We start from the raw sequence: 57671 nt of genomic DNA, 5'->3' as shown, positions 1-57671 counted from the left end.
CCTTGGGCGCGGCGATCGGGCGGCCGCGCCATTCTCCGGCGATGATCCGCATCAGCGCTTGCCCCCGCCCGGACGCCCGCCCTTGGGCTTGCCCTTGGTCGGTCGGGTCGATGGCGTGGCCTTGGCCCAGCCGGTCGGCTTGCGCTTGGGCCGGTCGATGAAGCTGGCCCGATCGGCGTCGGACGCCTCCGCCTGCGTCATGCGTCGGTCAACCGGACCGCGCGGGGGCGCGGGGGCGGGTTCCTCACGGCGTACGATACCGCCGGTCCGGGCGGGACCACGCGCCGGGCGGGGCGCCGACTCCTGCTCGTCGTCGCGGGGTTTGCGTGAAACCCGCGCGACACCGTCATAGCCCGGCCGCTGGACATAGGCTGCTGCCCGCCGGGTGCGGGCGTTGGCGCCATCAGGGGCATGGCCATAGGCCCGGCGATCGCCCAGCCCCGGCTGCTTGCGTTCGGATGGGGTCTGTCCCGCCTGGGTCAGCGGATCGAACCCGTCCTGACGATCGACCGGGCGTTCGGTGGCGTGGGTGCGTGGGCCGGCACGACGCGGATCGGTCGACCGGGGACGATCGCCGAACCCGCCGCGCTCGGTGCTGCCTTGCGGCCGGGCGCCGAAACGGGGGCGTTCACCGTCACCTTGCGGTCGCGCGCCGAAGCGGGGGCGCTCGCCATCGCCCTGTGGTCGGGCACCAAAACTGCGGCGCTCGCCGTCGCCCTGTGGTCGTGCGCCGAAGCGGGGGCGTTCACCGTCACCCTGCGGCCTGGCGCCGAAGCTGCGGCGTTCGCCATCGCCTTGCGGGCGGGGAGCAAGCGTACGACGTTCGCCCTGCCCCGGCGCTCCGGCGGGCCCCTCGCGGTCGGGGCGCCGGCCGCTGAAGCCCGAGCGCTGGCCGTCGCGCTCGATACGCGGGCGGCGTTCGTCGGTGCGCGGCGTCGCCACCGGTTCGGGGCGGGGCAGCGGGCTGGCGCGCTTCCATGCCTTCAGCGCCGCCGGATCGGCCCCCTCGGGCGTCGGCTTGACGGTCGGCTTGTTCACCAGCGTCTTGCGGAAGGCGACCAGTTCGTGCTGGCGGATCTCGTCGACCTCGCCTTCGGGCAGGTCTTCGAGGTAGAATGGGCCGTAGCGGGTGCGGATCAGGCGCGAGACCTTGAGTCCGAGATGTTCGAGGACGCGGCGCACCTCGCGGTTCTTGCCCTCGGTCAGCGTCATCTCGATCCAGGTGTTGGTACCGGTGCGCCGTTCGAGATTGGCGTTGATCGAGCCATAGCGCACCCCCTCGATCTCGATGCCGAGCATCAGGTCCTCGAGCTGCTGCTGGCTGACTTCGCCATAGGCACGCGCGCGATAGGTCCGCTCGACGCCGGTGGCGGGCAGTTCGAGGCGGCGTTTCAGCTCGCCGTCGGTGGTCATCAGCAACAGCCCCTCGGTATTCAGGTCGAGGCGGCCGACGGGGATGAGCCGCGGGAGCCCGGCGGGCAGCCGGTCGTAGATCGTCTGGCGACCGGTATGGTCGCGCTCGGCGGTCAGCGTGCCGGCGGGCTTGTGGAAGCGGAACAGGCGCGTGGGTTCGGGTGCGGCGACGGGCGCGCCGTCGACGGTCACGCCCTTCAAGTTGCGCAGGATCGTCGCCGGCGTCTCGATGGTGACGCCGTCGATCGCGATGCGGCCGGCGGTAATCATCCGTTCGATGTCGCGACGCGACGCGACGCCGGCGCGGGCCAGCAGTTTCGCGATGCGTTGGCCGTCGGCGGGCGTTTCGGCGGGGGATTCAGGAGGCGTGGCGATGACGAAAATATCCAGCTTGCGGCGAGGCGATGAAAGTTTGCGCCAAAGCGGTTCCTTCATCGCGTTCGTGAGTTTGACGCAATCGTATAGGATGGAAGCCATCCGGTGGAAAGCGAGTGGGTCCATGTTGTTCGGTCGAAAGAAACGGCACATCACGCGCATCCTCGTGGTCGAGGACGAACCGCTGGTCGCGTTCGATACCGAATATTTTCTGACCGCCAGCGGATTCGAGATCGCGGCGACCGTCGATTCGGTCGCCGACGCGCTGCGGGTGATCGAAGGCGGGACCGAAGTGGACTTGGTGCTGGCCGACGTCAATCTGGCCGACGGCAGCGGAGTCGACGTGGCGCGCACCGCGCATGGTCGCGGCATACCGGTGCTGCTGGTGACGGGGGCGTGCCCCGAGGGCGCGCGGGTGTTCGCGGCGGGGTGTCTCGCCAAGCCCTATCCGCAAAAGGACCTGCTAGGCGCAATCAATGCGATCGGCGCGGTCATCGGGGGGGAGAAGCTGCCCAACCGCCTGCCGAGCGGGTTCAATCTGTTCGACAGTGCGGCGTAGCCGTTGAGCGCTTCGGCAAAGCCCCTGTTCGTCATTCCCGCGAAGGCGGGAATCCATAAACGCCAGCGTAGCGGTTAGTTCGCTACTGTCAGCGTGTATGGATTCCCGCCTTCGCGGGAATGACGAATAGTCAGCGGACGCTGGCGACCGTTACCGGCCGGGCGAGCTGCGCCACGCGGACCTGGGCGTCGCGCTTCATTTCGGTGCGGCAGCGGCGAATGTCGGCATAGCCGCGCATACCGGTGACGACCGAGGTGCAGGCGCGCCTCGCGGCGGCATCGACCCGCGCGTCGAGCAGGCGGCGGCCTTCGGTAGTGGCGAGGTCGAGGCCGGCATAGGATACGCGGGCGCTCACCGGCTCGCGCAGTTCTGCATGGGCGGCGGACGAGACGCACGTCAGGGCGGTCGCCATCAGGGCGACGGTACGGATGGTCATGGGGAAGGCTCCTGCGAAGATCGCCCGTCGCGCCGATGGTCATCCCGCCAACCGGGTGCCGCCGTCCGCCGGCACGTAGCCCCTAGCCGTGTCGCATTGCAGCATCGTGGCGGGGCCATGTCGATACGATGACGGTTGCGAAACAACTTCCTTGCTTGCCGCTTTACGCTTCGTTCCCTACCTGTTCGGCCATGTCGCCTGTTCCTGCCGCCACCGATGAACCGCCCTACCTGCGCACGCTGAACGCGCCCCAACGCGAGGCAGTGCTGACGACCGACGGGCCGGTGCTGGTGCTGGCAGGGGCAGGCACCGGCAAGACGGCGGCACTGACCGCGCGGCTGGCGCACCTGCTCTACACCCGCAAGGCCTATCCGTCCGAAATCCTGTCGGTGACGTTCACCAACAAGGCGGCGAAGGAAATGCGCGAGCGCGTCGGCCGGCTGGTCGGCGACATGGTGGAGGGGATGCCGTGGCTCGGCACGTTCCACGCGATCGGCGCGAAGATGCTGCGGCGGCATGCCGAGCTGGTCGGGTTGCAGTCGAACTTCTCGATCCTCGACACCGACGACCAGTTGCGGCTGATGAAGCAGTTGATCCTCGCCGCGAACCTCGATGAGAAGCGCTGGCCGGCGCGCAGCCTGGCGGGGTTGATCGACGGGTGGAAGAACAAGGGGCTGACCCCGGCCGACATCGATGCGGGCGAGGCCGAGCGCTTCGCCAACGGGCGCGGCGGCGAACTGTACCAGCAATATCAGGACCGGTTGAAGGCGGTGAACGCCTGCGACTTCGGCGACCTGTTGCTGCATGTGCTGACGATCTTGCGGACCAACCGCGAGGTGCTGGCGCAGTATCAGCAGCGCTTCCGCTACATCATGGTCGACGAATATCAGGACACCAACAGCGTCCAGTATCTTTGGCTGCGGCTGCTGGCGCAGGAGCGGCGCAACCTGTGCTGCGTGGGCGACGACGATCAGTCGATCTATTCATGGCGCGGCGCGCAGGTCGAGAATATCCTGCGGTTCGAGCGTGATTTTCCCGGTGCCAAGATCGTGCGGCTGGAACAGAATTACCGGTCGACCCCGCATATCCTCGGCGCGGCATCGGGGGTGATCGCGCATAACGGCGGGCGGCTGGGCAAGACGTTGTGGACCGAATGCGACGTGGGCGAAAAGGTCCGCGTGATCGGGGTGTGGGATGGCCCCGAGGAAGCACGCCGCGTCACCGACATGATCGAGCGCGAGCGGCGCAACCTCGACGGGTTCGCCATCCTGGTCCGCGCGCAGCACCAGACCCGCGAGTTCGAGGACCGCTTCATCGCAACCGGCATGCCGTATCGCATCGTCGGCGGCTTTCGCTTCTACGAGCGCGCCGAAATCCGCGATGCGCTGTCGTATCTGCGAGTCGTCAACCAGCCGGCCGACGATCTGGCGTTCGAGCGGATCGTCAACGTCCCCAAGCGGGGCCTGGGCGATAAGGCGGTGCAGACGGTCCACCGTTTCGCCCGCGCGACCGGCAGTTCGCTGATGACGGCGGCGGCGCGCATCCTCGACACCGACGAGCTGACCGGCGCGGCGCGCAAGTCGCTCGGGCGGCTGGTCGGCGATTTCGCGCGCTGGCGCGACATGGCACAGAGCCTGCCACATGCCGAACTGGCGCGGCAGTTGCTCGACGAGAGCGGCTATACCGCTATGTATCAGGCGGAAAAGACCGCCGAGGCCGCCGGGCGGCTGGAGAATCTGACCGAGCTGGTCCGGGCGATGGAGGAATACGACTCGCTGGGCGCGTTCCTCGAACACGTCAGCCTGGTAATGGACAATGAGGCGTCGGCCGAGGAGCCGAAGGTCACGATCATGACGATCCACGCCGCCAAAGGGCTGGAGTTCGACACGGTGTTCTGCGTCGGATGGGAGGAAGGGCTGTTCCCGTCGCAGCGATCGATGGATGAGGGCGGCACCGCGTCGCTGGAGGAGGAACGCCGCCTCGCCTATGTCGCGATCACCCGCGCGCGGCGGCTGGCGGTGGTGCTGCACGCCGCCAACCGGCGCATCTATGGCCAGTGGAATTCGTCGCTGCCGTCGCGCTTCGTCGGCGAATTGCCAGCGGAGCATGTCGAGACCGAGACGACGATGGCAGGTGGCGAGAGCCTGTGGCGGGCCAACTGGTCCGAACGCGGCGATCCCTTTGCCGATGTGTCGCGCGGCACCGGGCGTGGGCCGGGCTGGCAGCGCGCGGCGTCGCAGGGGTCGACCTTCACCCCCGCCCCGTCGCGCGTGGTCGAGGCGCGGGCGAGCGCGATCAGCCTGGGCAACAAGGGGCGCGGCGACCTGAAAAAAGGACAGCGCGTGTTCCACCAGAAGTTCGGCCATGGCACGATCGAACTGATCGAGGGCAACAAGCTGGAAGTCGAGTTCGCGACCGCGGGGCGCAAGCGCGTGCTCGATACCTTCGTGACGATCGACTGATCTTTTTTGCCGTATACTGTTCGCCACTGATGCAGATCAGGAACGACGGATGGTTTTTGCCGTACATCCCCTGTTCAGCAACTGATGTTGCGGGAGATGTTCGATGGAACAACGGAACAACGCCGACTATTATCGCCGCCGCATAATCGAGGCGCGGGCGCGTGCCGATGGCGCGTTCCTGCCCGAAGTGCGGGTGGTCCATACCGAGATGGCCGAGCGCTATGCGCAACTGCTGGCCGAGGTCGAACATGGCGACCGGCTGCGGCTGGGCATCGTTTCGCGGTCCTAGGCTGGATCGACATTCAGCTATTCCGGTGCAGTTCGTAGTCGGAAATACCACCCTACTTCGTCACCCCGGACTTGTTCCGGGGTCCACCTGGCCGCGAACGCTGTCGCAAGTGCCTCGAACGGCAGCGATCGCTGCACTGTGGACCCCGGAACAAGTCCGGGGTGACGGAGATGGTCTGTTCAGGCGTCACGGCCGACTGAATGTCGATCGGTCCCAGACCCCGGTCCATCCGAACGAAAGCGTCGCCCCAGCGAAGGCTGGGGCCTCGAGCGGCTTCTGTCGCGCGCCATCACCGGGAGATCCAAGCCTTCGCTGGGATGACGCTTGTTGAAAGGGAGCTGGATCAATCTTCGGGGCACGATTTCGTACCGGCGTCCAAGCAACCGGCGGGAAGGTCGCTCGTTCACCAGCGGTGTTACCCGTTGAGCGAGGATGCAAGTACGATGCCCTATATCAAGACCCGCGATGGAACGAGCCTGTTCGTCAAGGACTGGGGACAGGGGCAGCCGGTCATCCTGATCCATGGCTGGCCGCTGTCGGCCGATAGCTGGGACCCGCAGTCGATGGCGCTGGCCGATGCCGGATACCGGGTAATCGCCTATGACCGGCGCGGGTTCGGCCGATCGGACCAGCCGTGGTCGGGCTATGATTACGACACGCTGGCCGACGATCTGGCCGATGTGATGAAGGAAACCGGCGTCACCGACAATGCGGCGATCATCGGCTTCTCGATGGGCGGCGGCGAAGTGGCACGATACATGTCGCGGCACGGCGGCAAGGGTGTGACGAAGGCCGGGTTCATCGGCTCGGTCGTACCGTACATGCTCAAGACCGACGACAATCCCGATGGCGTGGCGCAGGAGCAGCTCGACGAGATCGCCGACAATATCAAGGCGGACCGGCCGAAATTCTTCCGCACCTTCTTCGACCAGTTCTATGGCGTGGGCTTCATCACCAGCCCGGTGAGCGAGGAAACGCTCGACCTGTCGTGGAACACGGCGATGATGGCGGGGCTGAAGCCGACGCTGGCATGCGCGGAATCGTTCGGGACGACCGATTTTCGGGGTGACATTGCGTCGATCACGGTGCCGACCCTCATCATTCACGGCACCGCCGACCAGACGGTGCCGATCGACGCGACCGGCCGCGCACTGGCCAAGGCGCTGCCGAATGCCAAGCTGATCGAATATGACGGCGCGCCGCACGGGCTGTTCGCGACCGAGAGCGATCGGCTGACACTCGATCTGCTGGCGTTTCTCGGCCAGCGTTGAGCCGGCCACGTCACCCCGGCGGAGGCCGGGGTCCATGGTCGCGGGCCGTTGCGCGTCTTGTCGTACCGTCCCGTTTCCATGGATTCCGGCTTCCGCCGGAATGACGATCGGGATTGGCGGTCGGGCAAGGCATTCCGCAATACCCCCCAAGCCGATCTGCATTGCGCTCCTCCGGAAGCGGACCTAAGCCCCTCTCCCATGTCCGCTTCCCCGCATCCTTTCGCGATCCCTGCGTTTCGGGCCTATTTCCTCGCCCGGCTGTCGAACACGCTGGCGCAGATCGCGATGGTCGTGGTCATCGGCTGGCAGGTGTACGATATTGCTCGGCAGACGATGACGGTGCGCGAGTCCGCGTTTCAACTGGGGTTGATCGGCGTCGCGCAGTTCCTTCCGTTGCTGGTGCTGTCGCTGGTGGCGGGCTGGGTCGCCGACCGGGTCGACCGGCGGTGGATCGCGCGCGGATCGGTGGCGCTGGAGGGAGGCTGCGCGCTGTTGCTGGCGTGGTTGACCTATAGCGGCACGATCAGCCTGCCGTGGCTGTTTTTCGTCGCCGCGCTGCTGGGCGTCGCACGGGCGTTCGCAGGTCCTGCGTTGCAGGCGCTCGCCCCCAATCTCGTGCCCGCCGCCGTGCTGCCGACCGCAATCGCGATGAGTTCGATCGCGTGGCAGGGTGGATCGGTGCTGGGGCCGGCGATGGGCGGCTATCTCTATGCCGCCGGCCATTATCTTCCCTATGCGGTGTCGGCGGCGCTGTTCCTGTTCGGGCTGGTGATGCTGTTCCTGATCCCGCCGATCCCGCGCGCGGTGATCGCGGGGAAGGCCAATCCGTGGCGACAGATGCTCGATGGCCTGTCCTATGTCCGGCGCAACCGGCTGGTGTTCGGCGCGATTTCGCTCGACCTGTTCGCGGTGCTGCTGGGCGGGGCGACGGCGATGCTGCCGATCTATGCGCGCGACATTTTGCAGATCGGCGCGGACGGGCTTGGCCATCTGCGTGCCGCGCCGGCGCTGGGCGCGGTCGTGGTGGCGGGCGTGTTCGCATTCCGGCCGCTGTCGAAGGACGTCGGGGCCAAGATGCTGTTGTCGGTGATGGGCTTTGGGGCGGCGACCGCGCTGTTCGGCCTGTCCGCGCCGCTGCTGATCCCGGTGTTCGGTGCCGCCGCGATCGGCCACGATACCGCGCCGGCGGTGCTGCTGGCGCTGGCCGCGCTGTTCGTGGTGGGTGCGACCGACATGGTGTCGGTCTATGTCCGCCAGTCGCTGATCCAGTTGCACACCCCCGATGCCATGCGCGGGCGCGTCGGCGCGGTATCCACGTTGTTCGTATCGGGATCGAACGAACTGGGCGAGGCTCGGTCGGGCTTTCTTGCGGCACTGGTCGGCCCGGTCGTAGCGGTGGCAGGCGGCGGGGTGCTGGCGATCGGCGTTACGATGCTGTGGTCGCGGCTGTTCCCCGAACTGCGCGCCGCGCGAAGCTTCACGCCCCCCGACAATCTCGAAGTCATCCCCAAGGAGAGCCAGCCATGAAGGCCGATACCATCCTGCAAACGATCGGGAATACGCCGCATATCCGCATCAAGCGGCTGTTCGGCGACGCCGAGGTATGGATCAAGTCCGAACGGTCGAACCCCGGCGGATCGATCAAGGACCGCATCGCGCTGGCGATGATCGAGGCGGCCGAAGCCTCGGGCGAGCTGAAGCCTGGCGGCACGATCATCGAACCGACCAGCGGCAACACCGGCGTCGGCCTCGCGATGGTCGCGGCGGTCAAGGGCTACAAGCTGGTGCTGGTGATGCCCGAAAGCATGAGCCTTGAGCGGCGGCGGCTGATGCTGGCCTATGGTGCAAGCTTCGACCTGACCCCGCGCGAAAAGGGCATGAAGGGCGCGATCGAGCGCGCGCACGAACTGGCGGCGCAGACGCCGGGCGCATGGATTCCGCAGCAGTTCGAGAATCCGGCCAACGTCGACGTCCATGTCCGCACCACCGCGCAGGAAATCCTGCGCGACTTCGCCGATACGCCGATCGACGTCATCATCACCGGGGTCGGCACCGGCGGGCACATCACCGGCGTCGCCGAGGCGCTCAAGCAGGAATGGCCCGAGCTGAAGGTCTATGCGGTCGAGCCTGAACTCTCGCCGGTCATCTCGGGCGGGCAGCCCGGACCGCATCCGATCCAGGGGATCGGCGCGGGCTTCGTGCCGGCCAACCTGCACACCCAGGCGATCGACGGCGTCATCAAGGTCGACGCGGCGGTCGCCAAGGACATGGCGCGGCGCAGCGCGAGCGAGGAGGGCATCCTCGTCGGCATTTCGTCGGGGGCGACGCTGGCGGCGATCCTCCAGAAGCTGCCCGACCTGCCCGATGGCGTGCGCGTGCTCGGCTTCAACTACGACACCGGCGAGCGCTATCTGTCGGTACCCGACTTCCTGCCCGAACAGTGACGAGCCCCGCCCGCCCCGTGCCGGCGTCCCCGGCGGGGGCGGGCGGTGTCCGTACCGGATCGTCCGTCCTCGACGGCGTGCTCGTCGCGCTGTCACTCGGCGCGGTCGTGGTGCCGGCGATCGTCGTCGAGCATGCGCCGGTGGTGAACGCCACCACGATCCGGCAAGCGCGGCAGCCGGTCGCGGTGGTCCCGCCCGATGTGGTGCCGCCGGTCGAGCCGATCGCGTTCCGCGCGCTTCCCCCCGATGAGGCCCGCGCGTTCAATGCGACCGTGCCGTTCGTCGCCGGCCCCAATCCGGCGGCGCAACCGTTCGCCTTTGTTGGCGATCTGGAGAACCGCACCCGCGCCACCGACTGTCTGGCAGCGGCAGTGCTGTACGAGGCGGGCGACGATGCCGTGGGGCAGCGCGCGGTGGCACAGGTGGTGCTCAACCGCGTGCGGCATCCGGCGTTTTCCAAAAGCGTGTGCGGCGTGGTGTTCCAGGGGTCGGAGCGGACGACCGGCTGTCAGTTCACCTTCACCTGCGACGGGGCGCTGGCGCGGGCCTATCCGCTGCCGTTCTGGGACCGGGCGCGCAGCATTGCGGCGGCAGCGCTGGCCGGGGCGGTCTATGCGCCGGTCGGCTATGCCACGCATTACCATACCGACTGGGTCGTGCCCTATTGGCAGTCGAGCCTCGACAAGATCGCGGCGGTCGACACGCATCTGTTCTTCCGCTGGACTGGCTGGTGGGGCACGCCGGGCGCGTTCCGCCGCACGCCCGAGAGCGTCGAGCCGCGTATCCTCCAGCTCACACCGTATAGCGACGCGCACAAGCTACCCGAGGTGCTGGCGGTCGAGCGTGAGGCGGGGTTGCTGACCGGCAGTTTCGCACCGTCCACTTTGCGTCCCAGTGCGGATGATCCCGATACCTTCCTGATCGCGCTCGACCCCGCGTTGCCGCCCGACCAATGGCCGCAACTGGCGCAGGCCGTCTGTGGCGATCGGGCGCGGTGCAAGCTGCTGGGCTGGGGCGAGGCGGCGCAGGTTCCCGCCAGCGCGGTGGCGGCGAGCGATCCGGCGTCGATTGCGACGATGCGGTTCAGCTATCTGCGCGACCGGGGCGTGCCGCTGGAGCGGACGCTGTGGAACTGCCAGCAGGTGCCCCGGTCGCCGGCACAGTGCATGCGCCGCGCGGTGCCCGCCCCTGCCCCGACGCCGGCCGCGGCGGTGCGGCCGGAGCCGGCGGCGGTCGCGACCCCGTTGGCGGGCGTGCGGCGCAAGGGCGAACCTGCGCTCATGCCTCCTCCGTCGAGGGATGGTCCATCGGAATAGCGCGTCACCCCAGCGAAGGCTGGGGTCTCGTGCGACTCGTGTTCCGCCTGATCCGCGAGAGATCCCGGCCTTCCCTGGGATGACGTTCGTTTCCGAATCGCTACGGCCTTCGCAGTAGCGCGCGGGCGAGCGCGTCGGCATCCTCGACCGCGAGGTCGACGACATCGGGCCGCGCCATCCCGCGCGCGCCCGCCGTGCCGATCCGGACCGTTGCGATCCCGAGCAGGCGTTGCAGCGGCCCGCGCGTCACCGACACCGCCTGGATGCGGGCGAGCGGTACGATCCACGCCTGTTTGGCGAGCACGCCGCGCATCACCTGCAGATGGTTGCCGACGATCGCATAACGGTGCCGCCGCCGCGCGATCAGCGCGAGCGCGACCGGGATCGGCACCAGCACCAGCGCGAAGGCGACCAGCGGCAGGAAGACGGTGCCGACCGCGATCGCGACCAGCGGCACGCCGCCGCGCCACACCCCCGCGCGCACGACATGGCCGAACGCGACAGGGCGCAGCGGCAGCGGATCGAAGCGCGGATAGCCGGCCTCCGCCAGCAGCGCCGCGACCTCTTCGTCGCGCGCGAACGGGGCGACGCTCTGCCGCCCGCCGGCATCGTCGCTGCCGCCCAGCGTCTGGAACCGCAGGCTAGACCAGCCGAAGCGGCCGCTGACCATGCTGCGTTCGATCAGCGCAAGCTGCACCCGGCGCAGGCTGACGACCACCTCGGTCCGGGTCAGCAGCCCGCGCACCCGGCGCAACCGGTCGCCCTCGCGCTCCAGCCGGAAGCCATATTCGACCAGCAATGTCCGCACGATGCCGCTGATCGCGCCCAGCAGCAGCGCGACGACGAAGGCGAGCGCGGCGAAGATCGGCGTGACGAGGCCGATCGCCTGTTCGCGCGCGATGCCGGCGATGTCGCGCACCTCGCGCCAGTCGAAATCGATCAGGTCGCCCAACTGGTTGAGCGCGGCGAACAACACGCCGACCCAGACCAGCGAGAAACCGAACGCGCCCATCGCCAGCACCCGGCCGATCGGCATCGCAAACACCGTCACCCGCTTCGGTTCGACCGGGCCGGTGGCGGCGGCGGCAGGGGTCCCGCCCTGTCGCAGCACGGCGCGAAGCCGCGCGGCTTCGGCCAGCGTCACACTGTCGAGCGATGCCTCATCCGCCTCGCCGCCGCCGGTTTCGACCTTGACCCGGGCAAGACCGAACAGGCGCGCGAGCGGCTTCTGTTCGATCGACACGTCCTGGATCCGATCGAACGGGATCGAGCGGCGGCTGCGGTGGAGCAGCCCCTCGGCGATGGTCAGTTCGCCGGCGTCGATGGTGTAGCTGAACTGCCGCCAGCGGGCCCATGCGAACACGCCGAGCAGCACGATGCCGACCCCGAGGATCGCGGCGGCGATCTCGACCCGCCCGCGCGAGAATGCCGCGAACAGCGCGATCAGGCCGGGGATCTGCTTGGGGGCCTGCGCGATGATCGACAGGCCGATGGTGCCGGGGTGCAGGCGGCGCGTGTCGGCCACGCTCACCACGGCGATGCCTCGATCGCGGCGCGGATGCGGTCGCGCACCGCCTCTGCCCGGTCGCGCGCAAGGCCGGGCACGCGGACCTCGGCGTGTTCGGTGCCGGCGGTGTGGAGGACGAGCGTGGCGACGCCGCACATCCGCTCGATCGGCCCCTGCGTCAGATCGATATGCTGGACCCGTCCGACCGGCACGATGGTGTGGATGCGGACCCACCAGCCTTGCGCGACGTGCAGTTCGGTGTCGTCGATCGCGAAGCGCCAGTGGGCGAAGCGACGCGGCGGCGCGACCAGCGCCAGCCATCCCGCCAGCGCCGCCGCGATCGCCAGCACGATGCCGTTCGGCAGATCGGTCTGGTAGAGGATCGCCTCTGCCCCCAGCGCCGCCGCCAGCAGCACGACGGCGACGATCGCGCCGTGCCAGCGCAAAACGCGCAGGAAGCGGGGATCGAGGGGGGCGAGCGCGAGCGGCGTATCCATGGCGGTGTGATAGACGGGTAAGACGCGCGCACTCAAGCGAAACCGGCCCCTTGTGCCCGCGCCCGCGCGGGGCCATAGCGCGCGCATCCTATCCATGACGCAAACCAGGGCGGTCCCATGAAACTTCGCATCGTCGTGACGCTCAAGAACGGCGTGCTCGATCCGCAGGGCAAGGCGATCGAACATGCGCTCGGCTCGCTCGGCTTTTCGGGCGTGGAGGACGTGCGCGTCGGCAAGCTGATCGAGCTCGACGTCGCCGACGATACCGACGACGCGACGATCGACGCGATGTGCCGCAAGCTGCTGGCCAACACCGTCATCGAGAACTACCGGGTGGAGCGCGCATGAAGACCGCCGTCATCGTCTTTCCGGGATCGAACTGCGACCGCGACATCGCGACCGCGCTGCATGCCGTGACCGGCACCGCGCCGACGATGGTGTGGCACCGCGACAGCGATCTGCCCGACGACATCGGCCTGATCGCGGTTCCGGGCGGCTTTTCCTATGGCGATTACCTGCGCTCGGGCGCGATCGCCGCGCGGTCGCCGGTGATGCAGGCCGTCGTCGCGGCGGCGGACAAGGGGCTGCCGGTGCTCGGCATCTGCAACGGCTTCCAGATCCTGACCGAGGCCGGGCTGCTGCCGGGCGCCCTGATGCGCAACCGCGGCCTGGCCTTCGTTTGCCGCGACGTGGCGCTGAAGGTCGGCGACACCACCTCGCCGTTCACCGGCGGTTACCGCGCGGGCGATACGATCCGCGTGCCCGTGGCGCACCACGACGGCAATTATGTCGCCGACGACGCGACGCTCGACCGGATCGAGGGCGAGGGCCAGATCGCGTTCCGCTACGCCGAACCGGTCAACGGATCGGCGCGCGACATCGCGGGCCTGATCAATGCCAAGGGCAATGTGCTCGGCATGATGCCCCACCCCGAACGCCGCATCGAAGCAGCGCACGGTGGCCGGGATGGCCGCGCCCTGTTCGAAGGACTGCTGGCGACGATCGGGGCGTAGGCCGCTACGCCAGCGTCGCGAAGTTCAGCGAATAGGCGTAGGTTCGTAGCTCGACGCCGCCTGCCCGTCGGGCGGCGGCGCGGATGCGATCGGAAAACGAGCCTGCGACCAGCATGGCCCGAACGCCGGTGCCATGCTCCTGCTCAATGTCATAGGCATACGCGAGTAGCTGTTCGAGGGCGCCCGCCGGGCATTTGCCGGGCTTGAGTTCGATCACGACGGTACGCCCCTCGGCATCACGCGCCAATATGTCGATCCGTCCGGTCGCCACGCTGACCTCGATGGCGCCATCGATCGCGACGAGTCCAGGCTCCAACGTTCCCAATTGCAACCGGACCTGCGTCTGCATCTCGCGTTCGCGTAGAAAATTGGCGTCGGCGGTAATCGTATCGGCGAGGTCCACGACAACCTCCTCCGACGATACGTCAGGACTTTCGTCGACCTGACCAGATAACTTCCCGAGCCGATACAGGGAGTACCGTTTGAGAACGGCCCTAGCATTTGACCGATACGTTGCAAACGGCTCAAGGTCCGTTGTCCGTGCCCACTCGGCGAGATGTTCGGCGCCGTCACGATCTAAAGCCTCGTCCAGCCCGCCGACTGCATGATCGATCCGCTTCAGAAACGCGCGATAGTAATCGCAACTATTTTTTGTCGCTCCGACAACATTGGCGAAATAGTCATCGAAGCCGACCTTGTCATACATCGCGTGGCTTCCTTGACGCGAACGGCGAGAAATCGGTGTCGGCGTCGAACACGTCGACGCCTTCGCGTCGCTTGAGCCAGCCGACTACACCATAGGTCAGCGGCGTCAGCACCACTTCCCAGCCGACCTTCAGCGCCCAGTTGGTGGCGAGCACCGTCAGCACCTGCCCGGTCGGCCACACCCCGAGGAACGCGAGCGGGTAGAAGATCGCGCTGTCGACCGCCTGCCCGACCACGGTCGACCCGATCGTGCGGGTCCACAGCGCCCTGCCACCGGTCCACAGCTTCATACGGGCGAGGACATAGGCGTTGACGAACTCGCCGGCCCAGAAGGCGACGATCGAGGCGAAGACGATCCGTGGCACCTGGCCGAACACGCTTTCATAGGCACCCTGCCCGGTCCAGCCGGCCGCTGGCGGCATCGCCACGACGGCGGCGGCCATGAACGCCATGAACAGCAGCGCGGCGAAACCGACCCAGATGGCGCGGCGCGCCTGCGCATAGCCATAGACTTCGGTCAGCACGTCGCCCAACACATAGGAGACGGGAAAGAACAGGATGCCCGCGCCGAACACGAACGGCGTGCCGGCGATGTCGATCGCCGCGACCTTACCCGCGCCGATGACGTTGGAGAGCAGCAGGATCGCGACGAATGCCGCCATCACCATGTCGAAATGGCGGAAACCGCCCCGTCCCGTCCTGCTCGTGTCGATCCGTTCCGTCATGCCGTCCCCCCGTCCCCGCATGCCGGACGTTATGATAGCGGTTCCGCTCCGCCGCAATGCGCGCTAACGGGAGGGCGGGCACCCGTAGCTCAGATGGATAGAGCAAGGAGCTTCTACCTCCTTGGTCGGGGGTTCGAATCCCTCCGGGTGCGCCATTTCGTGCCGTTCAGCGCGCAGCCGCGATCGTCGTTGCTGCCATGCGCCGATCGCCGCGCTGCAATCCTCGGCCCAGCGCGCGGCATCATGCTCGCCGATCGCCTCGACGATCGCCTCGACCAGACGGGCCTCCAGCATGCGCAGGGGGTGGCGATCGGCGAGCAGCGCGGTGCGGTCCAGCGTGCGTCCCGCCACCTGTATGCTGCCGGTCGCGCGAATCACCGAGATCGCGTGGATCGCATCGCTCGCGATCCGGTGGCGGCCGATGGGGAGCGCCAGCATCGACCATCGCATTGCCGGGGTCAGACCCAGCGGGATGGCGACGTCGCGCGGCGCGGTGTCGCGGTGGACCCGGTCGAGGTCGTCGAGCGTCGTGCAGCAGATGGCCCCGGCCGGCGCGGGAAACCGGTCGCCGGCGGCAAGGAACAGGCGGGCGACCGTCATCGGCGCTGGCCGGCCGATGCGACAGGGTCGACCCACGATCGTTGTTGCGTTCCGGTCATCCCGATCATTCTCCGCTACGGTTCCGATCGCCGTATCGCTGCGGTTCTTAATGCCGGGACACCAGGACAATCTACAGTTAAATCAATGCACTAATGGAGTGAAACCAGTATCATACCGGATCTTTCCCGCCCCGAAAAGAACATGCCGCCCCACAGGGGCGGCATGTCGGGTGCAGCAGCGATCGGGTCAGTTGTTGGCGCTGGTACGGATCGTACCATTGACCCCGCTCGGGAAGAAACCGCCGGAGGTTTGCAGCGAGCGGTTGAGGTACACGATGTTCAGCACCTGCGCTGGGGTACGGCTGAACGCGATCCCGCTCGAATCGGTGGGCACGAGGTTGGATACCGCGCTGGTGCCGCTGCCGGTCGGGCGAATGCCCTGGTCGAGATCGCTGCTGCCGTCGAGGCTGTCGCGCGCGTTCGAGATCGCCTCGACCTGATCGATCAGGTTGAGGCTGGGGGTGTTCACCCCCTTGCGGTACAGCACGGTGCGGACGAGGCCGGCATGATAGGCCTCGGCGGCATGGATGCCGGCGGCGGCTTCGAGGAAGGTCTTGTTGTTGATGAAGCTGACCGCCCCCTTGTACGCGGTGACGCCGACATCCTCGAAGATGAACGCGCCGAGCAGGAACGCTTCGTCGCTGCCATAGACGTTGAACGCCTCTCCGGCACCGATCAGCCCGGCGGCGCGCGCCGCGTTGGAGAAGGCGCTGGTCGCGGTCACGCCGATGTCGATCGCCGGCTGGGCCACCGCCGCCGACCCCAGCGCCGCGCGCAGGAAGTTGACATGGGCGACTTCGTCGGCGGCGATCTCACGAGCATAGCGCGCGACGAGTGGGTCGGTGAAGTTGACCCGCGCGCCGCCCGTCACCGCACCCTGCGTGCCGGTGCCGCTCAGGCTGCTGTTGGGCAGCCCCGCACCGGTCGCGGCAAACGAATAGAATTGCGCTTCGAGATATTCGAGGTTCAGCGCGAAGTTCAGCACGTCGGCATCGCTGATCGCGCTGGTAGCGGTGGGCGTCGGCGTGGGTGTCGGCACCGGGGCGACATAGCCGCTGCCCTTGTCGTCGCATGCCGCGAGCAGCGACGCGCCGGCGGTGGCGACCGCTGCGCCACCGGCGTAGCGCATGAACTGGCGCCGGGCGGCGCGACGTTCGTCGCACGCTTCGAGCACTTCGAGAATCGGATCCTGGATGGTCATGGGAATCTCCGTGTCGCTCTACGGCGTTAGTTGGCGGCGCTGGTGCGGATGGTGCCGTTGACACCGTTCGGGAAGAACCCGCCGCCGTTCGTCTGGGCCCGGTTGAGGTAGACGATGTTCAGCACCTGGCCAGCCGAGCGGCTGTAGGCGATGCCGTTGGTGTCGAGCGGCACGATGTTGGTCGCGGTCGCATTGCTCGACAGCGGGCTAAGGCCCTGGTCGAGATCGGTGCTGCCGTCGAGGCTGTCGCGTGCGTCCGAAATCTTGTCGGTCGCCTCGATCAACATCGCCGACGGGGTCGCGATACCCTTGGCGTACAGCGTCGTGCGCACGATCGCGGCATGATATGCCTCGACCGCGAGGATGCCGGCGGCGGCTTCGAGGAAGGTCTTGTTGGTCAAGAGCGGTGCCGCGCCCTTGTAGGCGGTGACGCCGACGTCCTCGAAGATATAAGCGCCGAGCAGGAACGTCTCGTCGCTGGCATAAGGGTCGAAGGTAGCACCGGCGGCGATCAGTCCGGCGGCGCGGGCGGCGTTGGAAAAGGCGCTGGTCGGGGTCGCGCTGATGTCGATCGCCGGCTGGGCGACGGCGGCGGTGCCGAGCGCGGTGCGCAGGAATTCGACATGGGCGCGCTCGTCCTGCGCGATCTCGCGCGCATATTGGCCGACGAGCGGATCGGAGAACGACACTTGCCGTCCGCCCGTCACCGCACCCTGCGTGCCGGTGCCGCTCAGGATTGAGGTCGGCAGACCGGTGCCGAACGCCGCATAATAATAGAATTGCGCTTCGAGGTATTCGAGGTTCAGGGCGAAATTGAGCACATCGGCATCACTTGGCGCGGTCTGCGCCTCGGCGATTCCCGACTGGCTGGCGAGGACCGCAGCCCCGCCGACAGCGGCGGCACCGCCCATCAGACGGAAGAAATCGCGTCGTTCTTCGCGTCGTTTTGCCCGGGCGTCGAACGCTTCGGCAACAAGCATCTGATCGGCCATCCGTATTCTCCCTGATTATCCTTTTGCGCTTCAACCATCAGATTCGATGGGCCGGCCCGTTCGGATCCACCGGGGTACGGTTCCGTACCGGGTGCATCCGCCGCGTTGATCGCGACGAAACTTACGGGCAATTGTTTTGCGTAAGGAAGTTTCGGGTGAAGATAGACAGTTCGGGCGATACCGCGTCTTATCTGCCAACAACAGACAACCGACTGGTCGGTGGACTGAACGCGACCGCGCGTCGTCGGTTGGCGATGGCGGCCAGCCGCATCAAACTGGAACCGGGCGACGTGGTGATGCGCGCCGGCGATCCCATCGACCGGCTGATCTTTCCAGAGAGCGCGCCGGTGATGCTGTCAGTGTCGACCGGCGGATCGTCGCAGGACATCGGCATCGTCGGGCGCGACGGGGTGATCGGCTGGACCCGCCTGCTGGGCGAGCATCCGGCGCCGTTCACTGCGACGATCCGCATCCAGGGCGGCACGGCGATCGTCGTTCCCGCCGCCGCGATGATCGACGCGGCGGCCGACGACAGCGCGGTGGTGACCGCGGTACTGGCCTTTGCCCAGCGGTTTTCGATGCAGACCGCGCGCACCCTCGCCTCGGCGCTGCGCGACGCGCCCGAGCGGCGGATCGCCCGGCTGCTGCTGATGATCGAGGACCGGATCGATGGCGACACCATGGCCGTCACCCATGCCGCGATCGCGACCACGCTGAACCTGCGCCGGGCGACCGTGACCGATTGCCTGCACGTCCTTGAGGGCGAGCATCTGGTGCGCTGTTCGCGCGGGCGGATCGTGCTGCGCGACCGCCCCGGTCTGGAGGGGCGCGCCGGGCTGGCCTATGTCGCGGCCGACGGGCTGGGCTAAGCGTTCGTCTGAAAACCGGTGCCGGCCCGCTCCCCCTCCCGGCCACCCAATCAGGATACACCGTGGGTGGCCGGGAGGGGGAGCGGGCCGGCACCGCCTCGAAACTCGCGCTTTCGCGAGTTTTTGAAGACAATCCGCGTTACAGCGCGATCATCGTCCCCGTCGCCACGATTGGCCCAGCGGGTGCGGCGTGCGGCATGCCGGCGGCCTGTTCCATGCTGATCGCCAGCGTCGCGGGTCCCACCGTCTCCCCGCGCAGCGCCGTCGGCAGCCGGATGGCGAGCATCCCGTCGTGACCGATCGGCCCCAGCGATTGCGGCGCACCCCCGGCCGGGATGATCCATAATTCGGGCAGCAGCGCCTGACGCGGCAGGTCGTGCATCCGCACGCGCACCTCGCCGCTGCGCCGTTCGATCCCGACCGCGAGCAGCGGCTTGCCCTGTGGATCGGACAGTTGCGCGACCGCCAGCAGCGGCACGACCGGCACCGCGACCGGCGGCGGCGCGACCGGGCGCAACAGCAGGACCGCGAGGGTGGCGGCGACCGCGCCCAGCGCCGCGCTGGTCCAGCGCCACTGGCGAACCCGCCGTTGCAACCGCATGACCGGATCGTCGAGTTGCGCCGCGATCCGCCGCCACACCGCGTCGGGCGGCGCGATGGGCGCGATTTCGGCGAACAGCGGCGACAGCCGTTCGTCCCAACGCGCCACGGCATCGGCAAACCCCGGATCGTTGGCGGCGCGCAGGCGTACCGCGTCGCCATCCGCACCGTCGATCAACCGCAGCGCGGCCTCGGCGGCGGTCAGGTCATCGTCCTCGCGGGCGGCGGCATCAGGCATCGTCGAGACATTCCCGCAGGCGGAGCAGGCTACGGCGGATCCAGCTCTTCATCGTCCCGATCGGCACCCGGTGCCGGTCGGCCAGTTCGCCATAGCTGTAGCCGTCGAAAAAAGCAGCCCGGATGCAAATCGCATGGCCGCCATCCAGCTTGGCGATACAGGCGAGCATCCGGTCCTGTTCCTGCCGCTGTTCGATGACCACGTCGGCCAGCGGCGATTCGTCGGGCACGATGTCGGGCAATTCGCCGTCGGCGACCGGTTGCCGCTGCGTCGAGCGCAGCCGGTCGATCGCGGTGTTGCGGGCAATGCTGCACAGCCAGGTGATCGGGCTGGCGCGGACCGAATCGAACCGGTCGGCGTGGTGCCAGACCTTCAGATACACGTCCTGCAACACCTCTTCGGCCAGCGCCGGGTCCTTCAGCACGCGCAGGCATACCGCGAACAGCTTGGCGGAGGTGCGGTCATAGACCAGCCGCATCGCCACCGAATCGCCGGTTCCCAACTGCCCGATCGCCATCGCCAGCCGGGCGCGCTCCATGTCCCTGACGCTCACGCTACCCGATCCGTCATCATTCCCCCTGCTGTCCGGTCATGCCGGCGTATCCGCCCCGTTTCGATTTCCACAAACGCTGGATGACGATCGTCCGCAAGCGGTCGCGATGCCGAAGATCGGTACGTTTCGGACCGAATGCACCCGTAGATCGGGCGCGCAGGTGGCGGATTTCGCTCATCCCGGTCGCCGGGCGGTACGCAGATCGATGCCAAGGCGCTGAACCTTGTAGTAGAAGGTCTTGCGCGGAATCCCCAGCCGGTCGATCGCCGCACCGATCTCGCCGCCGGTCGCGGCGATCGCCGACAGGATCGCATCGCGTTCGAACGCCGCCAGCCGATCGGGCAAGGGCAGCGTGTCCGACGGGTCGGCGGCATCGCCCGCCACGTCGTCCAGCCCGAGCACGAACCGGTCGGCGAAATGGGCGAGTTCGCGCACATTGCCCGGCCAGTCGTGCCGCGCCAGCAGGTCGCGGGCTTCATGGGTCAGCGGCGGTACGGCGCGCCGCAACCGCCCGGCCGAGGCATCGACCAGATGCGCGAACAGCAGCGGCACATCCTCACGCCGTTCGCGCAAGGGCGGCATGCGCAGCCGTACCGCGGCAAGGCGATAGAGCAGCGCCGGGGCGACCGCATCGGCCGCGCGCCGGGCTTCCTCGGCGGCGGTGGCGATGACCCGGACGTCGACCGGCACCGGATCGCGCGAGCCGCGAATGGCGCGTTCCTCGACCAACTGGGTCAGGCGCGCCTGGAGCGGCCGCGATGCCTGATCTATATCGTCGAGGAACAACGTGCCGCGATGCGCGCCGATCGCGCCGCGATCACCGACGCTGGCGAACAATTCGCTGTCGATCAGCGCATCGGGCAAGGCAGCACAGGCGACCGCGATGAAACGATGCCGCGCCCGCCTGCCCGCGCGGTGGATCAGCCGGGCGAGCAATTCCTTGCCGGTCCCGGTCTCGCCTTCGATCAGCAGGTCGATGTCGGCATTGGCGAGCGCCGGGATCATCTCGCGCAGCCGGGCGACGGCAGGCGAATTGCCGACCAGCGCGACCTGTTCTGCGCTGGCCGCCTGCGCGCGCAGTCGCCGGTTGTCGAGCGCCAGCGAGCGTGCCGCCATCGCCCGCGTGGCGGCGGCGATCAGCGCGTCGGGATCGAATGGCTTGGACAGGAAATCCCACGCGCCGCGCCGGATCGCATCGACCGCCATTGCCACATCGGCATGGCCGGTGACGAGCACGACCGGCAGCGTCGCATCGCGCTCGTTCAGGATATGGAACAGCTCGATCCCCGACATATGCGGCATGCGGACGTCGGTGACGACGATGCCGTCGAACTCGGCGTCGATCGCGAGCAGCGCGGGCGGCGCGGCGGGAAAGGTCGTGACATCGAACCCGGCGAGCGTCAGCAACTGCGCGGTCGAGATCCGCAGATCCTCGTCATCCTCGACCAGCGCGACCTTCCCCGCGCTCATGGCACGCGCCGCAACGTCAGCTCGAACGTCGCCCCCCGATCGGACGGCAGCAGACGAAGCGATCCGCCCAGATCGGTCATGATGTCCTGCGCGATGACGAGGCCGAGGCCAAGACCGCTCGGCCGGCTGGTGGCGAACGGCGTGAACAGCCGGTCGGCGATCGCCGGATCGATGCCGGGGCCGTTGTCGGCGATGGTGAGCGAGACGCATTGCTCCTCGCTGCGCAGCGTCAGGGTGATCGCCGGATCGTCGCGGCCGTCGAGCGCCTCGGTCGCGTTCTGCAACAGGTTGACCAACACCTGTTCGAGCCGGACGCGCCCGGCGATCACCAGCAGGTCGCCGGGCACGGCCACACCATGGAATGTCACCCGCGACAGCCGTTCCTTCAGGATCAGCAGCGCGCCGTCGACCACATCGGCGAGCACGACCGGGCCGATCGTCCCGCTACCCTTGCGCGCGAAACCGCGCAGTTCCGCCGTCACCGACCCGATGCGATTGGTCAACCGGGCGATGGTGCCGAGATTGCCGTCGACCGCCGCAAGGTCGCCGCGCGCGAGCAACTGGCGGGCGGCGGCGGCATAGTTGCGGATCGCGGCGACCGGCTGCGCGGTTTCGTGCGCGACGCTGGCGGTGATCTGGCCCAGCGCCGCCAGCCGGTTCGCCTGACGCAATCCCTCGCGCAGATCGGCGGCGCGGCTTTCGGCGGCGATCCGGTCCTCGATCTCGGCGCGCAACAGGCGGGTGCGGTCGGCGACCGCCGCCTCCAGCTCGCTGGTGCGCAGGCGGCGGCGGCGTGCCCGTTCGCGCAACGTCCAGCCGAGGCCGGCGAGCGCCAGCGTGACGAGCGCGGCGGCAAGCTCCGCGCCGCGCACCACGCCAGCGATCGTCCGCGGCGGCGCCATCGCCAGATGCACCTGCCAGCCGGCATCGTCGGGCCGGGTCGTCACCAGTTCATAGGCGGTGGTCGAGCGCGGCAGGCGCAGCGTGTCGCCCTGCCGCACGAACGGCGGTGGCCCCAGCGCCTGCGCGCCGGTATCGGCGCGGACGGCGGCAGCGACCGCCGGCGCGATCGGCCGCGTCGTCGTGAAACGCCATGCCGGGCGGCTGGCGATCAGCACCACCCCCGCCGCATCGGTAACGAAGGTGATGCCGCCCGCCGCGTGCCATTCACGCTCGATCCGGTCGAACTCCAGCTTGACGACGACCACCCCGCCCTCGCGCGTGCGCCGGCTGAGGTACAGGCCGGCGCGGTGGCTGACGGTGCCGAGTGCGAACTGGGTGGCGGCACCGTCGCGCAGCGCGTCGCGGTAATAACGGCGGAAGCTATAGTCCTTGCCGACGAAACTCTGCGGATCGTCCCAGTTGCTCGCCGCGACGGCGAAGCCGGTCGGGTCGGTCACATAGATCACCGAGGCGCCCGTCGTCCGCGCCAGCCCCGCCAGCTTAGTGTTCAGCGCGCGCTGCGCATCGGGCACGCCGCGCACCGCGCCGACCACGTCGCGGTCGTCGGCCAGCGCCAGCGGCATCAGGCGGAACCGCGCGATCTCGCTGGCGAGCAGCACCTGTCGCAGTCGCGCGTCGGCAGTCATCCCGGCGACCATGTCGCTGCGCGCGCGCCGTTCGACCACCCGCCCGACCAGCAGCGCCACCGCGACCCCGAGCAACAGCGCCGCGAGGGTCCAGCCGGTCCACGGACGCGATGGCTTCGTCATGGAGTCGGTATAGGTCGCACGCCGCACCTGTGCAACAATTTGCACATCGCACCGTCCGATGTGGCAGAAAACTGCATGCCGACACGCCACATCTTGAACCATAGCATTGGTATTGAATGATATTTTATTTGCGATTGCGTTTAGGACAAGCCGGGTTGCAGCAAACTATCGTGCCTCCATCGCGCCAAGCCCCGTCGCAGAACGGCAAAGCGCAGTTCAGAGGATGAAAGGCACCCGCATGATGATTGCCCCCACCGCCAGCCACCCGCCGGTCCCGCCCGTCGCGAAGCCATGGTATCGCCACCTGTATATCCAGGTGCTGGTCGCCATCGTCGCGGGCGTGTTGCTCGGGCACTTCTACCCGTCGACCGGCGAGGCGCTGAAACCGATCGGCGATGCCTTCATCAAGCTGGTGAAGATGATTATCGCGCCGGTCATCTTCCTGACGATCGTCACCGGCATTGCGGGCATGCGCGACCTCGCCAGCGTCGGCCGGGTGGCGGGCAAGGCATTCGCCTATTTCCTGACCTTCTCGACGCTGGCGCTGGTCGTCGGCATGATCGTCGGCAACGTGGTCCAGCCGGGTGCCGGGCTCAACATCGATCCGACGACGCTCGATACGTCGAAGGTCAGCGAATATGCCGCCAAGGCGCATGATTCGACGATCACCGGCTTCCTGACCGGGATCATCCCCGACACCTTCATCTCGGCGCTGACCGAGGGCAACATCCTCCAGACGCTGTTCGTCGCGATCCTGTTCGGCATCGGCCTCGCCATGATCGGCGACAAGGGCGAGCGCGTGCTCGACGCGCTCAACGACATCTCGATCGCCTTCTTCAAGGTCGTCGCGATCGTCATGAAGGCGGCACCGCTCGGCGCGTTCGGCGCAATGGCGTTCACCATCGGCAAATACGGCATCGGCACGCTGTTCAGCCTCGCCGCGCTGGTCGGCACCTTCTACCTCACCGCCTTCCTGTTCGTGACGGTGGTCCTCGGCCTCGTCGCCCGGGCCTGCGGCTTCTCGATCTTCAAGCTGATCTCGTATCTGAAGGCCGAACTGCTGCTGGTGCTCGGCACCTCGTCGTCGGAAAGCGCGCTGCCGTCGCTGATCGAGAAGATGGAACGCGCCGGCATTCCGAAGTCGATCGTCGGTCTGGTCGTTCCCACCGGCTATTCGTTCAACCTCGACGGCACCAACATCTATATGACGCTGGCGGCGCTGTTCATCGCCCAGGCATGCAACGTCGACCTGACGATCGGCCAGCAGATCCTGCTGCTCGCGGTCGCCATGCTGTCGTCGAAGGGTGCGGCGGGCGTCACCGGCGCGGGCTTCATCACGCTGGCCGCGACGCTCTCGATCGTGCCCACAGTGCCGGTGGCCGGCATGGCGCTGATCCTCGGCGTCGACCGCTTCATGAGCGAGTGCCGCAGCCTGACCAACTTCATCGGCAACGCGGTCGCCACCGTCGTCGTCGCCAAGTGGGAAGGCAAGCTCGACAAGCATCAGTTCGACGAGGCGCTGGCCGGGCGCAGCCTGCGCGTCGACCAGATGCCCGAAGGTGCCGTTCCGGCCGAGTAACCATCCTTTAAGCGATCGGCCGGAGGGAAGACCCCGGCCGGTGGCATGTTCCGCCCCGCGAGGCACCGGAGAGGTATCGATGACCATGTTCCTGCGGCTCTGCCGCACCACCACCGCCCTGACGATCCCGGCCATCGCCCTCGTCGCCGCAACGTCCGCCGCTGCGCAGACCGCTCCGCAAGCCTCGCCCGTCCGCACCCAGGTCGCCGTCGTGGCGCAGACCGGTTCGGACAACCGCAACTCGCCGTCCGCAATGCGCGGTCCGGTGGCCGACAAGGGGACGGCCCGCCCGGTGGCGCAGGAATATCCCGCCACCGGCGTCGGCGACGGCGTGACCGCCGGCGGCTACAACCAGTCGCGCTGGGCCGAGGACTGGAGCAAGTATCGCGATCCCAAGAAGCGCGACGACATCCTCGATCGGCTGAAATACATCCCGATCGTCGGCGACGACGTCTATCTGACGCTGTCTGGCGAGTTCCGCGCCCGCGTCAACCTGACCACCAATCCCAATCTGCGCGACCGCGAAGCGCAGCGGCAGGACATCTTCCGCGTCGTCGGCGGTGCCGACCTGCATATCGGCGAGCATGTCCGCCTGTACGGCGAGCTGGCGCATGCCGGCATGTCGGGCCGCAATCTGGGGGCGAAGGCCGGACAGTTGCACAACGACCTCGTCGTGCAGCAGAGCTTCGCCGACGTGACCGGGACGATCGGCGGCGTCGACGTCGGCGTGCGCTATGGCCGGCAGACCTTCGCCGATGGTCCCAACCTGATGGTCGTGCCGCGCGACAACAACACCATCTTCTTCGTCTACAACGGCGTGCGCGCCTGGGCGAAGGGCGACAGGGTTCGCGGCGACGTGTTCGATTTCAAGACGACCCGGCTGGGCGTCGGCGGCACGCGCGACGACATCGTCGACGACAATCGCCGTTTCTCGGGCGGCACCGCCGGCTTCGTCCTGCCCAAGACCTTGTTCGGCGGATCGAACCTGTTCTTCGATCCCTTCGTCTGGCGGCTGCGCAACAGCGCAGCGGTATGGGGCGGCCGCACCGCCGAGGAAGTGCGCAAATTCTACGGCCTGCACCTCTATGGCGATGCCGGTCCGGTCAACCTCGACTGGACGATCAACCATCAGGGCGGCGAGTTCAACGACCGGCCGATCTCGGCTTGGCTGATCCTGCTGCAACAGACGTACAAGATCGGCAAGGCCAAGACCGCGCCGCGCGTCGGCTTCCACTTCGATTATGCGAGCGGCGGCAATTCGTACAACGGCGGTACGCTCAAGACCTCGCTCGCGCCGTTCGGCAACAACATCTATTACAGCTACCAGCTCTATGCGACGCCGACCAACATGATCGCCTTCGCGCCGAGCGTGCAGGTCCAGCCGCACAGCAAATTGCGAGTCGCCGCCGAATATCAACTGTCGTGGCGCGACAGCCTGAACGATGCGGTCTACCGCGCCAACGGACAGGCGTTCGCCGGCACGCAACTGGGCAATGCGCGCAAGATCGCCGATACCATCCGCCTTCAGGCGATCTACACCGTCAGCCCGCGGGTCAGCCTGACCGCGCGCTACGAGCATCTGATCGCCGGCCCGGCGCTGACCGATGCCAATTACCGCAGTTCCGACTTCGTGGCCGGCTGGGTCAGCTTCCGTTTCTGATCGCGACTCTCCTGACGCCCCGGTGCCCGTCACCGGGGCCTTTCCTTGCCTGTTTGAAACGAGTCCGCTTATGTCCCCCGCCCCCCACGCCGCCGCCCGTGCGCTGCTCGCCGACCCGCTGACCAACAAGGGCACCGCCTTTACCGAGGAGGAGCGCGACGCGCTCGGGCTGCACGGCCTGTTGCCGCCGCATGTCGGCACGCTCGACAGCCAGATCGAGCGGCGGCGGCGGGCGCTGGCGCGGATGGGCGATGATTTCCAGCGCTATGCGTTCCTGCGCGAGTTGCAGGATTCGAACGAAATCCTGTTCCACGCGCTGGTCCAGCGCGATCTGCCCGCCATGCTGCCGCTGGTCTATACCCCGACCGTCGGCGAGGGGTGCGAGCGGTTCAGCGAAATCTGGCGGCGGCCCCGGGGTCTGTTCCTGTCATGGCCCAACCGTCACCGCATCGCCGACATGCTGGCCGATCCGGCGCTCGACCGGGTGAAGGTGATCGTGGTGAGCGACGGCGAGCGTATCCTCGGCCTTGGCGATCAGGGTGCCGGGGGCATGGGCATCCCGATCGGCAAGCTGGCGCTTTATACCGCCTGCGCCGGCATCCATCCCGCCGAGGTGCTGCCGATCCTGCTCGACGTCGGCACCGACAATGCCGCGCGGCGCGACGATCCGCTCTATGTCGGCTGGCGCAACCCGCGCATCCGGGGGGCGGAATATGACGCTTTCGTCGAGGATTTCGTGGGTGCGGTCGCCGCGCGCTTTCCCGGCGTGTTGCTGCAATGGGAGGATTTCGCCGGGCACAATGCGTACCGGCTGCTCGATCGCTATCGCGACCGGTTGCTAAGCTTCAACGACGATATTCAAGGGACGGCGGCGACAGCGGTCGGCACGCTGCTGGCGGCGATCGGGCGGACCGGGGTGCCCTTGGCCGACCAGCGGGTGGTGCTGTTCGGTGCGGGCGCGGCGGGCAGCGGCATCGCCGAAATGCTGGTGCGGGCGCTGGTCGGCGACGGGCTGGACGAGGACGCGGCGCGGGCGCGTATCTGGGCAGTCGATCGCGACGGGCTGATCCTGTCCGATATGGACGGCTTGAGCGGACCCCAAGCGGCGCTGGCGCGCGACCCGGCCGACTGCGCCGGCTGGACCCGCACTTCGCTGGGGGCCATCGATCTGTTCGATACCGTTGCCAACGTCCGTCCGACCGTGCTGATCGGCGCATCGGGCCAGCATGGCGCGTTCGGCGAAGGCGTGGTGCGGACCATGGCGCAGCATGTCGCGCAACCGGTGATCTTTCCGCTGTCCAACCCGGTATCGCGCGCCGAGGCGCATCCGTCCGACCTGTTGCGCTGGAGCGCGGGCCGTGCGCTGGTCGGCACCGGCAGCCCGTTCGGCATCGCCGGGGTCACGCAGGTCAACAACGTCTATATCTTTCCCGGCGTTGGCCTCGGCGCGTTGGCGGCGGGGGCGCGTTCGATCACCGATGGCATGTTCATGGCCGCCGCGCGGGCATTGGGCGGCATGGGCAGCGACGACACGCTGCTGCCGCCGATCGAACGGCTGCGCGACGTGGCGCTCGACATCGCCGAGGTCGTCGCGGCGCAGGCGGTCGCCGACGGGGTGGCGACGACACCCGACAGCGTCGATCGGGCCGCGATTGCGCGGCGGATGTGGTCGCCCGCCTATTGATGTCTCGTTGCGCGCGCCGGGAACCTTGCCCGGCGCGATGGCTTTGATGACGCACTGTCGTCATCGCCGGTTCACCTCCGACGGCACAGTATCGGCGTGAGAGGAACGAACATGAAGAAACTGTTGAACATTTTTGCTGGCATCGGGCTGATGCTGGCCGGGGCGACCGCCACCGTCTCCGCTACCCCCGGCGTGGCCGAGGCACAGCCGCATCACGCGCGCGATGGCCGTCACGACCGGCGCGACGATCGCCGGTGGGACCGCGATCGCCGCAACGACCGGCGCTGGGATCGTGACCGGCGCGGGGATCGCCGCTGGCGCAACGACCGTCGGGCGGGCAACGACCGCCGGTGGGGCAATTCGCGCTATCGCGGTGGCGAGCGGATCATCGACCCGCGCTCGCGCGAAGCGCGTGCGATGGGCGTCCAGTATCGTGGTCCCTGCCGCTATGTGATCCGCAACGGTCGCCGCGTCTGCGGCTGATCCCGACCGTTACGTAATGGACACCGGGGCGATCACGCGATCGCCCCGGTGTTTTCGCATCAGAAGCGCAGCCGCGCGCCCGCGATCACCGATTCCTGATGATCGTCGCGACCGGTCTGGGCACTGGCGACGCCATACAGTTCGAAGTTCGGCGTGTAGCGATAAGTGACGCCGCCCGATGCGGTGCCGACCATCGGCGCACGCCCCGCGCCCAGTGCCAGCAGCCCCAGTCCGCCATTGGCATAGCCGCCGAGCGCCTCGGTCCGCGTCCCCTGAACCTGATAGCGACCGCCGAGCGTCACGAACGGCCGGAACGCCGCATCGGACAGTTCGCTGCGACCGAAGCCAAGGCCCGCATCGACGAAGCCCGCGCGATGCTGGTCGCGCGCTACCGTCAGCGCGAACGGGCTGCCGCCGGTTTCGCCCACGCCTTCGCGGGTGGTGCGGACGAAGGTGCCGCCGACGCGCGGGGTCAGTGCCCAACTATCGCCGATCGGCGCGGCGTAGAACACCGACGCATCGGCGCTCCAGCTCGTCAGGTCATAGCGGCTGGTGGCCGCGCCGATCCGCCCCGGCACCAGCCGGTCGGTCCGTGCCCGCGCGTCGTTATAAACCAGCGATCCGGCGAAACCGAAGCCGCCCGCGCCCTGGTAGCGCGCGGTCGCACCGGCGACGAGGCCGTCGGCACGGGTCTGCGTCGCCAGCGTGTTGATGAACTGGCGCGTGTCGAGCCAGCCGGCGAACACCCCGATCGAAGCGTTGGCGTCACCATAGCCGATCCCGCCGAGATAGCCGTTGCCGCGCGTCTGCGCCTTGGCGGTGCCCTGCGTCGCGTCGGCGCCCAGCGTGTGCCACTGCCCGAGGACCTGCGCGAAGGTATAGGCACCCGCGTCGGTGCGGCCGGTGGCGAAGGCCGGGCCGCGCGTCGTCTGCGCCAGCGTCAGCGCATTGTCGACGCCGATCTGCGTCGCCGAGGCATATGCTTCGGGCGTGACGAGCGCGAAGCGGGTCGCATCCGCCCCGCCGTTGGCGTTGAGCAGCGCCGGTGCGGCAAGGCCCAGCGCGCTGCCGTCCGGCTGGAGCACCAGCGTGCGGTTGGCATAGTCGATGCTGCGCGCGACCTGTGGCGAGACGCTGCCGTCGGTGCGGAACTGGCCGAGCAGCGAAATGCGATCGGACCGCTGCGCGACATAGCCGAACAGGTCGGACGGCTTCTGGATGGTCGAGTAGCTGCCGGTGATCCCGCCGTTGGCGACGATCAGGTCGAACGACGTGCCCGGCCGGATGGTGCCGGTGGTGAGCAGTTGCAGCGTCGATCCCGCCTCGATCGAGACGGCCCCGTTGACGACCAGCCGGTCGCCGCCCGACTGGGCGAGTTCGAACTGCGAGATCGATCCCGACAGCAGCGCGACATTGCCATTGACGGTCATCGTGCCGATCGACGCACCGGGGCTGAGCAGCCCGGCGACGGTCAGATTGCCGTTCACCGTGCCCGCCGACCCGAAGGTCGCGCCCGCGCCGACGTTGATACGCGATGCGTTGATCGTCGATCCGGCCAGCCCGACCAGCCGCCCGGCGCTGAGCGAGGCGACGCCGAGCGAGGCGGTGCCCGAGATGGTGGCATAGCCGCCGGTCATCGCGAACGCCTCGACATTGCTGATCGAGCTGAAGGCGTTGGCCGAGGCGGCGTTGCCGCTGGTCACGGTGATGGCGTCATTGCCCGCCCCGCCGTCGACCGACCCGGCGAACAGGCCGTTGACGACCAGTCGCTGATCGCCGGCGCCGAAAGTGATCGGTGCCGTCACCCGTCCGTCGGACGCGATGGTCAGGTCGGTCGCGGCGTTGATCCGCTCATAGGCTTGCGTACCGGTCAGCGTCAGGATGCCGCTGCCGGCGCTTGCCAGCGTCTCGAACCCGGTCAGCGTGCCTTCGGCCAGCGTACGAGTGCCGTTCACTTCTATCGTGGCGAGATCGCTGCCCGCACCGCCCGCGACGGTGCCGAACAGCGCGCCTCCCGCCGCGAGGCGGAAGCTGTCGTTGCCCGCGCCCAGGTCGATGCTGCCATAGGCACGGCCGCCAGTGCCGATGGTGAGCGACTGATCGCCGTCACCGAACGCCACCGATGCCCCGCCTTCGCCGAAGCTGCCGGTCACGGTCAGCGCACCGCCGGCGAACGACACGGTTTCGAAGCCGATCGCCTGACCGCTCAGCGTCACCGCGCCGGTATTGGCGAAGCGCAACAGATCGTTGCCGGTGCCGCCGGCATAGAAGCCCGCCGCCGTCGCGCTGCCGATCGAGACGACATCGTCGCCGCCACCCAGCGCGATCACGCCGGCATCGCCGTCGATCACGACCCGCTCGGCGGCGTCGGTGCCGCCGATCAGCCCGACGCGATTGCCCTGCTGCGTCAGGTTGAGGCTGGTGCCGGCCAGCGCGATGCGATCGAGCGCCTCGGTCTGGGTGAGGCTGAGCGTGCCGTTACCCTCGACGAACAGCCGTTCGAACCCGCGGATGCTGCCAAGGCCATTGCGGTCGCCGGCGAGGATCACGTTGTACAGGTCGTCGCCATCGCCGCCGTCGACGGTGCCGGTGACGCGCGACCCCGGACGGTCGACGAACACGTCGTTGCCCGACCCCAGCAGCACCGATCCGGCGACCAGCCCGGCGTTCAGGAAATAATCGTTACCCCCGCCCAGCGAAACCGACCCGGCGATCGTGCCGTAGTTGTAGATCGTCTCCGCGCCATCGCCGCCGGTGATCGTCGTCGCCCCGGCGCTGGTGAGCGTCTGCCCCGCCGCGACGGTCAGCGAACCGCCGCTGACGTCGACGGTGTTGAAGCGGAAAATGCCCGAATAGGTGACGTTACCCGCCCCGATCTGACGGAAGCGTTCGAAGTTGACGAACTGGTCGCCGTTGACGCTGCCGCCGCCGCTTGCGTTGAGGACGAAGGTGTCGACGCCCTCGCCCGCATCGACCGTGCCGATCTGCGTCGCATAGCCGGCATGGACGAAGGTGTCGTCGCCCGCGCCGAGGAAGACATTGCCGTCGATCCGGCCGTAATTCTCGATGTAATCATTGCCGGCGCCGAGCGCGATCGAACCGATGATCGTGCCGGTGTTGCTGATCCGGTCGTCGCCACGGCTGCCCTGCACCGCACCCGCCAGATAGGGAGTCCCGAGCGTGAGGCCGAGCAGGTCGTCGTTGGCAAGCACGGTGCCCGCCCCGCCCCGGATCGTCGCGGCGTTGGTTAGGTCGAGATAGGAGCCGTACACGATGATCGCGGACGAGCGCGCGCCGGTCGCCTCGATCACGCCGTTGCCGAAGTTGGCGATGGTGGTGCGCACGCTCCATGGCGCGTCCACCGAGATTGCCGAACCCGGCAGGGTATAGATGCCGGCACCGTTGCCGGTATCGAAAACCTGTTCGATACCGCCGCCATTGGCGCGGATCACGCCCGAATTGGCGATCTCCACCGTCCGCGTCACGCCCGCGAATTCGGCCGGCGCGAAGCTGGCGGCCACAGCCTGCCCGACCGAGCCTTCCGCGATGATCGAACCGCCGTTGACGAGTTGCAGCTTGCCGCTGGTGACACTGTCCCGCGCGTTCATATACAGTGCGGCACCATAGTCACTCGCGCCGCGCCGCGCCGAGATCGTGCCGGTGTTGATGACGACGACACCGAACCCTTCGCCCGGTGCCCCGGTGAACTCGCCAGTGGTGCTTGCAATCAGGCCGCCGCCCTGGATCGTGCCGCTGTTGCGCGCGACGATCGACCAGTCGCTGTAGAGCGACACCGCATCGGCGGGGCCGAAGTTGCCAGTGCCGTTCCAGCCGAAATTGGACATGCCGTTGTTGCGGATCGTCCCGCTGTTGTCGAAGCCGATTGCCCCCTTCGCCGAAACCTGCACGGCCGGACCGCTCAGGCCCGCACGACCGATCGTCCCGGTGTTGGTGAACGCGCCGGTCTGGCCGTTGAAGAAGCCGATCGTCGCCTGGTTGGTGAAGCCGCCGATCTGCGGGAAGCGCACCAGATTGCCGAGATCGGCATAGCTGAAGGCGCTGCCGGTATAGATACCGTCGCGGAAGTCGACGGTGTTGAGGAACGCGCCGTTGCCGCTCAGCCACAATGCCGAGGTCGATGGCGTACCGGCAATCGTCAGGACCGTACCGACGTTGATCGCCTCGACCTCCTCGCGCTCGAAACTGGTGGCGGTGCGCTGTCCGAGCGTCACCGTGCCGCTGGTCGTCCGGCGATAGCGGTAGATGTCGCTGCCGTTACCCCCATCGATCCGGCCGGTAACGCCGGTTTGCCCGTCGGTTTCGACGAACAGGTCCGGTCCATTTCCGAACAGCAGATTACCGTTCAATGCCCCGCCGTTCGCGACATAGGCGGAATAGCCGGAGGAAAACTGGTCGCCGCGCAGATTGACGTCGCCGGTAATCGTCCCGGCATTGTCGATGATGATCCCGGTTCCCCGGATCGCGGTCGCGCCATTACCGGCGATCGTCGCCCCGGCCTGGTTGGTGAGGACCAGCGGATAATAGCCGTAGCCGCTTTGCACGATCGCGGATCCGGTCGAACTGGCGATACGCCCGCTGTTGAGGATGGTCGCGGGTGAATAGGAATAGTCGTACTGCACCGCCGTACCGGCAACGTCGATCGTTCCGGTATTGGTCAGGGTGACGGCGTTAACGATCCCGGTCGCCGCCAGCCCACCAGTCGTCTGGACGATCCGGCCAGTGTTGGTGACGTTGATACTGTTGCCGATGCCGATACCGCCGTTCAGGCTGATCGTGCCGGTATTGACGATCGATTCGCCGCCGGCGATGGCATAGGCGCGCTGGAACGACGGCCCGCGATCGACGACCGCGATGGTCCCGGCGTTGGTGAAGGTGCTGCCGCTGCCGGCGACGACCGCCGCATTGGCGCTGCTGTTCGTGCCGTAGTTGAGCGTCAGTACCCCACGGCTGGTCACGCGCAGGTTCTGCGTCGCCGCCGCTTCCTCGACTGCCAGCGTCGGCGTCGTCAGGATGAGGATCGGACCGGCGCTGGTAGTGACGTCGACCGAGGTATCGACGCTGCCGTTGCCCGCGAAGATCAGCGGACGGGTGCCGGTGGTGCTGGCGATCGTCAGTGCGGCATTGTCGTACAGGTCATAGCCGACGTTGCCGAACGTGCCGGGATTGACGCTAACGGTCGCGTCGCCGCGCACCCGGTATGTGATGGCCGCGCCCGGCGCATCGACAGTGCCGTTGATGCCGGCGAAGATGCCTGGCCCGCCGTTCGCCAGTTCGGTCACGATCCGGCCGTTGTTGCCGAGGACCAGATTGCCGTTGAGGACGCCGCCGCGCAGCGCGAAATAGGTGTTGTTGCTGGAGCTGTAGACGCTGCCATCCGACAGCACGACATCACCGGTGATCGTGCCGGCGTTGGCGATCGTGACGTTGTTGATCGACTGATAGAAATTCTGGCCGTTCGATGCCGGACCGATCGCCCGCGCACCGCCCGAGATCGTACCGCCCGCGCGGTTCACCAGTTGCGCGCCACCATTGATCGCGACCCCGGTGTTCGCCGACGTGATTGTGCCGGCGTTGCGCAGATCGCCACCAAGCACCACGCCCGCCTGCGCCCCCTCGATCCGGCCGGTGTTGACATTGGGTTCGTTCGAATAGTTCGAGCCGTTGAAAACGACGCCGACCCCGGCAGTCGAACGGATCGTGCCGCTGTTGGTCAGCCCGGCGGAGAACAGGTTTGCGCCGGTCCCGGTTGTCGTGATCGTGCCGGTGTTGACCAGACGGCTGTTGAAGCCGGACTGCACCGAAACACCCGATCCGGTCGACACAATACTGCCGCTGTTCTCGACCCGGCCACCGTTGTTCCATGCCAAGGCATAGGCATCGGGCGTCACGGCCGTCGAGCGGATCGTGCCGGCGTTGGTGAAATTCGACCCGCCATAGGACTGGCTGCCCAGATCGTTCGTCACGACCGTTTGCGCGGCAGCCAGATCGGTGTTGTTGACGACCGTGCCGTCGCCACCGATCCGCAGCGTGCCTGGCGAGGTGAAACCGGTCGCGAGCGTCACGGTGGTCGCGGGTGCCAGATACAGGCCGAGCGTTTCGAACCCGGTCGCGGACTGGAGCAGCGACGACGCGAGCGTCGCGCTGTCGGCGAAGCGGACCTGGAACTGATCGGTGCCCGCCCCGCCGTCGATCGCGCCGCTGATGCCGGTGCGCACCGCGCCGTTTTCATAGGCGACGACCAGCGTGTCGTTGCCTGCGCCGAAACGGACGTTGCCGGTGATCGTGCCGGTACGGTTGGTGATCGTGCTGCCATTGACAAAGTTCGAGCCGTTCGACGTGGCGGCCACCACGACGTCGCCGGTGATGGTGCCGCGATTTTCGAGCGACAGCAGGTCGGCGGCGCGGATCGCGGTCGAACCGGCGGTAGTGATCCGCCCGGTCGTCGCGTTGGACAGATACACCGACTTGGTATTCAGCGCGGCGCCGGTCCCGGCATTGGCGATAACGCCGCTGTTGGTCAGATTGAGCGAACCGAAATTATTGGACGACAGGTCGCTCTGGATCGTCGCGGCGGTGGTCGACGCGGTGATCGTGCCGCTATTGACGATCGAATTGCTGGAATAGGTCGTGGTGCTGCCGAGCGGAATCAGCGCGCCGCGCGTACCGCCGTCGATCGTGCCATTGTTGGTCAGGCTGCGCACCTGGCCCACGATCGCGCCGATCGTGCCGCCGGCCCGGTTGGTGATCGATTGGAAACCGCTGTTCGGCGCATTGGCAACCAGTCCGATGCCGGTGGTGCCGTTGATTGTACCGGCGTTGTCGATCGTCGCGAAAGTATCGCCGTAATAAGAGAAATTGTTCGTCGCCGCCGGTCCTGTCAGCAGAACGCCGACGTTGCCGGTGACGCTCGCCCCGGCGGCAACGTTCAGGTTCAGATACAGCGACTGATAATTGTTGAATCCGTTCGACGTCGGACGCAGCAGCCGGATACCGGCGCTGCCATTCCCGTCGACCGAACCGTTGACCGTGACCGATGCCGACGAATAATTCTCCGCCGGTGGCGTCAGATCGATCGCGGGCGCCCCTGCCCCGCGCACGACGGCACCGTTTTCGACGATGACGCGCGGATTGGGGACGGTGATCCGTATGCCGTTGTTGTCGGTCCCGCTGCAGGTGACATCGGTATTTGCGACGGCCGGGTCGGGCGCGCATTCGGCATAGGCGGGTGCCGCGACCATCATCGCGAACAACATCCCGCTCGAGGCCAGAGCCCGCGACTTGACCAAGCCACGACCGGACGCGCGATTCATCATAACATTCCCCCTGTATCGGGGGGCAGCGCTATCGCAGTCCGCGAATACTGTCCATCGCAAACAACGGGCGGTGACGCATGATGTACGCAAGCGGCTACAGAAACAAACCAAAAGATTATTTTCATATTTCTACACGCCTTGTTCCTTGCAAGGCAGGCGATAGCGCTGACAGCAATTTGATCCAAAACGGACTTTAATTCCATATCTGGATCGATCCCTGTCGATACGCTTGGGATTTGAGATCAACACGATCCATCAGCGCACCGCTCGCACCAAGGGTGCTATCCCGACGTGCAGCACTACCGCCCCTGTGCAGCGCCCCGGTGGTGGGATACCGGTGGTCACGCCTGTTCCAACGGATGTCGCCGATGCCGATCGCCCGCCTGCTGTTCGCCACGCTGATGCTGACCATGTCGTCGGCGGCACGGCCAGCCTTGCCGCGTATCGAAGCGATCGACCGGGTATGGGCGGGCCATTACAGCCGCTTCGCGCTGGTCACGACCGAACGACGGATCGTCGTCGCCTATTATGATGCCAACCGGCAACTGACCGTCGCGACCCGTGCGCGCGATGATGGCGCGAGCTGGGTCTATCACCGGCTGGCGAGCTGGACCGGGTGGGATAGTCACAATTATATCGCGGCGGCGGTGGATTCCGCCGGGCAGATTCATGTCGTCGCCAATCTGCACAATGATCCGCTGGTCTATTTCCGCACCACGCGGCCGGACGATCCGCGCAGCTTCGTGGGCGTGGCGACGATGGTCGATGGACCGCGCGAACGGCGGATGACCTATCCCGTCTTCCTGCGCGACGGTGCGGGCGGGCTGATCTTCAAATATCGCGACGGGGGCAGCGGCAACGGCAACGAGATCTACAATCGCTACGACCTTGCCACCGGACGGTGGAGCGCGCTGCTTGCCAGCCCGCTCGTCGATGGCGAGGGGCGGCGCAACGCCTATTTCGTGGGACCCACGCCGGGGCCGGACGGACGCTTTCACGTGGCATGGGTGTGGCGCGAGACGCCCGACGCCGCGACCAACCACGACCTGTCCTATGCCGTCAGCCGCGATCTGGTCCACTGGACCCGGGCCGATGGCACGCCGCTGCTGCTGCCGATCACGCTGAAGGCGGCGGGGATCGTCGATCCGGTGCCGGTGCGCGGCGGCATGATAAACAACAACAGCGTCATCGGCTTCGACCGGCAGGGTCGGCCGATCATCACCTATCACAAGTTCGTCGCCGACGGATCGACCCAGATCTTCCTCGCGCGGTGGGAGCGACGCCGCTGGCACATCGCGCAGGCGAGCGAGTGGGCGGGGTTCCGCTGGGACTTCGGCGGCGGCGGATCACTCGACAGCCGGCTGTTCGTCGAGGGCGCGGTGGCCGATGCCGCCGGGCTGCTGCGCATCCGGGTCCGGCGCGATGGTACGCCGATCGACCTGATCGTCGACGAGGCGACGCTCGCCCGACGGGGTGAGCGCCCCGGCACGACACTGGCCGACACGCTTGCGCCGCTGATCGCGACGCCGCCGGGCATGACGCTGAACACCGTCCAGAGCGACGGCGTGGCGATCGCATGGCCGACCCGCCCGCCGAACCGCGACCGGCCGACGGCGGACATTCCCGAACCGACGACGCTGCGGCTGGTCCTGCGCTGACCGGCAACGGCCCGGCACCGTCCGATGACTTTGCCGGTCCGCTGCCCTATGCCCCCGACACGCCGGCAGGAACTGCGGAGAGGATCGACCATGCGCCACGGCTGGATCGCCGCGATAGGACTGCTGACCACCGCCACCGGGCCGGCGCAGGATGTGCCGCTGCCGCCGATCGTCAGCCCGCTGCCCGAACCGCCCGCCGCCGATCGCCGGCCGGGCGCGCGGGTGATGCTGGCCGACTATCGCCACGACGACCTGTTGTGGGAGAATGATCGCACCGCGCACCGCATCTATGGCCATGCGCTCGAAGCGGTCGAGCCGCCGTCGGGATCGGGCATTGATGCGTGGGGCAAGAATGTCGCGCGGCCGTTCATGGATCGTCAGCTTCGCACCGGCGACCAGCATGGCTTTCATGGCGAGGGGATCGACTTCTACAATGTCGGTGGCAGTCGCGGTATGGGTGGCCTCGGCATCTGGTTCGACAACAAGCTGTGGGCCTCGCGCAACTTCACCGCGCACCGCATCCTCAGGACCGGTGGCACCGTCGCGCAGTTCGAGGTCGATTATGCCCCGTGGCCGGTCGATGTCAGCCGGAGGGTGTGGGAGACGCGGCGCTTCACGCTGCCGATGGGCACCCATTTCACGCGGATGCAGTCGGTCCTCCGCTCCAGTTCGCCCGAGCCACTGACCGTCGGCATCGGTTTGTCGAAGAAGGCCGGTGGCGACGGCCCGACGCTGAGCGTCGATCGCGCGCGCGGCGTGATGACGTTATGGGGGCCGGAGCATCGCGGGCACGGGACGATGGGCCTCGCGATCCGCGTCGATCCGGCGGCGATCGTCGGCATCGGGCAGGATGCCGACAATTACCTCATCTTCCTGCGCGTCCGGCCGGGGCAGCCCTTCGTCTATCATGCCGGATCGGCGTGGAGTCGCGGTGTCGGTGGCTTCCGCTCGGCGGCGGTATGGCAGACCTATGCCCGCGACGCCGATCTCGATTTCCGGCCCGTGCGTTGAATCGCGCTTTGCGCTAGACCGCCGGGTATGGGCGCAGAGAGACGCATCGCGATCGTCGGTGGCGGCACCGCCGGCTGGCTGACCGCCGCCTATCTGGCGCGGGCGCTGGGCAGTTCGGTGCGGATCACACTGCTCGAATCGCCGGGCATCGGCATCATCGGCGTCGGCGAAGGCACTTTCCCGACGATCCGCGAAACGCTCCGCTTCCTCGGCATCGACGAGGCGCAGTTCGTCACCGCCGCCGGGGCGACGTTCAAACAGGGCGTGCGCTTCGACGGCTGGCGGCGCGGCGGACCCGTGCCGCATCGCTATTATCATCCGTTCGAGCCGCCCTTCCCCGCCGACCGGCTGGTCGCGCACTGGCTGCGCGCCGACCCCGCGACCCGCCCGCCCTTTGCGCAGGCGGTGACGATCCAGCATCCGGTGGCCGCCGCCAATCGCGCGCCCAAACAGCCCGGCGACGAGGATTTCGACGGCCCGCTCGCCTATGCCTATCACTTCGACGCGGTACGGCTGGCCGGCGTCCTCGCCGATCGCGCCCGCGCATCGGGCGTCACCCATATCGAAGGGCGGATCGCGGACGTGGTCCAGAACGACGACGGCACGATCGAGCGGATCGATACCGATGCCGGACCGCTCCACGCCGACCTGTTCGTCGACTGCACCGGCTTTCGCGCCGAACTGATCGGCCGGTTGCCCGGTGCCGCGTTCCGGTCGGTCGCCGACCAGTTGTTCACCGACCGGGCGCTGACCTGCAAGCTGCCCTGCGGCGATCCCAACGCCCCGATCGAGAGCACGACGATCGCGACCGCGCACGAGGCGGGCTGGATCTGGGACATCGGCCTGTCGGGCGCGCGCGGCATCGGCTGCGTCTATGCCAGCCGCTATATCGACGACGATCGCGCTGCTGACCTGTTGCGCGCCTATCTGGGGCCGGCGGCGGACGGGATCACGCCGCGCCGGTTGACGTTCGACCCCGGCTGGCGTCCGCGACAATGGATCGGCAACTGCGTCGCGGTCGGCCTCTCGGCCGGGTTCCTCGAACCACTGGAATCGACCGGCGTCGTGCTGATCGAGGCGGCGGCGGCGATGATCGCCGAACTGCTGCCGCATGCCGGGCCGGTCGATGCCCCGGCCGGGCGGTTCAATGCGGTGATGGCGGCGCGCTTCGCGGGGATCGTCGATTTCCTGAAGCTGCACTATTGCCTGAGCGACCGGACCGAGCCGTTCTGGCGCGACAATGCCGATCCCGCCAGTTGGTCCCCACGGCTGACCGATCTGCTCGACCAGTGGCGGCATCGCCCGCCCAGCCGGTTCGACTTTCCGGTCGACACCGAAACCTTCGCCTTCTTCAACTATCAATATATCCTGTACGGCATGGGCTTCGCGACGGTGCCGCCGCCGGGCGGCGCGGCGCAGCAGGCCGAGGCGCAGCGGCTGTTCGCCCGTATCCGCAGCTATGGCGACCATGCGGTGCGCGACCTGCCGCCGCATCGCGTACTGGTCGACGGATTGCGCGGACTGCCGGCTATCCCCGCGCGAACAGGTTCCTGAGCCATGTCGCGCGCCCGCGCGATGCCTGTCGCCAGTCGCCGTCGTCGGCGGGCAGCTCGCCCGGCGCGGGCGTGTAGCGCCACGGATTGACCGTCCGCACCTTGCCCATCCGAAACGCCGCCGGATTGCTGGTCGCCAGCGTCAGCCCCTGTTCGAGCGCGGTGGCGGCGATCAGGCCGTCGACCATATTGGCATAGCCGAGCGTCGCCGCCCGCATCGCCACGCCGGTATCGACCGGCAGGATGCGCCCGTCGAACGCGCGCCGCACCGCCCCGTCTGCCCAGCGCTGCATCGCCGCCGCGCCCGCCTTGTCCGCGCGTTCGATTGATCGCGCCCCTGCCCCCAGTTCGGCCAGCGCCAGCGCCGACACGAACAAATTGCCGCGCGATTGCCCCGCCGCCCATGCCGCGACCGTCGCATCGCCCCGGCCACTGCTACCATGGCGCAATTCCCACAGCACATCGGTGTCGAGCAGGATCATGGCACCCGTCCCCGGATCGCCCGCCAGTCGGGATCGGTCGTGACCGGCTCGTCGATCGCCAATACCTCGACGATGCCGTCGCCCTGCCCCGACAGGTGCCGGAACAGGTCGATGCCGACCAGCACGTGCGTCGGTCGCCCGCGATCGGTGACGACCACCGGGCCGTCCTGCGCGAGTCGCTTGGCATGGCTGACGTCCTGATTGAACGCCCGGCTGGACAGCAGTTTCATGGCGAAATGCCCCGCATCGATCACAAGATATGTAGGTACGTACCTATCTTGTAGCACCGGTACAACGATCGCCCACCCGTCGGCGAAAATCATGGCCGTCGATCCGAACGGCCTATTGCATCGATCGCGTCCTGTGCGTGTAAGCGCCCGATCCGGTCCGCAGACGATCGGCCGTCATGGGGGAGGAACGGGAATGGACGACTGGCTGGACAGCCTTGGACGCACGGCATCGGGACTGTTATCGGCGCATGGGCCGGCGACGCCCGCCACCGCGCAAAGCTATGCGCCGGGCGATTTCAGCGTCCATTTCTTCCTGCAACTCGCGGTCATCCTCATCGCCTGCCGCGTCGTCGGCTGGCTCGGCAAGAAGCTGCTGGCGCAGCCGCAGGTGGTCGGTGAGATGATCGCCGGCGTCGTGCTCGGCCCCTCGCTGCTAGGGCTGTTCTCGCCCGATCTTCAGGCGGCGATCTTTCCGAAGGAAACGAAGAACGTCCTGTATGCCGGCGCGCAACTGGGTGTCGGTCTGTACATGTTCCTCGTCGGCACGACGCTGCGGCTCGACCATTTCAAGTCGAAGGCACGCAGCGCGTCGTTCGTCTCGCTGGCCGGGATCGTCGCGCCGTTCGGCATCGCGGTCCTCATCACGCCGATGCTGCTGGGCGTGCCCGACCTGTTCACGCCGGGCATCAGCCAGTCGAACGCCACGCTGTTCCTCGGCGCGTGCATTGCGCTGACCGCCTTTCCGATGCTCGCGCGGATCATCAACGAACGCGGCCTTGCCGACAGCGCGCTCGGCACGCTGTCGCTGACCGCCGGGGCGTTCGACGATGCCGTGTCGTGGTGCGTGCTGGCGATCGTGCTGGCGACGTTCGGCGGGGGCGCGGGCGTCGCGATCCTCGCGATCGGCGGCGGGCTGGCATGGGCGCTGTTCGTATTGCTGGCCGGGCCGCGGCTGCTCGCCCCGCTCGCCCGCATGGTCGAGCGCGACGGGGAGTTGCGCATTCCGGTGTTCGCGCTGGTGATGATCGCCTTCTGCGTCTCGGCGTTCCTGATGGACGTCGTCGGCATTCATGCGATCTTCGGCGGGTTCATCCTCGGCGCGGTAATGCCGCGCGGGCTGCTGACGGAGGAAATCCGCCGCAAGCTCGAACCGCTGACGGTCGTGCTGCTGCTGCCGATGTTCTTCACCTATTCGGGTCTGAACACGCGGATGGACATGGTCAATTCGCCCGGCCTGCTGCTGATCGCGTTCGGCATCCTCGTCGCGTCGATTCTGGCGAAGGGCGGTGCCTGTTATCTCGCTGCGCGCCTGTCGGGCGAGGACAATCGAACCGCGCTGGGCATCGGCGCGCTGATGAACTCGCGCGGGCTGATGGAACTCATCATCATCAACATCGGGCTGCAAAAGGGCATCATCGGCCCGACGCTGTTCTCGATGCTGGTGCTGATGGCGATCGTGACGACGATGATGGCCAGCCCGTTGTTCGAGTTGTTCTATGGCCGCAAGGGCCGGGAGAGCGGCGAACTGGCCGCGCTGCCGCAGACCAGCTAACCAAGCGTGCGGCGCACCGCGTCGCGCCACCCGGCGACGAGTGGCGCGCGCTCGTCGGCGCTCATCGCTGGGTCGAAGCAATGTTCGCGCGCCCACAATGCCCGAATGTCGCCGAGACCCGACCAGATGCCGGTCGCCAGCCCCGCGAAGAACGCTGCCCCGCGCGCGGTCGTCTCCAGATCGGCCGGGCGTTCGACCGGCACGCCGATCATGTTGGCGAGGAAGCGGCACAGCCAGTCGTTCGCCGCCATGCCGCCATCGACCCGCAGCTTCGCCGGCTGCCCACCGCCATCGGCCACCATCGCCTGTGTCAGATCCATCGTCTGATAGGCGACCGATTCAAGCGCCGCCCGGGCAAGGTGCGCGGCGGTCGCACCCAGCGTCAGGCCGAAGATCGCGCCGCGCGCGTCCGGCTCCCAATAGGGCGCGCCCATCCCGACGAACGCCGGGACCATATAGACGCCGTGACTATCGGGCACCTGCGTCGCCAGATCGTCAGTCTGGCTGGCGTGGGTGATGACGCCAAGGCCATCGCGCAGCCATTTGATCGCCGCGCCGGCGATGAAGATCGATCCTTCCAGCGCATAGGTGGTCCGGCCACCCAGCCGATAGGCCGGAGTGGTCAGCAACCGGTGGCGCGACGCGACCGCCGTGTCGCCGGTGTTGAGCAGCATGAAACAGCCGGTGCCATAGGTCGACTTGGCCATGCCCTTGTCGACACAGGCCTGCCCGAACAGCGCGGCATGCTGATCGCCCGCCATGCCGGCGATCGGGATGGCGCGGCCGAACAGGTCGGGCATGGTCGTGCCGAACCCATGCGCATTGTCGTGAACCTCGGGCAGCAGCGCCATCGGCACGCGCAGCAGCCGGCACAGTTCCTCGTCCCAGCACTGGCGGTGGATGTCGAACAACATCGTCCGGCTGGCGTTGGTCGCATCGGTCGCGTGGGACCTGCCACCGGTCAGCCGCCACAACAGGAAACTGTCGATCGTCCCGAACGCCAGTTCGCCGCGCTCGGCCCGCGCCCGCGCGCCCGGCACATGATCGAGCAGCCACGCGATCTTGGTGGCGGAGAAATAGGGGTCGACGATCAGTCCGGTGCGCTCGCGGATCATGTCCTCGGCGCCATCGGCCCGAAGCTGTTGGCATTGCGGGGTCCCGCGCCGGTCCTGCCACACGATCGCGCGGTGGATCGGCACACCGGTCGCGCGGTCCCACACTACCGCCGTCTCGCGCTGGTTGGTGATGCCGATCGCGGCGATCGATGCCACCGGCACCCCGCCGGTCGCGATCGCCTCGCGCGCGGTCGCCACCACGTCGCGCCAGATTTCCTCCGGATCATGTTCGACCCGGCCGGGTGCGGGATAATGTTGCGTGAATTCGGTTTGCGCGATGGCAATGCGGCGGGCCGCCGCATCGAACAGGATGCTGCGGGTCGAGGTGGTCCCCTGATCGACGACCAATATGTGCGATGCCACCCGCGCTCTCCCTTCACCGCCCGGAACGCGCCGGGCGGTCGTTTCGTTCGATCACCGGTACGGCAGGGGGTCAAGGACCACGATGGCGCAGGACGATACCGAACGCTTCGACCTGCTGGTGGTCGGCGGTGGGATCAACGGCACCGGCATCGCGCGCGATGCCGCCGGGCGCGGCCTGTCGGTGCTGCTGGTGGAGCAGGACGATCTGGCGGCGCATACCTCGTCCGCCTCGACCAAGCTGATCCATGGCGGCCTGCGCTACCTCGAATATGGCGAGGTCCGGCTGGTGCGCGAGGCGTTGATCGAGCGCGAGCGGCTGTTGGCCATCGCCCCGCACATCATCTGGCCATTGTCGTTCGTCCTGCCGCAGACGCACAGCCCGCGGGCGGCGTGGATGGTCCGGCTGGGGCTGTTCGTCTACGATCACCTCGGCGGGCGGAAAACGCTGCCGGCGACACGCACCGTCCGGCTCAACCGTTCGGCGCTGGGCAAGGGCTTGCGCGAGCGGCGCGGCAAGGCGTTCGTCTATGCCGACTGCTGGGTCGAGGACAGCCGTCTGGTCGTGCTCAACGCGCTCGACGCCGCCGAACGGGGGGCGACGATCGCCACCCGCACGACGCTGATCGATGCGCGGCGCGAGGGCGACGGCTGGGTCGCGACGCTGCGGTCCGACGGCGGCGTGCGGATCGTCCGCGCCACGGCGCTGGTCAATGCCGCCGGACCCTGGGTCGCCGACGTGATCGGCCGCATCGGTGGCGCGCGTGCCGATCGTGGCGTCAGGCTGGTCAAGGGCAGCCATATCGTCGTGCCGCGCCTCTACGATGGCGACCATGCGTTCATGCTCCAAAACGATGATCGCCGGATCGTCTTCGCGATCCCCTATGAAGGGCGCTTCACTTTGATCGGCACGACCGACCTGCCATGGACCGGTGCCCCGGCAAAGGCGGCGATCGGCGCGGAGGAAACCCGCTATCTGCTGGGCACCATCAACCGTTATTTCGCGCGGACCGTGGCGGAAGGCGACATCGTGTGGAGCTATGCCGGCATCCGTCCGCTCTACGACGATCATGCCGCCAATGCCTCGGCGGTCACGCGCGATTATGTGCTCGATCTCGATGCCGGGTCCGGGGGTGTCGACGCACCGCTGCTCAGCGTGTTCGGTGGCAAGATCACCACCTATCGCCGTCTCGCCGAACATGCGATGCGCGATCTGACGCCGTTCTTTCGTGACGCGGGCGGACCATGGACCGGCACGGCGGCGCTGCCGGGCGGAGAGTTCGCCAATTTCGATCGGTTCGTGGCCGTGGTCGTCGAGCGCTACCCCGCGCTGCCCGAACCGCTGCTGCGCCGCCTCGCGCGCGCCTATGGGACGCGGGTCGACCGGCTGCTGGGGTCGGCGCGCACGGTGAACGATCTCGGGCAGGACCTGGGCGGCAGTCTCCACCGTGCCGAGGTCGACTATCTCGTCCACACCGAATGGGCGCGGACGGCGGAGGACATCCTGTACCGCCGCAGCAAGCTCGGCCTGCATGTCCCCGCCGGCACCGCCGACCGGCTCGACGCCTGTCTTGCCGCGATTCTGATCTAGGGCCGATCGACCTTCGGTCGGCCGTGACGCCAGCAACAACCATTTCCGTCACCCCGGGCTGGTTCCGGGGTGACAAGGGAGGGTGGTGTTTTCGACTACAAACTGCACCGGAATAGCGGAATGTCGATCGGCCCTAGCCGGCGGGCCGATCGAGCTCTACCGGCGTATCGGACGCGTCATGCAGCCGCAGCGCGACCGTTCTTCCTGACAGCGGCGGCAGCGTGATCGACGATCCGACGAACCCGGCCGGCACCATCGTCATCCGCTGCGGGTCCGACGGATCGCCCGCCGCCGCGATCACGAACAGGTCGCGTCCCATCAGCACGCACCCGCCGCTCGCGCCACAGGTCACGCCGGTGATCGCCGGCAGGCGGATGACCTGCGCCAACGGCCGCCAGTCCCCCGCCGCCTCCCCGCGCCGGACCCGGACCCTGAGCGGCCCCGCCGCATCAGGCCCGAGCAACGCCTGCGGCACGATCGACGCAACGACGACGTCGCCGCCGATCCGCTGTATCCCGCCCGACGCGAAATCGAGCGATACGGTCCTGCCCTCCGCGCCGGCGATCTCGATCCGGTCGTCGCCGGTCACACCACCGTCGACCCGCAGCGAGAAGTGCAGCGTCGCATCGACCGGCACGATCCCGTCGGGCAGCCGCAGCGGCAGCGTTCCCGCCACCGGCCGAACCGTCACATCCCGGCCGACGACGGTGAGCGACGGACGCGGCGGGGCGAGCGTCGCGTCGACGCCGGCGGTTCGCTCGTCGCGCAGCCGCACCTTCGCGCTCGTCGCCTTATCGCCGGCCTCGATCGCGCCATCAGCTTGCAGGACCAGCCGGTCGCCCTTCGCGCCGCGCGTCAACACACCCGCTACGAAGCGCCGCCCGGCGAAGTCGAGCGACTGGACCTGATCCAGCCGTTGTCCGGTCAGCACCCCGTCGCGGTCGCCGGCATGGATGGTGAAACGGTCGAGCCGGCTCGCCTCGACCCGGCCGGTCAGGGCGAGCGCGGCCGGATCGGCCACGCCATAGCGCGCGATCCTGAGCGTCAGCGGACCCGGCCGGACCTTGCCCAGCGGCAACGTCGCGCGCAATTCGTCGGGTGCGGTGGCCTTCCACTCGACCGGCAGGATCGTGTCGTCACCCGCGACGACCGCGAGGCCGGCGACACACGCCGAAGCGCCGCCGCGCAGCGTCAGCGGCGATTCGCGACCGACGACCACCGAGGCGTCGGGCTCGGCGTGCCACGTACCGGCGGCATCGGCCTGCACCGCAAGGCGTGGCCCGGTGAAGCGATCGAAGCCCCAGCGCCCTTGCAGCACGCCGCCCGTGACCGGCCCGGCGATCGCCGGCATTCCCGATGTGGCGCGAACGCCGCCATGTTCGACGTCGCGTACCATCGGCACGTCGACGCTTTGGCCGTTGGTGGTGGTGATCCGCAGCGTCAGATCCTGGGCGTAATCGGTCGCGAACAGCAACGACGCATCGTCGAGCGTCAGCACCGCATCGGGCCGGGTCAGGCAGACCGGGGCGGTCGCACCGGCCCGGAACACCGGTGGCGTCGCCGCGCCGATCGGCGGCAGCGGTGCCACCAGCACCGATCGTGGATTCTGGAACGACGGCGCGGCGTTCAGTTGCAGCGTCATCCGATCGCCGCTGCCCGTCGTCAGCGCGGGGAGATATTGATATTGCGCGCTCTGAAACGCGCCGAACAACCGCGCCAGATCACGCGCGAGGCCGATATAGGGGCTGTAGAACCCCGCCCCGCCCTCGCGCGTCGCGGCAACGCCATAGGCGAGGTTCACCGGCGCGCCGGTCAGCGTTTCGGTGAAGCTGGTGCCCCGCCCCGCCTGAAGGATCGTCGCGCTGCGATCCTGCATCAGGCACGCCGCCTGCAACGCCCGCTGGCGCGTCAAACATTCTTGGTTCAGCTTGATCCGCAGCGCGTCGGCCAGGACCGGCGCGACCGCTGCCAGCCGTTCGGGAGCACGCTCGCCGATCGACCCGACCATGGCGACGAAGGTGTCGAGCCGTGCCCGGTCGAGCGACGCCTGATACAGATCCTGCGCCGCCCGCACGAAGATGCCGGGCCGCCCGCGCACCGCATCGCGCACCGCGTCGAAGCCGCCGCCGGCATCGGGCACCATCAGCACGATCGCCTGTTCGGCGCCGTCGGGCACGCTCAGGGTCAGCGTGCTGCGTTTGGGCTTCCACGTCTCGGCGCGGAAGAACCATGGTTTGGGCGGTGGATTGGTCGCGCCGCGCAGGAAGGCGACGACCATCAGATAGCGTGCCGACTGGTCCGCCGGCAGCTCCGCCCGCGCGACCAGCCGGTCGCCGGGCTTGAGCGACGGCACGGCGGTCAGCGGCAGCGTGGCGTCGCCCCGCCCGACGGTGATCGTCAGTTGCGGGCCGGTCAGGTCGAACCCGCCCTGTTGCGCCAGGGCGGGCGATGCCGTGAGCGTCAGCAACGCCGTGCAGAAGCGGAAGAATACGCGAACCATGGCAGGGCTATAGTCGATCCATGCGCCTCGACGCCACGCCGCGTGTGCGGGCCGCTTGACGCCGTCACCGGTGCTGTCCGATGATCGCGCCATGCTGAAACCCATCGCGCTTTCGATCAGCCTGCTGGCCCTTGCCGCAGGCGTTTCCGCCCAGACCGTCCCGCAGCGGCAGGTGGGCAGCGCCACCCTGTCGGGCGTGCCCGACATTCCAGGCGACGTGCGCGAGGCGGTCCAGCGCTATCAGAACAGCCGCGCCGCGCAGTTCGAGGACTGGTTGCCCGACGGGTCGATGCTGATCGCCACCCGCTTCGGTTCGACCCAGCAGCTCCATCACGTCGCGCGGCCGGGCGGGGTCCGCACCCAGTTGACCTTCGGGACCGAGCCGGTGGCGGGGGCGATGGTGATCCCCGGCACCGACCGTTTCGTGCTGACCCGCGACACCGGTGGCGACGAATGGTTCCAGCTCTATGCGCGCGGCCTGACCGGGCCGGCGCGGCAATTGACCGAGGCGGGGACGCGCAACGAAAATCCGGTGTTCAGCAAGGACGGCACGCTGCTGGCATGGTCGCAGGCGACCAAGGGCAGCGCCGCCTATTCGATCCTCGCCGCCGATCCGAAGGCCGGCGGCGCGGCGCGGGTGCTCTATCGCGCGGACGGGGCCGTCGCGCCGGCGGCCATCGCCGCCGACGCATCGCGACTGATCTTCGTGCGCAGCCTGTCGAACCGCGAGGACCAGTTGTTCGAACTGGACATCGCCACCGGCAAGGCGCGCCGCATCGCCGCCGATGCCCCGCCGGCGCTCTATCAGGATCCGCGCTACCTGCCCGACGGCAAGCGGCTGATCGCCATTTCCGACGCGGGCAGCGACACGCGGCAACTGGTCGAGATCGACCTGGCGACGGGCAAGCGGACGGTGCTGACCCCCGGCCTCAAATGGGACGTCGAAAGTTATGACCTGACCGACGATGGCCGGGTGCTTGCCTATTCGGTGAACGAGGACGGGCTGTCGCGGGTGGTGGTGCAGGACCGCATCACCCGTCGCGCATTGCCGCAGCCGAAACTGCCGCAGGGCGTGCTGACCGCGCTGCGCTTTTCGGGCGATGGCAGCAACCTCGCGATCGGGCTGACGTCGGCGACCTCGGCGGGCGACGTGTGGAGCTGGGGCGTGGCCAATGGCACACTGACCCGCTGGACGATGTCGGAACTGGGCGATCTCGACCCCGCGAAACTGGTCGAGCCCGAGCTGATCCGCTTCTCCTCGTTCGACGGGCTGTCGGTCCCGGCGTTCGTCTATCGCCCGAAGGACGTGGCCCCCGGCACGCGCACCCCGGTCATCATCGACATCCACGGCGGTCCGGAAGCGCAGACCCGCCCCGGCTGGAACTATGGCGCGCAATATTTCGCCGATGTGCTCAAAGCGACGGTCATCCTGCCCAATGTTCGCGGCAGCGACGGCTATGGCCGGCGCTATCTGAATCTCGACAATGCCGAGAAGCGCGAGGATTCGGTCAGGGACATTGGCGCGCTGCTCGACTGGATCGCGCGCCAGCCGGGCCTCGATGCGAAGCGGGTCGCGGTCTATGGCCAGTCCTATGGCGGCTATATGAGCCTTGCGGTCATGACGCATTATTCCGACCGGCTGGTCGGCGGGGTCGAGCGGTACGGCATCAGCAACTGGATCACCTTCCTCCAGAACACCGAAGCCTATCGCCGCGACAATCGACGTGCCGAATATGGCGACGAGCGCGTGCCCGCGATGCACGCGGTGCTGACGCGGATCTCGCCGGTCGCCAATGTCGGGCGGATCACCAAACCGATGCTGGTGATGCAGGGCGCCAACGATCCGCGCGTGCCGCAATCCGAATCGGATCAGGTCGTCGCCAGCCTGCGCGCCAAGGGCAACGAGGCATGGTACGTGCTGTTCGCCGACGAAGGGCACGGCTTCCAGAAGAAACCGAACAACGACCTGCGCCGCGAGGTCGAGACGGTGTTCCTGCGCCGGTTGTTTGAGCCGCCGAAGCGCTGACCGGCCGGGCTGGCACGGGACGGGTCGACACGGTCCGCGCCTTCCCCGTGCCGGAAACGATTATTCACACTTCGCCAATACAGTGTAATATTATATCCTCTACCTGTTGCTGGTCCAAAGATCATGCAGGAAGAGGCGAACGGGATGTTTACGGATCAGATGGTACATGTGACGTTGCAGACGTGGTGCGACAATGTCGTCGCGGTCGGCAAGGTCCATAGCGAGGGTGGCGACGTCCATGCGTTCGCGACCCAGGTATTGAGCGACAATTACGACTATGATGCGGGCAAGGTGCTGTTCAAGCCGACCCTGACCCATGGTGCGCAGACCTTCCGCCCGACAAAGGCTGGTGCGCTATCCTATTTCGTCGGTGGCGATCCCGAGTTCCCCGATGACAAGGGGTTCAAGCTCAAACCATGGGTCAAGGTGTGGTACAACAAGCTCGATTATGTCCTGCACGGCGACATCGCCATCGTGCAGTGCAACGTCCACTTCATCGGCGCCGACGACAGCCACATCTTCGTGAACAAGAGCTTCGTGTTCAAGGAATGCGGCGATGGCAAGGTGCGGATCGTCCTTCACCAGTCATCGCTGCCGTATCAGCCCTGATCGCATCGCCCGGCCCGGTGCGGGCGGTGATCGCGACGATCGACTTGGCGAGCATCGGCGATCTGTCGGCCGAGGTCGATGCGGACCGATCGATCGGTCCCGCCCTGCTCGTCCGGCGTCGTGCCGCGTTGACCGGCGAGGACCGGTTACGGGTTCGGCTCGACGTGATCGAAACCGATGCGGGCAGTCGCTTTCACACCGGCTGCCGCACGCTGGGCCTGAACCCACTTATGTCGGCCCTGGCATGCAATGGTGCTGCGTCGATGGGCAGGATGCGATCTGCGAGGTGCCGACCGGCGGGTTCAGGGGCCGGGAACTACTGAACCCGCCCGAGGTGCTTCATTGGCCGCCGCCTCGTCCTGTCGATTGATCCGCCAACGTAGCAACGATTCTGACGATGACGGGCAGGCACCGACGGTTCGCCTCAGCGGCCGGGTGCCTCGCCGCCGGCGGGATCGAGGATCGCGCGGACCATCGTCGCGCGCTTCATCCCGGCGGTTACATTACCCTGCCCGCTGTAGAGCCCGCGCAGGATACCGCGATCGAACGGGGTCAGCGTGTCCGGTGTCGCCTGCCCGTCGCCGGGAGCGAAAGCGGCGAGAATCGATTCGGCCTCGATCCGTCGGCCGGGGCGGGCGTCGGCCAGCGCGCGCATCGCCACGTAATCGGCGATCTGCAGCGGGGACCGGGTCGTGGCGGCGGCGGTATCGATGACCACCACCGCGCTGACGATGTCGCGGCGGAAGGCGTTCGCCAGCCGGCTGGCCCCCTGCACCTCCAGCGTCGGCGGTCCGTCGCCACTCACGGTCGCACGTTCGCCGTCACGGCTGCGCGTTTCCCACTCCACCCAGCCGCGCGCGCCGCCCGGCTCGCCGAGGATACGGCGCATGTCGGCAAGGGTCTGCGCGCGCAGGTTGGCGGTGCGCCGCGTCATCAGGCCACGCACCATGGCGCGCCCGTCGGGGGTGACGATCAGCAGGACGTTGGGGTCGCATCCCGGTGCCCCGATGCGCAAGCCGATGCCGTCGGCAACGATGCCGATCCGGTCGACGATCGCCTGCCCGGTTTCACGCGACAGGCCGACCACCCCCGGACAGATCGGATCGGTAAACCGCGCCAGCGGCTGGTCGATGGTCGTCGGGGGAAGCACCGCTTCCACCCGGCGCGCGGTTTCGCGCATCACGTCGCGTTGCGCGGCGGTAACGACGATCTCGCCTTCGGCCGGTTGCTGCGGCGGGGCGGCCTGAAGCGCTCCGGCGAGCAGCACGGTGAGCAAGGGCGATACCATGCGGTTTCCTCTTGGGGGTCGGCGTGGGCCACCGGCAGGCGGCGCGAGTTGGTGAATACGCTAACAATAGCATAGCGAAAGGTGACAGTTCCGCATCATTTATACAAAATGACATTTTTTCTAGGTGACGTGGCGTTTTACAATTGAAAAGTTCTGCGAAACACGCAGGTTCCGCCCGGGGCTGGACATTTCGGGGGGAATGATTTTGAGCATAATTCTATTCGCCACGCGATACGATGCTGCCGGAACCGGTTCCATTGCTGCGAACCGCCGACTTTGTTCGCGGCAATCAAATCCAGCCCCGTTCTGATGTCACTCGTCGATCGAACGACCGGCCAGAGCCGGCGTCACGCGGTCAGCTGGGTTCGCGGTCGCAAGACTTCGACACCGGACCGCGTCCGACGAGCGCTTTGACAGGAACGCACTAAAAAGTGCTGCAATACCAACAGGGAAGGAATGGTGGGAATGAAACGTACGGTAATACTGTCGCTATTGTCGACAGTGCTGGCGACGGGAATGGTGTTTCCCGCGGTCGCGCAGGTCGGATCGACCGGAGAACAGACGACTACCGGCGATCCGGTTGCCGATGCAAAGCTGGAGGATACCCGCGCCACCGACAATTCGGGGCAGCGGAACGATGACACGATCATCGTCACCGGCACGCGCATCGTCCGTCCGAACAACAAGTCGGCCGCACCGATCGTGACCACGACCGCCGCCGAGATCGCGGCACAGGGCGCGACGACGATCGAGGAAGTGCTGAACCGCCTTCCGCAGATCCAGCCCAACGCCGAGCAGAATTACGCTGATTCGAACGGCGCACAGCGGATCAAGTTGCGCAGCCTGGGCTTCGAGCGCACGCTGTCGCTGGTCGACGGGCTTCGCCTGGGTCTGGTCAACCAGATGGATACCAGCATCATCCCCAGCGCGCTGGTCGAACGGATCGACGTGCTGAGCGGCGGTGCGTCGTCGGTGTACGGATCGGACGCGATCTCGGGCGTCGTCAACTTCATCCTGAAGAAGAATTTCGACGGGGTGCGGCTCGACGCCAACTACAGCTTCTACAACCACGACAACCGCGCCAACGCCGTGACCGACGCCGCCGGGCGCGCGTTCTTCCCGGCGCGCACCGGCACCGCCAACGACGGCGGGCGCAGCAACATCACCGTGTCGTTCGGCAAGAACCTGTTCGACAGCGCGGTGAACATCACCGGCTTCGTCAACTATCGCCAGTCGGACCTCGTGCGTACCGCCGACCGGTCCTATGCCGCCTGCGAAGTGACCCAGCCCACCCGCGACGGGCCGCTCGCCTGCTCGATCGCCAGCTTCACCCCCAACGGCACGATCATCCCGCAATCGGGAGCCAATCGCGGACGGGTGCTGGTCAACAGCCCGACCGGCAACCGGACCTTGGTCCCGATCAATTCGGGGCCGAACACCGCCGCCAATCCGTTCGACGGTTTCAGCTTCCAGCGCGAGTTCGAGCGGATCAACACCGGCGGCTTCCTGACCGCGCGGATTTCCGACGACATCGAACTCTATTCGTCGGCGCTGTTCTATCGCGACAAGTCGCGCAACCCGCAGCTCAACCGCACGCTGAACTTCGGCGCTTATGGCTCGACGCCCTATTCGCTGCCCTGCAACAACCCCTATCTGTCGGCGTCGCAGGCGACGACGATCTGCGGCGCGGCGGCGGGCACCGCCACCTATGCACCGATCGACCTGCGCTATCGCTTCGACGGCGCACCGCCGGTGAACGCGCGCTTCGTGAACAAGGGCTTCCGCGTCACGGCGGGTCTGCGCGGACAGGTGCTGGACGACAACTGGAACTATGACGTGGCGGGCGTGCTGTCGCGGCTGAACACCACCAGCTTCGGCCTCGCCAATCCCGACTTCAACCGGGTGAACCGCTCGCTCGACGTGACGCTGGTCAACGGCGTGCCGACGTGCCGCTCGGTCATCAACGGCAGCGATCCTGCCTGCGTACCGTTCAACGCCTTCATCCCGTACAACAGCGATCCGGCGGTCAACGACTATTATTTCGCGGTCGGACCGGTCAACTTCTCCAACACGTCGCAGACCAGCAGCCCGCAGATGTGGCAGGCGCTGGCCACGCTGAGCGGCGATCTCGGCAAATACGGCATCACCTCGCCGCTCGCCGAACAGGGGGTCGCGGTCGCCTTCGGCGGGGAGTTCCGCGCCGAAAAGCAGACCAACACCGCCAATGCCGCGTTCCGTGCGGCGGCCGGCGGCACCGACGCCCGCTTCACGCAGAACATCGTCGAAGTGAACGCCGAGTTGCAGGCGCCGCTGATCGAGAACCGGCCATGGACCGAACTGCTCCAGTTCAACGCCGGCTACCGCGTATCGAAGTACAACCGCCTGCGCGGCACGTTCAACACCTGGAAACTGGAAGGCATCTGGTCGCCGATTCCCGACATCGGTTTCCGTGGCGCATACAACAAGGCGCAGCGCGCACCGAGCGTGACCCAGGCCGATTCGGCGAGCAACATCGTCTATAACAACATCGGTTCGCGCAACGATCCGTGCGCCAGCACGCCGGACCCGAGCAACCCCAACAACTTCCGCGCACCGACCGCGACGATCGCCCAGTGCCGCGCGACCGGGCTGCCCGACAATCTGTACGGCAGCCGGACGCTGAGCTGCCCCGACGACGCCTGCACGATCCGCAACGGCGGCTTCGGGCTGACCCCGGAAACCGCCTATACCAAGACGTTCGGCATGATCCTGCGTCCGCGCTTCCTGCCGGGCCTGACCGTGTCGGTCGATCGCATCCTCGTCGACCTTGAGGATTCGATCAATTACTACGCCGCCAACGACTTCCTGAACGGCTGTCTGAGCATTCAGACCGACTTCTACTGCCGCGGCGTGGTGCGCAATCCGGGCACCTTCACGCTGTACAGCCCGGCAGCGGACAATCCGACAACCGGCTTCTTCGCACAGGGGCTGACCAACGCCTTCAAGTCGTCGTTCCATAGCTGGGACTTCCAGGGCCAATATGGCCGCTCGCTTGGCAAGGCGGGCCGGATCGACCTGTCGTTCAACGGATCGCTCGCCACCAAGGTCGGCAACCAGGACGCCCCCGAACTCGCCGATCGCAACTGCGTAGGCTATTACGGGCCGTTCTGCGGCGAGAGCCTGCCCAAGTGGACGCACAACATGCGCGCCACCTGGACGACCGCCGACAACGTGTTCAACACGTCGGTCAACTGGCGGCATACCGCGCCGACCACGGTGACCTATAACGTCACCGATACCGATCTGGGCATTCCGTTCACCGCCGCCGACCGCCGCACGACCTATGGCGGGATCAATGCCTATGACTACATCGACGTCGCCTTCGCGTTCGAAATCGCCAAGCGGATGACGTTCCGCCTGTCGGTCAACAACGTGTTCGACACCGATCCGCCGCTGGTGCCGAACTCGCGCAACCTGCTGGGCCTGCTGCGCACCAACACGGTGTTCCGCTACGACCTGCTCGGTCGCAACGTCGTCGCCGGGATCGGCCTGAACTTCTGATCCTGCGCTACCGGACAGGCCCGCCGCGACTGGTTCGCGGCGGGCCTTTTCGTTATTTGAGCGGCAGCAGCGCGCTGGCGGCACTCGCCGGATCGGCACGATCGAGCAGCGACAGCCACATCGCCCGCGCGGTGCGCGGCACCCGCCCGTGAAACGCGCGGCGGCCATCGATCGTCACCGTGACCGGCCGGTCGAGATCGAGCAGCCGGTCGGACAGGCGCAGCGTCGTTCCCGCCGGGACCGCGCCGGTCAGCGCGATGGTCTGTCCGGTGACGGTGGCAACGATCCGGTCCCCGGCGGCGACCTTGGCACCCTGCGGAATCTGCAACCAGTAGAAGCGGTCGCTCGTCACATCGTCCTGCACCCACACGATGCGTTTGGGCCAAGGGTCGCGGCGGAACTGCGCCATCCACGGCAGCGCCTCGGCGTCCTTGCGGTTCATCCAGTGCGGCAATCCGGGATAGATACGCGACAGCCCGACATAGCCGCCCGGATCGGCACGGCGCAGCGCTGCGAGCTCGGCGCTCTTCTCGGCGGCGATCCGGTTGCGGTCGTAGGCGGCATCGGCCCCGCCCATGAAGATCGCGAACGGCAGGTTGCGCACCGGTTCCAGCCGCGCCTCGTTGGGATGGCCCGCCATCGTCGCCGCCGCCGCGAAGCGGTCCGCCATGCGCGGGGCGAGCTGCCACACCCCGTCGCCCCCGGCCGAATAGCCCAGCAGATACACCTTGTCGGGATCGACGCCGTTGACCGCGACCTGATAGTCGATCAGCCGCTGGAACAGCGGATCGATATGCGGCTCATGCCACAGGTTCCACGTATCGGTCGGCGCGCGCGGCGCTAGGTAGATGCCCTCCGCCGGTTCGTAGAGGCGGATCTGGTTGCGCCATTGCTGGTCGTTGACCGCCGCCGGGGCGTTGCCGCCGCCATGGAGCGAGATCCACAGGCTGCGGCTGCCGGCGGGGGCGTTGCCGAAGGTCCGGCTTTCCCAGCGCAGCGTCCGGCCATCCAGCGTGATCGCTTTGGCATCGATCGCCGCACGCCCTGCCTCGGCAACGGTCCGCAACCGCGCCGCCGAAAGCAGCGACAGTGCCCGTGCCGCCGCCGCCCGGTCGAGCGGGCGCGCGAGGACCGGCGCATCGATCGTCCGTTCGGCCGCCGGCCGTTCGAGCCATGTCGTCAGCGCGCCGGGCACGCCGCCGGCACGTTGCCCGCCGGTCGCCGGGGCCGGCGCGACCTGACACAATGCGGCCGCCGCGACGCAGCCGAGTAACGTCCGTCTGCCGGGAAGAATGCTGGGCATGATGGCTGTCCGGTTCGAGGAAATCATGGAAGGCGTCGCGGTAACGCGCCTGTCCGTCGATAATGCGCCGCCGCCATGGCCGACGACGCAAGATACCGTCAACCTTCCGACCGTATACCGTCGCCAATACTGGAGGTTCCGACGATGACGATCGAGACGCTTGCACGTTCGCTGGCCAAAGCCCTTCCCGCGACCGCACCGACGTTGAAGGCGGGGTATCGCGTGTCCGAACGGATGCGATCATCGGTCGCCGCCCATTGGCCGCAAACCATTCGCGCCAACACAGAAAAGATCACGATCGCCATCACCGCGCACTGCAACCTGCGGTGTCAGGGGTGCAAATACGGGCGCGACTTCATGCCCGGCGCGCAACTGCCGTTCGAGATCGTCGAGAAGCTGCTCGAGGATGCCGCCGCCGCCAGGGTGCCGGCGGTGCGGCTCTATGGCGGCGAGCCGCTGCTCCATCCCGACGTGGTGCGCATGGTCGAAACCGCCAACCGGCTGGGCGTCGGCTGCTACATGACGACCAACGCCCTGATCCTCGACCGCAAGATCGCCGACCTTCACGCCGCCGGGCTGCGCAAGGTGACGATCGGCTATTATGGGCAGGATGGTGCGTTCGACGAGTATGTCCAGCGGCCGGGCCGCTATGCCCGGTTCGTCGAGAGCCTCGAAAATACCCGCGCGATGTTCGGGCCGGACGAGCTCGATATTCAGATCAACTTCCTGCTCAGCCGGCGTTCGGCGAATCTTCAGGCGGTCGACGACATGATCGCCTTTGCCCGGCGGTTTCAGGCCAAGGTGCAT

The 57671-nt window shown here is 67.6% G+C and carries 46 protein-coding genes and 1 tRNA gene (2 of these 47 cut by a window edge); 26 read left to right on the top strand and 21 right to left on the bottom strand.

What is annotated here, in order from left to right; all coding sequences use genetic code 11:
- A protein-coding gene (gene rsmD / locus ASG37_RS01285) for a 16S rRNA (guanine(966)-N(2))-methyltransferase RsmD (RefSeq protein WP_055755469.1) crosses the window boundary here: on the bottom strand, window positions 1-52 show its 5' end (the start). The gene continues 488 nt to the left of window position 1, outside the view; 52 of the gene's 540 nt are visible here — the first part of the coding sequence; the start codon lies at window positions 50-52; the stop codon falls past the left edge of the window.
- Window positions 52-1848, bottom strand: coding sequence for a pseudouridine synthase (locus ASG37_RS18180; RefSeq protein WP_156349002.1), 1797 nt, complete (start codon window positions 1846-1848; stop codon window positions 52-54). The genes rsmD and ASG37_RS18180 overlap by 1 nt, the downstream gene beginning before the upstream one ends.
- A 64-nt stretch (window positions 1849-1912) precedes the next feature.
- Here ASG37_RS18180 and ASG37_RS01275 point away from each other — a divergent pair, with 64 nt between their 5' ends.
- Window positions 1913-2347 (top strand): response regulator, encoded by a 435-nt coding sequence (locus ASG37_RS01275; protein ID WP_055755468.1) that lies wholly within the window; start codon window positions 1913-1915, stop codon window positions 2345-2347.
- Between the two features lie 130 nt (window positions 2348-2477).
- Here ASG37_RS01275 and ASG37_RS01270 read toward each other — a convergent pair whose 3' ends face one another.
- A complete protein-coding gene (locus ASG37_RS01270) occupies window positions 2478-2783 on the bottom strand; it encodes a UrcA family protein (protein ID WP_055755467.1) in 306 nt (101 codons plus the stop codon).
- Between the two features lie 191 nt (window positions 2784-2974).
- Here ASG37_RS01270 and ASG37_RS01265 point away from each other — a divergent pair, with 191 nt between their 5' ends.
- The 6 genes from ASG37_RS01265 (at window position 2975) to ASG37_RS01240 (ending at window position 10565) form a co-directional block, all read left to right on the top strand.
- A complete protein-coding gene (locus ASG37_RS01265; RefSeq protein WP_055755466.1) occupies window positions 2975-5245 on the top strand; it encodes an ATP-dependent helicase in 2271 nt (756 codons plus the stop codon).
- Between the two features lie 103 nt (window positions 5246-5348).
- Window positions 5349-5534, top strand: a complete 186-nt coding sequence (locus ASG37_RS01260) for a hypothetical protein (protein WP_055755465.1) — start codon at window positions 5349-5351, stop codon at window positions 5532-5534.
- A 443-nt stretch (window positions 5535-5977) separates the two neighbouring features.
- Window positions 5978-6805: an alpha/beta fold hydrolase gene (locus ASG37_RS01255; protein ID WP_055755464.1), complete on the top strand. Its 828-nt coding sequence runs from the start codon at window positions 5978-5980 to the stop codon at window positions 6803-6805.
- 198 nt (window positions 6806-7003) lie between these two features.
- A complete protein-coding gene (locus ASG37_RS01250) occupies window positions 7004-8332 on the top strand; it encodes an MFS transporter (protein ID WP_055755463.1) in 1329 nt (442 codons plus the stop codon).
- The gene (cysK, locus tag ASG37_RS01245) at window positions 8329-9249 is read left to right on the top strand and encodes a cysteine synthase A (protein WP_055755462.1); all 921 of its coding nucleotides are present in this window, start codon (window positions 8329-8331) and stop codon (window positions 9247-9249) included. Before ASG37_RS01250 ends, cysK begins: the two co-directional genes overlap by 4 nt.
- A gap of 17 nt (window positions 9250-9266) precedes the next feature.
- Window positions 9267-10565 (top strand): cell wall hydrolase, encoded by a 1299-nt coding sequence (locus ASG37_RS01240; RefSeq protein ID WP_156349001.1) that lies wholly within the window; start codon window positions 9267-9269, stop codon window positions 10563-10565.
- A 100-nt stretch (window positions 10566-10665) separates the two neighbouring features.
- On the opposite strand, the gene ASG37_RS01235 is transcribed toward ASG37_RS01240, so the two are convergent.
- Both ASG37_RS01235 and ASG37_RS01230 read right to left on the bottom strand, forming a co-directional pair.
- On the bottom strand, window positions 10666-12096 hold the full coding sequence (locus ASG37_RS01235; protein ID WP_162233441.1) for a PH domain-containing protein: 1431 nt from the start codon (window positions 12094-12096) through the stop codon (window positions 10666-10668).
- Entirely contained in the window at window positions 12093-12569 is a 477-nt protein-coding gene (locus tag ASG37_RS01230) for a PH domain-containing protein (protein WP_055755459.1), read from the bottom strand. Before ASG37_RS01230 ends, ASG37_RS01235 begins: the two co-directional genes overlap by 4 nt.
- A gap of 117 nt (window positions 12570-12686) precedes the next feature.
- Here ASG37_RS01230 and purS point away from each other — a divergent pair, with 117 nt between their 5' ends.
- Window positions 12687-12917 carry a phosphoribosylformylglycinamidine synthase subunit PurS gene (purS, locus tag ASG37_RS01225; RefSeq protein WP_055755458.1) on the top strand — a complete coding sequence of 77 codons (231 nt, stop codon included), beginning with the start codon at window positions 12687-12689 and terminating at the stop codon, window positions 12915-12917.
- A complete protein-coding gene (purQ, locus tag ASG37_RS01220) occupies window positions 12914-13582 on the top strand; it encodes a phosphoribosylformylglycinamidine synthase subunit PurQ (protein WP_055755457.1) in 669 nt (222 codons plus the stop codon). Before purS ends, purQ begins: the two co-directional genes overlap by 4 nt.
- A gap of 4 nt (window positions 13583-13586) precedes the next feature.
- Here purQ and ASG37_RS17220 read toward each other — a convergent pair whose 3' ends face one another.
- Window positions 13587-14288, bottom strand: a complete 702-nt coding sequence (locus ASG37_RS17220; RefSeq protein ID WP_082447913.1) for an endonuclease NucS domain-containing protein — start codon at window positions 14286-14288, stop codon at window positions 13587-13589.
- Window positions 14281-15012 (bottom strand): queuosine precursor transporter, encoded by a 732-nt coding sequence (locus ASG37_RS01210; RefSeq protein WP_055755455.1) that lies wholly within the window; start codon window positions 15010-15012, stop codon window positions 14281-14283. Before ASG37_RS01210 ends, ASG37_RS17220 begins: the two co-directional genes overlap by 8 nt.
- A 78-nt stretch (window positions 15013-15090) precedes the next feature.
- Here ASG37_RS01210 and ASG37_RS01205 point away from each other — a divergent pair.
- A tRNA-Arg gene (locus tag ASG37_RS01205) sits at window positions 15091-15167 on the top strand.
- Window positions 15160-15765, top strand: coding sequence for a hypothetical protein (locus ASG37_RS17515; RefSeq protein ID WP_156349000.1), 606 nt, complete (start codon window positions 15160-15162; stop codon window positions 15763-15765). Before ASG37_RS01205 ends, ASG37_RS17515 begins: the two co-directional genes overlap by 8 nt.
- 93 nt (window positions 15766-15858) lie before the next feature.
- On the opposite strand, the gene ASG37_RS01200 is transcribed toward ASG37_RS17515, so the two are convergent.
- Together ASG37_RS01200 and ASG37_RS01195 are read right to left on the bottom strand one after the other, a co-directional pair.
- On the bottom strand, window positions 15859-16872 hold the full coding sequence (locus ASG37_RS01200; RefSeq protein WP_055755454.1) for a ferritin-like domain-containing protein: 1014 nt from the start codon (window positions 16870-16872) through the stop codon (window positions 15859-15861).
- Between the two features lie 26 nt (window positions 16873-16898).
- Window positions 16899-17864: a ferritin-like domain-containing protein gene (locus tag ASG37_RS01195; RefSeq protein WP_055755453.1), complete on the bottom strand. Its 966-nt coding sequence runs from the start codon at window positions 17862-17864 to the stop codon at window positions 16899-16901.
- 155 nt (window positions 17865-18019) lie between these two features.
- Between ASG37_RS01195 and ASG37_RS01190 the strand changes: the two genes are divergently transcribed.
- Window positions 18020-18733 carry a Crp/Fnr family transcriptional regulator gene (locus tag ASG37_RS01190; RefSeq protein ID WP_156348999.1) on the top strand — a complete coding sequence of 238 codons (714 nt, stop codon included), beginning with the start codon at window positions 18020-18022 and terminating at the stop codon, window positions 18731-18733.
- Between the two features lie 139 nt (window positions 18734-18872).
- Here the strand turns inward: ASG37_RS01190 and ASG37_RS01185 are convergent, their stop codons facing one another.
- The 5 genes from ASG37_RS01185 to ASG37_RS01170 are packed head-to-tail and all read right to left on the bottom strand — an operon-like array spanning window position 18873 to window position 23306.
- Window positions 18873-19571: an anti-sigma factor domain-containing protein gene (locus ASG37_RS01185; RefSeq protein ID WP_055755451.1), complete on the bottom strand. Its 699-nt coding sequence runs from the start codon at window positions 19569-19571 to the stop codon at window positions 18873-18875.
- A complete protein-coding gene (locus ASG37_RS01180; RefSeq protein ID WP_235525093.1) occupies window positions 19564-20124 on the bottom strand; it encodes a sigma-70 family RNA polymerase sigma factor in 561 nt (186 codons plus the stop codon). Before ASG37_RS01180 ends, ASG37_RS01185 begins: the two co-directional genes overlap by 8 nt.
- Before the next feature lie 16 nt (window positions 20125-20140).
- On the bottom strand, window positions 20141-20302 hold the full coding sequence (locus ASG37_RS17510) for a hypothetical protein (RefSeq protein WP_156348998.1): 162 nt from the start codon (window positions 20300-20302) through the stop codon (window positions 20141-20143).
- Window positions 20299-21594 (bottom strand): sigma-54-dependent transcriptional regulator, encoded by a 1296-nt coding sequence (locus ASG37_RS01175; protein ID WP_055755449.1) that lies wholly within the window; start codon window positions 21592-21594, stop codon window positions 20299-20301. The genes ASG37_RS17510 and ASG37_RS01175 overlap by 4 nt, the downstream gene beginning before the upstream one ends.
- Window positions 21591-23306 carry a sensor histidine kinase gene (locus tag ASG37_RS01170; RefSeq protein WP_055757164.1) on the bottom strand — a complete coding sequence of 572 codons (1716 nt, stop codon included), beginning with the start codon at window positions 23304-23306 and terminating at the stop codon, window positions 21591-21593. Before ASG37_RS01170 ends, ASG37_RS01175 begins: the two co-directional genes overlap by 4 nt.
- Window positions 23307-23544: 238 nt before the next feature.
- Between ASG37_RS01170 and ASG37_RS01165 the strand changes: the two genes are divergently transcribed.
- From ASG37_RS01165 to ASG37_RS01150, 4 genes are all read left to right on the top strand, one after another.
- On the top strand, window positions 23545-24885 hold the full coding sequence (locus ASG37_RS01165; protein WP_055755448.1) for a dicarboxylate/amino acid:cation symporter: 1341 nt from the start codon (window positions 23545-23547) through the stop codon (window positions 24883-24885).
- A gap of 79 nt (window positions 24886-24964) precedes the next feature.
- The gene (locus ASG37_RS01160; protein WP_055755447.1) at window positions 24965-26545 is read left to right on the top strand and encodes an alginate export family protein; all 1581 of its coding nucleotides are present in this window, start codon (window positions 24965-24967) and stop codon (window positions 26543-26545) included.
- Between the two features lie 70 nt (window positions 26546-26615).
- Complete coding sequence (locus ASG37_RS01155; protein ID WP_055755446.1) at window positions 26616-28229, top strand: NAD-dependent malic enzyme; 1614 nt, start codon at window positions 26616-26618, stop codon at window positions 28227-28229.
- 111 nt (window positions 28230-28340) lie between these two features.
- Window positions 28341-28712, top strand: a complete 372-nt coding sequence (locus ASG37_RS01150; RefSeq protein ID WP_055755445.1) for a hypothetical protein — start codon at window positions 28341-28343, stop codon at window positions 28710-28712.
- 59 nt (window positions 28713-28771) lie between these two features.
- On the opposite strand, the gene ASG37_RS01145 is transcribed toward ASG37_RS01150, so the two are convergent.
- A complete protein-coding gene (locus ASG37_RS01145; protein ID WP_235525092.1) occupies window positions 28772-35986 on the bottom strand; it encodes an autotransporter outer membrane beta-barrel domain-containing protein in 7215 nt (2404 codons plus the stop codon).
- Between the two features lie 428 nt (window positions 35987-36414).
- On the opposite strand from ASG37_RS01145, the gene ASG37_RS01140 reads away from it, so the two are divergent.
- From ASG37_RS01140 to ASG37_RS01130, 3 genes are all read left to right on the top strand, one after another.
- On the top strand, window positions 36415-37704 hold the full coding sequence (locus ASG37_RS01140; protein WP_200909685.1) for a BNR repeat-containing protein: 1290 nt from the start codon (window positions 36415-36417) through the stop codon (window positions 37702-37704).
- Between the two features lie 90 nt (window positions 37705-37794).
- Window positions 37795-38715, top strand: coding sequence for a DUF4861 family protein (locus tag ASG37_RS01135; RefSeq protein ID WP_055755443.1), 921 nt, complete (start codon window positions 37795-37797; stop codon window positions 38713-38715).
- 27 nt (window positions 38716-38742) lie between these two features.
- On the top strand, window positions 38743-40269 hold the full coding sequence (locus ASG37_RS01130) for a tryptophan halogenase family protein (RefSeq protein ID WP_055755442.1): 1527 nt from the start codon (window positions 38743-38745) through the stop codon (window positions 40267-40269).
- Here ASG37_RS01130 and ASG37_RS01125 read toward each other — a convergent pair.
- Entirely contained in the window at window positions 40244-40750 is a 507-nt protein-coding gene (locus tag ASG37_RS01125; protein ID WP_055755441.1) for a PIN domain-containing protein, read from the bottom strand. The two genes, ASG37_RS01130 and ASG37_RS01125, sit on opposite strands and share 26 nt — an antisense overlap.
- Window positions 40747-40980, bottom strand: coding sequence for a type II toxin-antitoxin system prevent-host-death family antitoxin (locus ASG37_RS01120; RefSeq protein ID WP_055757160.1), 234 nt, complete (start codon window positions 40978-40980; stop codon window positions 40747-40749). Before ASG37_RS01120 ends, ASG37_RS01125 begins: the two co-directional genes overlap by 4 nt.
- Before the next feature lie 193 nt (window positions 40981-41173).
- On the opposite strand from ASG37_RS01120, the gene ASG37_RS01115 reads away from it, so the two are divergent.
- A complete protein-coding gene (locus ASG37_RS01115; RefSeq protein WP_082447909.1) occupies window positions 41174-42532 on the top strand; it encodes a cation:proton antiporter in 1359 nt (452 codons plus the stop codon).
- Here ASG37_RS01115 and glpK read toward each other — a convergent pair.
- Window positions 42529-44010, bottom strand: a complete 1482-nt coding sequence (glpK, locus tag ASG37_RS01110; RefSeq protein WP_055755440.1) for a glycerol kinase GlpK — start codon at window positions 44008-44010, stop codon at window positions 42529-42531. The genes ASG37_RS01115 and glpK overlap by 4 nt on opposite strands.
- An 82-nt stretch (window positions 44011-44092) precedes the next feature.
- Here glpK and ASG37_RS01105 point away from each other — a divergent pair, with 82 nt between their 5' ends.
- On the top strand, window positions 44093-45598 hold the full coding sequence (locus tag ASG37_RS01105; protein WP_055755439.1) for a glycerol-3-phosphate dehydrogenase: 1506 nt from the start codon (window positions 44093-44095) through the stop codon (window positions 45596-45598).
- 133 nt (window positions 45599-45731) lie between these two features.
- Here ASG37_RS01105 and ASG37_RS01100 read toward each other — a convergent pair whose 3' ends face one another.
- Entirely contained in the window at window positions 45732-48098 is a 2367-nt protein-coding gene (locus ASG37_RS01100; RefSeq protein ID WP_055755438.1) for a hypothetical protein, read from the bottom strand.
- A 91-nt stretch (window positions 48099-48189) separates the two neighbouring features.
- Between ASG37_RS01100 and ASG37_RS01095 the strand changes: the two genes are divergently transcribed.
- The 3 genes from ASG37_RS01095 to ASG37_RS01085 all read left to right on the top strand — a co-directional run bounded on the left by ASG37_RS01095 (window position 48190) and on the right by ASG37_RS01085 (window position 51056).
- A complete protein-coding gene (locus tag ASG37_RS01095; RefSeq protein ID WP_055755437.1) occupies window positions 48190-50124 on the top strand; it encodes a S9 family peptidase in 1935 nt (644 codons plus the stop codon).
- Between the two features lie 159 nt (window positions 50125-50283).
- The gene (locus tag ASG37_RS01090) at window positions 50284-50733 is read left to right on the top strand and encodes a hypothetical protein (RefSeq protein ID WP_235515034.1); all 450 of its coding nucleotides are present in this window, start codon (window positions 50284-50286) and stop codon (window positions 50731-50733) included.
- Window positions 50734-50759: 26 nt separating this feature from the next.
- Entirely contained in the window at window positions 50760-51056 is a 297-nt protein-coding gene (locus ASG37_RS01085; protein WP_156348997.1) for a hypothetical protein, read from the top strand.
- A 101-nt stretch (window positions 51057-51157) separates the two neighbouring features.
- Here the strand turns inward: ASG37_RS01085 and ASG37_RS01080 are convergent, their stop codons facing one another.
- Window positions 51158-52021 (bottom strand): hypothetical protein, encoded by an 864-nt coding sequence (locus ASG37_RS01080; protein WP_156348996.1) that lies wholly within the window; start codon window positions 52019-52021, stop codon window positions 51158-51160.
- Window positions 52022-52486: 465 nt separating this feature from the next.
- Here ASG37_RS01080 and ASG37_RS01075 point away from each other — a divergent pair, with 465 nt between their 5' ends.
- On the top strand, window positions 52487-55561 hold the full coding sequence (locus ASG37_RS01075; protein ID WP_235525091.1) for a TonB-dependent receptor domain-containing protein: 3075 nt from the start codon (window positions 52487-52489) through the stop codon (window positions 55559-55561).
- Between the two features lie 52 nt (window positions 55562-55613).
- On the opposite strand, the gene ASG37_RS01070 is transcribed toward ASG37_RS01075, so the two are convergent.
- Entirely contained in the window at window positions 55614-56864 is a 1251-nt protein-coding gene (locus ASG37_RS01070) for a dienelactone hydrolase family protein (protein ID WP_156348995.1), read from the bottom strand.
- A gap of 144 nt (window positions 56865-57008) precedes the next feature.
- Here ASG37_RS01070 and ASG37_RS01065 point away from each other — a divergent pair, with 144 nt between their 5' ends.
- Window positions 57009-57671, top strand: the 5' portion of a protein-coding gene (locus ASG37_RS01065) for a radical SAM protein (protein WP_055755432.1). 468 nt of this gene lie beyond the right edge of the window; the window shows 663 of its 1131 coding nt (coding positions 1-663); it begins with the start codon at window positions 57009-57011; its stop codon lies beyond the right edge, outside the window.

Origin of the sequence: Sphingomonas sp. Leaf407 (genome assembly GCF_001425385.1) — a bacterium.
GTDB lineage: Bacteria > Pseudomonadota > Alphaproteobacteria > Sphingomonadales > Sphingomonadaceae > Sphingomonas.
The sequence above is the reverse complement of the archived record's forward strand: the minus strand, read 5'-3'. Positions and strand labels throughout refer to the sequence as shown.

Bases quoted from the DNA above. Each gene is read 5' to 3' on its own strand.
- ASG37_RS18180 (WP_156349002.1), bottom strand. From the start codon at position 1,848: ATGAAGGAACCGCTTTGGCGCAAACTTTCATCGCCTCGCCGCAAGCTG.
- ASG37_RS01275 (WP_055755468.1), top strand. From the start codon at position 1,913: ATGTTGTTCGGTCGAAAGAAACGGCACATCACGCGCATCCTCGTGGTC.
- ASG37_RS01270 (WP_055755467.1), bottom strand. From the start codon at position 2,783: ATGACCATCCGTACCGTCGCCCTGATGGCGACCGCCCTGACGTGCGTC.
- ASG37_RS01265 (WP_055755466.1), top strand. From the start codon at position 2,975: ATGTCGCCTGTTCCTGCCGCCACCGATGAACCGCCCTACCTGCGCACG.
- ASG37_RS01260 (WP_055755465.1), top strand. From the start codon at position 5,349: ATGGAACAACGGAACAACGCCGACTATTATCGCCGCCGCATAATCGAG.
- ASG37_RS01255 (WP_055755464.1), top strand. From the start codon at position 5,978: ATGCCCTATATCAAGACCCGCGATGGAACGAGCCTGTTCGTCAAGGAC.
- ASG37_RS01250 (WP_055755463.1), top strand. From the start codon at position 7,004: ATGTCCGCTTCCCCGCATCCTTTCGCGATCCCTGCGTTTCGGGCCTAT.
- cysK (WP_055755462.1), top strand. From the start codon at position 8,329: ATGAAGGCCGATACCATCCTGCAAACGATCGGGAATACGCCGCATATC.
- ASG37_RS01230 (WP_055755459.1), bottom strand. From the start codon at position 12,569: ATGGATACGCCGCTCGCGCTCGCCCCCCTCGATCCCCGCTTCCTGCGC.
- purS (WP_055755458.1), top strand. From the start codon at position 12,687: ATGAAACTTCGCATCGTCGTGACGCTCAAGAACGGCGTGCTCGATCCG.
- purQ (WP_055755457.1), top strand. From the start codon at position 12,914: ATGAAGACCGCCGTCATCGTCTTTCCGGGATCGAACTGCGACCGCGAC.
- ASG37_RS17220 (WP_082447913.1), bottom strand. From the start codon at position 14,288: ATGTATGACAAGGTCGGCTTCGATGACTATTTCGCCAATGTTGTCGGA.
- ASG37_RS01210 (WP_055755455.1), bottom strand. From the start codon at position 15,012: ATGACGGAACGGATCGACACGAGCAGGACGGGACGGGGCGGTTTCCGC.
- ASG37_RS01200 (WP_055755454.1), bottom strand. From the start codon at position 16,872: ATGACCATCCAGGATCCGATTCTCGAAGTGCTCGAAGCGTGCGACGAA.
- ASG37_RS01195 (WP_055755453.1), bottom strand. From the start codon at position 17,864: ATGGCCGATCAGATGCTTGTTGCCGAAGCGTTCGACGCCCGGGCAAAA.
- ASG37_RS01185 (WP_055755451.1), bottom strand. From the start codon at position 19,571: ATGCCTGATGCCGCCGCCCGCGAGGACGATGACCTGACCGCCGCCGAG.
- ASG37_RS17510 (WP_156348998.1), bottom strand. From the start codon at position 20,302: ATGAGCGAAATCCGCCACCTGCGCGCCCGATCTACGGGTGCATTCGGT.
- ASG37_RS01175 (WP_055755449.1), bottom strand. From the start codon at position 21,594: ATGAGCGCGGGGAAGGTCGCGCTGGTCGAGGATGACGAGGATCTGCGG.
- ASG37_RS01170 (WP_055757164.1), bottom strand. From the start codon at position 23,306: ATGACGAAGCCATCGCGTCCGTGGACCGGCTGGACCCTCGCGGCGCTG.
- ASG37_RS01165 (WP_055755448.1), top strand. From the start codon at position 23,545: ATGATGATTGCCCCCACCGCCAGCCACCCGCCGGTCCCGCCCGTCGCG.
- ASG37_RS01160 (WP_055755447.1), top strand. From the start codon at position 24,965: ATGACCATGTTCCTGCGGCTCTGCCGCACCACCACCGCCCTGACGATC.
- ASG37_RS01155 (WP_055755446.1), top strand. From the start codon at position 26,616: ATGTCCCCCGCCCCCCACGCCGCCGCCCGTGCGCTGCTCGCCGACCCG.
- ASG37_RS01150 (WP_055755445.1), top strand. From the start codon at position 28,341: ATGAAGAAACTGTTGAACATTTTTGCTGGCATCGGGCTGATGCTGGCC.
- ASG37_RS01145 (WP_235525092.1), bottom strand. From the start codon at position 35,986: ATGTTGTTCGCGATGATGGTCGCGGCACCCGCCTATGCCGAATGCGCG.
- ASG37_RS01140 (WP_200909685.1), top strand. From the start codon at position 36,415: ATGCCGATCGCCCGCCTGCTGTTCGCCACGCTGATGCTGACCATGTCG.
- ASG37_RS01135 (WP_055755443.1), top strand. From the start codon at position 37,795: ATGCGCCACGGCTGGATCGCCGCGATAGGACTGCTGACCACCGCCACC.
- ASG37_RS01130 (WP_055755442.1), top strand. From the start codon at position 38,743: ATGGGCGCAGAGAGACGCATCGCGATCGTCGGTGGCGGCACCGCCGGC.
- ASG37_RS01125 (WP_055755441.1), bottom strand. From the start codon at position 40,750: ATGATCCTGCTCGACACCGATGTGCTGTGGGAATTGCGCCATGGTAGC.
- ASG37_RS01120 (WP_055757160.1), bottom strand. From the start codon at position 40,980: ATGAAACTGCTGTCCAGCCGGGCGTTCAATCAGGACGTCAGCCATGCC.
- ASG37_RS01115 (WP_082447909.1), top strand. From the start codon at position 41,174: ATGGACGACTGGCTGGACAGCCTTGGACGCACGGCATCGGGACTGTTA.
- ASG37_RS01105 (WP_055755439.1), top strand. From the start codon at position 44,093: ATGGCGCAGGACGATACCGAACGCTTCGACCTGCTGGTGGTCGGCGGT.
- ASG37_RS01100 (WP_055755438.1), bottom strand. From the start codon at position 48,098: ATGGTTCGCGTATTCTTCCGCTTCTGCACGGCGTTGCTGACGCTCACG.
- ASG37_RS01095 (WP_055755437.1), top strand. From the start codon at position 48,190: ATGCTGAAACCCATCGCGCTTTCGATCAGCCTGCTGGCCCTTGCCGCA.
- ASG37_RS01090 (WP_235515034.1), top strand. From the start codon at position 50,284: ATGGTACATGTGACGTTGCAGACGTGGTGCGACAATGTCGTCGCGGTC.
- ASG37_RS01080 (WP_156348996.1), bottom strand. From the start codon at position 52,021: ATGGTATCGCCCTTGCTCACCGTGCTGCTCGCCGGAGCGCTTCAGGCC.
- ASG37_RS01075 (WP_235525091.1), top strand. From the start codon at position 52,487: ATGAAACGTACGGTAATACTGTCGCTATTGTCGACAGTGCTGGCGACG.
- ASG37_RS01070 (WP_156348995.1), bottom strand. From the start codon at position 56,864: ATGCCCAGCATTCTTCCCGGCAGACGGACGTTACTCGGCTGCGTCGCG.